Annotated in this window: 39 protein-coding genes and 2 pseudogenes; 20 read left to right on the top strand and 21 right to left on the bottom strand. The window is 73.4% G+C overall.

Annotated features, from left to right (window positions below; genetic code table 11):
• The first annotated feature begins 307 nt into the window (after window positions 1-307).
• The gene (locus tag ACFYML_RS29090) at window positions 308-1,222 is read left to right on the top strand and encodes a hypothetical protein (protein ID WP_387423651.1); all 915 of its coding nucleotides are present in this window, start codon (window positions 308-310) and stop codon (window positions 1,220-1,222) included.
• 481 nt (window positions 1,223-1,703) lie between these two features.
• Here the strand turns inward: ACFYML_RS29090 and ACFYML_RS29085 are convergent, their stop codons facing one another.
• The 14 genes and pseudogenes from ACFYML_RS29085 to pdhA form a co-directional block, all read right to left on the bottom strand.
• Complete coding sequence (locus ACFYML_RS29085) at window positions 1,704-2,729, bottom strand: hypothetical protein (protein ID WP_387423650.1); 1,026 nt, start codon at window positions 2,727-2,729, stop codon at window positions 1,704-1,706.
• Window positions 2,730-2,799: 70 nt separating this feature from the next.
• Window positions 2,800-3,294, bottom strand: coding sequence for a hypothetical protein (locus ACFYML_RS29080; protein WP_387423649.1), 495 nt, complete (start codon window positions 3,292-3,294; stop codon window positions 2,800-2,802).
• Window positions 3,295-3,540: 246 nt separating this feature from the next.
• Complete coding sequence (locus ACFYML_RS29075; RefSeq protein WP_387423648.1) at window positions 3,541-3,759, bottom strand: hypothetical protein; 219 nt, start codon at window positions 3,757-3,759, stop codon at window positions 3,541-3,543.
• Window positions 3,756-4,637: a hypothetical protein gene (locus ACFYML_RS29070; protein ID WP_387423647.1), complete on the bottom strand. Its 882-nt coding sequence runs from the start codon at window positions 4,635-4,637 to the stop codon at window positions 3,756-3,758. The genes ACFYML_RS29075 and ACFYML_RS29070 overlap by 4 nt, the downstream gene beginning before the upstream one ends.
• A 451-nt stretch (window positions 4,638-5,088) precedes the next feature.
• Window positions 5,089-5,172 (bottom strand): annotated as a pseudogene (locus tag ACFYML_RS29065) (pyridoxamine 5'-phosphate oxidase); the annotation flags it as partial.
• Between the two features lie 1,324 nt (window positions 5,173-6,496).
• Window positions 6,497-6,796, bottom strand: coding sequence for a hypothetical protein (locus ACFYML_RS29060; RefSeq protein WP_387423646.1), 300 nt, complete (start codon window positions 6,794-6,796; stop codon window positions 6,497-6,499).
• Window positions 6,793-7,071, bottom strand: coding sequence for a hypothetical protein (locus tag ACFYML_RS29055; RefSeq protein ID WP_387423645.1), 279 nt, complete (start codon window positions 7,069-7,071; stop codon window positions 6,793-6,795). The genes ACFYML_RS29060 and ACFYML_RS29055 overlap by 4 nt, the downstream gene beginning before the upstream one ends.
• Before the next feature lie 81 nt (window positions 7,072-7,152).
• Window positions 7,153-8,880, bottom strand: coding sequence for a recombinase family protein (locus ACFYML_RS29050; RefSeq protein ID WP_387423644.1), 1,728 nt, complete (start codon window positions 8,878-8,880; stop codon window positions 7,153-7,155).
• A 25-nt stretch (window positions 8,881-8,905) separates the two neighbouring features.
• Window positions 8,906-9,037 (bottom strand): hypothetical protein, encoded by a 132-nt coding sequence (locus ACFYML_RS29045; protein WP_387423660.1) that lies wholly within the window; start codon window positions 9,035-9,037, stop codon window positions 8,906-8,908.
• A 118-nt stretch (window positions 9,038-9,155) separates the two neighbouring features.
• Window positions 9,156-11,786: a hypothetical protein gene (locus tag ACFYML_RS29040; RefSeq protein WP_387423643.1), complete on the bottom strand. Its 2,631-nt coding sequence runs from the start codon at window positions 11,784-11,786 to the stop codon at window positions 9,156-9,158.
• Window positions 11,787-12,134: 348 nt separating this feature from the next.
• Window positions 12,135-12,272, bottom strand: coding sequence for a hypothetical protein (locus ACFYML_RS29035; protein WP_187413317.1), 138 nt, complete (start codon window positions 12,270-12,272; stop codon window positions 12,135-12,137).
• Between the two features lie 225 nt (window positions 12,273-12,497).
• Complete coding sequence (locus tag ACFYML_RS29030) at window positions 12,498-13,928, bottom strand: dihydrolipoamide acetyltransferase family protein (RefSeq protein WP_387423659.1); 1,431 nt, start codon at window positions 13,926-13,928, stop codon at window positions 12,498-12,500.
• Between the two features lie 5 nt (window positions 13,929-13,933).
• Window positions 13,934-14,923 (bottom strand): alpha-ketoacid dehydrogenase subunit beta, encoded by a 990-nt coding sequence (locus tag ACFYML_RS29025; protein WP_387423642.1) that lies wholly within the window; start codon window positions 14,921-14,923, stop codon window positions 13,934-13,936.
• Window positions 14,923-16,101 carry a pyruvate dehydrogenase (acetyl-transferring) E1 component subunit alpha gene (gene pdhA / locus ACFYML_RS29020; protein ID WP_387423641.1) on the bottom strand — a complete coding sequence of 393 codons (1,179 nt, stop codon included), beginning with the start codon at window positions 16,099-16,101 and terminating at the stop codon, window positions 14,923-14,925. The genes ACFYML_RS29025 and pdhA overlap by 1 nt, the downstream gene beginning before the upstream one ends.
• Before the next feature lie 486 nt (window positions 16,102-16,587).
• On the opposite strand from pdhA, the gene ACFYML_RS29015 reads away from it, so the two are divergent.
• The gene (locus ACFYML_RS29015; RefSeq protein WP_387423639.1) at window positions 16,588-17,325 is read left to right on the top strand and encodes a hypothetical protein; all 738 of its coding nucleotides are present in this window, start codon (window positions 16,588-16,590) and stop codon (window positions 17,323-17,325) included.
• 76 nt (window positions 17,326-17,401) lie between these two features.
• On the opposite strand, the gene ACFYML_RS29010 is transcribed toward ACFYML_RS29015, so the two are convergent.
• The 3 genes from ACFYML_RS29010 to ACFYML_RS29000 form a co-directional block, all read right to left on the bottom strand.
• A complete protein-coding gene (locus ACFYML_RS29010; RefSeq protein WP_387423638.1) occupies window positions 17,402-18,622 on the bottom strand; it encodes a hypothetical protein in 1,221 nt (406 codons plus the stop codon).
• Between the two features lie 53 nt (window positions 18,623-18,675).
• On the bottom strand, window positions 18,676-20,334 hold the full coding sequence (locus ACFYML_RS29005) for a GTPase (protein WP_387423658.1): 1,659 nt from the start codon (window positions 20,332-20,334) through the stop codon (window positions 18,676-18,678).
• Between the two features lie 100 nt (window positions 20,335-20,434).
• The gene (locus ACFYML_RS29000) at window positions 20,435-22,273 is read right to left on the bottom strand and encodes an ABC transporter (RefSeq protein WP_387423637.1); all 1,839 of its coding nucleotides are present in this window, start codon (window positions 22,271-22,273) and stop codon (window positions 20,435-20,437) included.
• A 219-nt stretch (window positions 22,274-22,492) separates the two neighbouring features.
• On the opposite strand from ACFYML_RS29000, the gene dnaK reads away from it, so the two are divergent.
• From dnaK to ACFYML_RS28975, 5 genes are all read left to right on the top strand, one after another.
• Complete coding sequence (dnaK, locus tag ACFYML_RS28995) at window positions 22,493-24,355, top strand: molecular chaperone DnaK (RefSeq protein ID WP_387423636.1); 1,863 nt, start codon at window positions 22,493-22,495, stop codon at window positions 24,353-24,355.
• Entirely contained in the window at window positions 24,352-25,113 is a 762-nt protein-coding gene (grpE, locus tag ACFYML_RS28990; RefSeq protein ID WP_387423635.1) for a nucleotide exchange factor GrpE, read from the top strand. The genes dnaK and grpE overlap by 4 nt, the downstream gene beginning before the upstream one ends.
• Window positions 25,114-25,192: 79 nt before the next feature.
• Window positions 25,193-26,374, top strand: coding sequence for a molecular chaperone DnaJ (gene dnaJ, locus ACFYML_RS28985; protein ID WP_387423634.1), 1,182 nt, complete (start codon window positions 25,193-25,195; stop codon window positions 26,372-26,374).
• A 28-nt stretch (window positions 26,375-26,402) separates the two neighbouring features.
• Window positions 26,403-26,843, top strand: coding sequence for a heat shock protein transcriptional repressor HspR (locus ACFYML_RS28980; protein WP_387271213.1), 441 nt, complete (start codon window positions 26,403-26,405; stop codon window positions 26,841-26,843).
• A 146-nt stretch (window positions 26,844-26,989) separates the two neighbouring features.
• A complete protein-coding gene (locus ACFYML_RS28975; protein WP_387423633.1) occupies window positions 26,990-27,199 on the top strand; it encodes a hypothetical protein in 210 nt (69 codons plus the stop codon).
• A 150-nt stretch (window positions 27,200-27,349) separates the two neighbouring features.
• On the opposite strand, the gene ACFYML_RS28970 is transcribed toward ACFYML_RS28975, so the two are convergent.
• From ACFYML_RS28970 to ACFYML_RS28960, 3 genes are all read right to left on the bottom strand, one after another.
• Complete coding sequence (locus ACFYML_RS28970) at window positions 27,350-27,778, bottom strand: hypothetical protein (RefSeq protein ID WP_357434540.1); 429 nt, start codon at window positions 27,776-27,778, stop codon at window positions 27,350-27,352.
• 170 nt (window positions 27,779-27,948) lie between these two features.
• Complete coding sequence (locus ACFYML_RS28965; RefSeq protein ID WP_387423632.1) at window positions 27,949-29,157, bottom strand: cation:proton antiporter; 1,209 nt, start codon at window positions 29,155-29,157, stop codon at window positions 27,949-27,951.
• Window positions 29,158-29,162: 5 nt separating this feature from the next.
• Window positions 29,163-29,663 carry a cation:proton antiporter regulatory subunit gene (locus ACFYML_RS28960; RefSeq protein WP_387423631.1) on the bottom strand — a complete coding sequence of 167 codons (501 nt, stop codon included), beginning with the start codon at window positions 29,661-29,663 and terminating at the stop codon, window positions 29,163-29,165.
• Window positions 29,664-29,692: 29 nt separating this feature from the next.
• On the opposite strand from ACFYML_RS28960, the gene ACFYML_RS28955 reads away from it, so the two are divergent.
• Window positions 29,693-30,784 carry a hypothetical protein gene (locus tag ACFYML_RS28955; RefSeq protein WP_387423630.1) on the top strand — a complete coding sequence of 364 codons (1,092 nt, stop codon included), beginning with the start codon at window positions 29,693-29,695 and terminating at the stop codon, window positions 30,782-30,784.
• A 369-nt stretch (window positions 30,785-31,153) separates the two neighbouring features.
• Here the strand turns inward: ACFYML_RS28955 and ACFYML_RS28950 are convergent, their stop codons facing one another.
• Complete coding sequence (locus ACFYML_RS28950) at window positions 31,154-32,290, bottom strand: epoxide hydrolase family protein (RefSeq protein ID WP_387423629.1); 1,137 nt, start codon at window positions 32,288-32,290, stop codon at window positions 31,154-31,156.
• An 83-nt stretch (window positions 32,291-32,373) separates the two neighbouring features.
• Here ACFYML_RS28950 and ACFYML_RS28945 point away from each other — a divergent pair, with 83 nt between their 5' ends.
• The 12 genes and pseudogenes from ACFYML_RS28945 to ACFYML_RS28890 all read left to right on the top strand — a co-directional run.
• Entirely contained in the window at window positions 32,374-33,015 is a 642-nt protein-coding gene (locus tag ACFYML_RS28945; RefSeq protein ID WP_387423628.1) for a TetR/AcrR family transcriptional regulator, read from the top strand.
• An 85-nt stretch (window positions 33,016-33,100) separates the two neighbouring features.
• Window positions 33,101-35,692, top strand: a complete 2,592-nt coding sequence (gene clpB / locus ACFYML_RS28940; protein ID WP_387423627.1) for an ATP-dependent chaperone ClpB — start codon at window positions 33,101-33,103, stop codon at window positions 35,690-35,692.
• A 143-nt stretch (window positions 35,693-35,835) separates the two neighbouring features.
• Window positions 35,836-36,210, top strand: a complete 375-nt coding sequence (locus tag ACFYML_RS28935; RefSeq protein ID WP_387423626.1) for a hypothetical protein — start codon at window positions 35,836-35,838, stop codon at window positions 36,208-36,210.
• Between the two features lie 58 nt (window positions 36,211-36,268).
• On the top strand, window positions 36,269-37,096 hold the full coding sequence (locus ACFYML_RS28930) for a hypothetical protein (protein WP_387423625.1): 828 nt from the start codon (window positions 36,269-36,271) through the stop codon (window positions 37,094-37,096).
• Window positions 37,097-37,194: 98 nt separating this feature from the next.
• Window positions 37,195-37,824 carry a DUF4178 domain-containing protein gene (locus ACFYML_RS28925; protein WP_387423624.1) on the top strand — a complete coding sequence of 210 codons (630 nt, stop codon included), beginning with the start codon at window positions 37,195-37,197 and terminating at the stop codon, window positions 37,822-37,824.
• 2 nt (window positions 37,825-37,826) lie between these two features.
• Window positions 37,827-38,378 (top strand): DUF2617 family protein, encoded by a 552-nt coding sequence (locus ACFYML_RS28920; RefSeq protein ID WP_387423623.1) that lies wholly within the window; start codon window positions 37,827-37,829, stop codon window positions 38,376-38,378.
• Complete coding sequence (locus ACFYML_RS28915) at window positions 38,375-38,800, top strand: DUF4247 domain-containing protein (protein WP_387423622.1); 426 nt, start codon at window positions 38,375-38,377, stop codon at window positions 38,798-38,800. Before ACFYML_RS28920 ends, ACFYML_RS28915 begins: the two co-directional genes overlap by 4 nt.
• 31 nt (window positions 38,801-38,831) lie before the next feature.
• Window positions 38,832-39,254, top strand: a complete 423-nt coding sequence (locus tag ACFYML_RS28910) for a DUF350 domain-containing protein (RefSeq protein WP_357434552.1) — start codon at window positions 38,832-38,834, stop codon at window positions 39,252-39,254.
• On the top strand, window positions 39,254-40,093 hold the full coding sequence (locus tag ACFYML_RS28905) for a hypothetical protein (RefSeq protein ID WP_387423621.1): 840 nt from the start codon (window positions 39,254-39,256) through the stop codon (window positions 40,091-40,093). The genes ACFYML_RS28910 and ACFYML_RS28905 overlap by 1 nt, the downstream gene beginning before the upstream one ends.
• Window positions 40,090-41,658 carry a polyamine aminopropyltransferase gene (locus tag ACFYML_RS28900; RefSeq protein WP_387423620.1) on the top strand — a complete coding sequence of 523 codons (1,569 nt, stop codon included), beginning with the start codon at window positions 40,090-40,092 and terminating at the stop codon, window positions 41,656-41,658. Before ACFYML_RS28905 ends, ACFYML_RS28900 begins: the two co-directional genes overlap by 4 nt.
• Before the next feature lie 91 nt (window positions 41,659-41,749).
• A complete protein-coding gene (locus ACFYML_RS28895) occupies window positions 41,750-42,520 on the top strand; it encodes a hypothetical protein (protein WP_387423619.1) in 771 nt (256 codons plus the stop codon).
• Between the two features lie 72 nt (window positions 42,521-42,592).
• Window positions 42,593-43,192, top strand: a pseudogene (locus tag ACFYML_RS28890) (hypothetical protein); the annotation flags it as partial.
• Between the last annotated feature and the right edge of the window lie 167 nt (window positions 43,193-43,359).

Here is a 43,359-nt window from a genome sequence, read left to right as displayed (position 1 = left end):
CCACCACCATGCCCTCAACTCAAACGCATCGAACAACAGCGATCATGGGCGCGGGGCCACAACCGGCGACCTCAGCCGTGAATGATCGAGGCTAGAGGGAGTTGTCACGCCTCAGGCGGGCCGTCCACCCCCTGAGAGACGGGCCAGGACGGGCGAACTAGGCGGCGGCTACCTCGGGCCAGGGTGCGGCCTCCTCGACGCTCTGAGGGTTGCTCTCTGGTGCTGGGGCGTCAATCGAGGGGTTGCGCTGGAGGGGCAGAATTGCCCCGTGCGTTTGAGGCGGCCTTGGAACCTTGACCTGTGGATAGTGCTCGCCGTCGTCGGCAGCGTCGTGGCTCTGCTCGCTGCGCTCTTCCTCACGTCGGACGGTCTCGGCCAGTGGAGTGCAGGCGTCCTGGTCAACATCGGCGCTTCCGTGCTGCTCGTAGTGCCGGTGTATCTGCTCAACCAGCGCCTTGACCGGCGTATCGAACGGGTGCGAGTAGAGACGACGAGCAGCGTTCAGGAGTTGACGGAGCGCGTTGAGACCTTCGAACAGGAGGTCGAGCGCCGCATCGATGACGTAGCTGCGTCCGTCTCCTCGCGACTTCAGGAGGAGAGCCGCCAAGACGTTGCAGCCTTTGACGCCTTGGTTGAGACGCCGACGAGGGAGAGCTTCCACGAGGCTATGCGGCGCGCCAACGAACTCGGGCTCATATCGCCAAGGCGCGGGCCCCGAGTTTGCGTTTCCGAGGAATGGCGAATTTTCGTTCAGGTCGACTACGACCCCGACCCCGACATCGGGCGCGATTTCGAGCACATCATGTTCACGGTTGAGGACTTCGACGGAGCGCCGATCGAATTGATATTGTGGTCGGCGGACTTGGATGCAGCAGAAGTCCTGTTCCGAGTCGGTCGCGCGGTGCAGGCAGCGACAGCAGCGGCAAAGCTAGACGTTAAAGGCTTCCTGGGCGGTCTTCGGGACCTGCTCACGGTGGCGAATTCGCACCCCAGCCGTAGACCGATCTTGCAGTTGTGCCCACCGCAGTGGGCCATTACTCCCGAAAGGCTTGTCTCCTATGGTGACCATAGGGCCTACGGCGTGCGAATCTACAACCTCGAAAATGACAACTACTTGGCGACCATGATCGGCGAGAAGCCTTGGGTTGATAGGGACTCCTTCGACGAGGCCCGAATGGCTGGTTCGGCACTTCGTCGGCGACTCCAGGTGCCTGAGTTCTGATCCCCGGCCGTGACCTCTATGCCCGTACAGACAGCGAGGCGCTATGCCGCTCCGGTGAGGGAGGGGGTCGAGGGGGAGTCACCCCCCCAGGGTCACGCTGGGTTGTCGTCGCTGGTCGCGGCGGACTCGCGGCGCAACATCTTCAGGAGGTCGCGGGCCCAGCGGCGCGGTCGCGCCAGTCCGCCGAGGCGGTTGAGTGGGCGGGCCGGGTAGGCAGGTGGGCGTAGCAGGCGGCGACCTCGTGGCCGTCGACCAGGACCACGCCCGAGGACGCGGACCGGCAGGGGCGGCGGGGACCGCCGACCTGGCATCGGAAGCCAGCCTCATGGCGGACACGGCGGGCGAGGGACAGTCGGCGGCGGGTGCGCCGGGTCGGCGTGGGGGCGGCGGGGCTGGACACGGGAGGGCCTATCGCGAGGAGGGGGGCGGGTACGGCGAAGGCCCCCGGGGTCGGTTCCCGAGGGCCCTCGCGTCGATTCGGTCAGCGGTCGCGTTCGTGGTGGAGCGGGTAACCGCCCGCGTGCCGGTCGCGGAAGGCTTGCTTGCGGGCCGGGCTGGCACCGTCGAACATCGCCCGCCACATGTCGCGGTAGACCCCCTCGTCGCCGGGCATGTACAGCGTGTCCGGGGCCGGGATCACCCCGGGGTCGCACATGCGCAGCGTCCCGAGCGCTTCGTGTACCCGGTTCAGGAGGTCCGCCGGGCTACGGTGGTCCGCCTCGGCCTGCCGGTAAAGGCGGGTCTTCGACGCATCCAACAGGTCGGACATGATCCGGTGCCGCTGGTGCTCGCTGACGTTCACACCGGCCCGCTTCAGGTCGGCGGCCAGGGCCAGGGAACGCCAGAATGCGGCCTGGTTGAGGACGGCCTCGGCGCGCTGGGCGGATTCGTAGGCCCGCTGGGCGTCGGCGGTCGCCTCGTCCAGGGCCGGGCCGTGGCGCTCGACCGCCTCGGCGGCCCAGCCGGGCGCGTAGTCCATGGTCAGCCGGTCGGCCTTCCGGGCGGCGGCGTCGGCTTCGCGGCGGCGGACGTCGACCACGGTCGACAGGACTCGGACCTCGGTCTCTTCGTCCGCCTCGCTGATCGCCGAGGGGATCGCCGGTCGCTTGGCACCTCGGGCGGCGGCCTGTCCGGCGGCCCGAATGGTGGCCTCACGCTGGGCCCGGGACTGGCGGGCCTTGTCGCGGTACTCCTCGACCGCGTCCACGGCGTCATCCCACGCCGTCCGCTTGGCGTCGTACTCGGCCAGGGCCTCGGCCAGGTCAGCGGGAACGTCGGCCCAAGACGGCGGGGCGAACGGCTCGGCAGGCTCGCGGAACGCGCCGGGCGTGTGCCAGGCCCCGGCCTGCGGGCGCGGCGGCATCGCGACCTGCGCGGCGACCTCGGCCGGGTCGAAGGCGGGGCCGTCGTGGAAGGCGGCACCCGCGCCGGGGGTCAACCCCGCCAAAGTGGGCTGCGGGCGGGCGGCGAGCGGGTCGGGGGCGGTCGTCGGTTCGGGGGCGGCCATCGGCTCTCTCCTGTGTGTTCTGACCCCCGAGAGACGGTCTCTCGGCGGCGTAGGGCGGTCGGGGGTAGGGCTAGGGCCGGGACGTGCGGGGGCTCTCGCGGCTTGCCTCGCCGGGGATCGCGACCAGACGGAAGACCCACTCGCGACGGCGAAGGTCGGGGGTCGGCTTGTAGCGGCGAACCGCGATCCCCAGCGCGCCGAGGTCGGCCCGGGCCCAGCGGACGTAGGTCGCGGCGGCGGCGGGACTCTCGGCGGCCGGGCTGTTGGGAATCTCCCGGCGGAACAGGCCGAAGAGGTGGCCCGTGTTGGCCCGGAACTCAGCGCGTCGGCGTAGGACCTCCTCGGCGATCAGGCGGGCAACGTCGGGGGCGGGCGGCGTGTAGGTCACGAGCGGGGCTTCCGGGTCGGATGGCGGCGGGGGGCAGGTAACGCGGGGAACGCCGTCGGCGTCGCGGGTCACGTTCCGCGTCGGCCGGCGGCACTCTCCGCAGCGATAGCGGCGGGCCCGGAGGGTGGTCCAGGCGGTCGCGTAGTCGATCGGGTCGGGGTCGGCGGTGGCGGTCATGGTCGGGGCTTTCTCGGCGGGGCGGTCGGCGGTGGGGCGGTCGACCCGGCGGCCGGGCCCGACGCGCGAGAGGGGACGCGAGGGGCCCGGGCCACCGGGGAGCGCACGCCCGTGTGACTCCGGGCGCGGCTGACCGCGTCAGCCGGACACCGCCCCAGGGCGGCCGACGCGGGGTAGACGACCGCCCCCGGGACCTCGCCGGAGCCAGGGGGCGGCGTGGTTCCCGAGGGCGGTCAGGTTCAGTGGTTAGGCGGCGGCCTTCCGAATCCGCCAGGCATTCAGGCTGACGACGGACCCGCCGGACGGACCGCCCGACGACGCCCGAGGGGCGACCGCGGCCGACTTGCGGGCGTGCTGGCGGGCGCCAGAAATCGCCTCGATCTGCGGGCGCAGCTCGGCTAGTAGCAGCTCGGCGGCGCGCTGAATGACGGCTTCGGCGAACCTGTCGGCCTGGTCCTGACTCAAGCGGCGTTCCGTCCCTCCCGGTCGTGCATGTCCTCGGCGCGGTCTAGTAGCTCGGCGGCGACCGCCGGGGCCAGGTAGTACCGGACGTTCCCGGTCCCGGCGCGGCGATCCCCGAGGACGGCGTCAGCGACCCCGTAGAACGTGCGCGGACCCGGCACGGCCGGGACAGCGGGGTAGCCCTCCTCGGCGTTGAACTCGGCCCAGTCGTCGCGGTCCTCTTCGTACTCGGCGACCCATGCGCCGATTCCCTCGGCGGCCTCGACATACAGGGCGAGGGCGGCGACGCGCGTGCCCGGAGTGACCTCCTCGCGCCAGAGTGACAACCACACGCGCGACGATTCGACCTCGGCGGCCTGGCGGCGCTCTCGGGACACGCGCTGACGTTCCGTCGGCGTCAGCGGCGAGGGGCGCTCCCGGTCCCGGCGCTCGGCCCTCGGTCGCCAGCGGGGCGCGGCGACGCGGACGGCGCGGACGGTCTCGCGAAGGTACGCGGTTACGTCGGCCTGGTCGCCGTCCAGGAGGTACACGCGGAGGTCTGTATACGGGCGGCCAGCGTCCGGGCGGTCCGGAAGGACGTCCAGTGCGGCCCGGACCTCCTCGGCCAGGACGTGGAAGTCCTCGGGGCCCGGGTCTCGGGCGTCGCCATCGCGGCGGCGCAGGATTCCACCCCCGGACGCGAATAGATCGCATCCGTCGGCGAGCACAGGCCCGGCGAACACACGGGCGAGGACGCGGGGCGACGGGATCTCGACCCAGTAACCGGCGGCCAACTTGATTCGGCGGGGCGCGTCGGCGCGGGACGGGGCTCGGCCCCCATCGCGGAGGGCCGCCAGGGCGTCGGCGGGGGTTTGTCTTCTCGGGCCATCGGCGTTTGCCACGGCTGTTCCTTTCGTCGTGCGCCAGTGCGGCGGGTGCCGACCCGGCGGGCATGGTTCGGGGTGTCGTAGTGCCTATGCGCCAGCAGGGGTCGAGGTGTTCACGGATGCGGTCACAGGCTTAGTGGGCCAGCGGGGCGCAGGTGTTCACGCTGGACAAGCGCGGCGAGGAAACCGGCGACGGGCTGGGCGCGGACGAGGGCGGCGGCCCCGGGGGAGTTACGGAAGGCGTCACGAGTGACGTTCGGACGTCACTCTCTATTACTTCTTCAAGGCGGCGGCGTCGTCGTCTTAAAGAACTATGGGAAGAGACCCCGGAACGTCACTCGTGACAGCTTCCGTAACTCGGCCACCTCCTCGGTGCTCCGGGCGACGCCCGCCCACCTCCTCGGCGTCGTCCAGGTTTTCGCCCGGTGGCCCCGTTCGTCTGGCGAGCGGGTCACCCGTGCTCGAAGGGGTGGGCCCGAGGGCCCCCGTCGGCGCGGACCGTGGCGACGTAGCCGAAACCCGGCCCCTACTGCTGCGGGGGAAGGCGGATCTCGTCGGCGAGTCGGGGCTCGTCGGCGGCGAATTCGGACTAGGAAGCCATGCGGACATTCTATCGAACACGTGTACGAAGATGTAGTCCGACACACAGGTCACCCGTACGAGTCGCTATCGTGAACCCCGACGCACGCACCACGTAGGACTCTCGTAAGTCGCCTACAGATTGGGTCCCGGTCGTCCCTCCCCGTCGACGGGGGGCGAAAGGGTCCATCTAGGCGAGAGAGGTGATCGTGGCAGCACGTCGAAGAAGGCCCTCGGGCCGACGCACCACCCCGCGAGCTGGCACCGCAAGGTGGCAGCAGGCCGGCGAGGTCTTGGCCCTGGCGCTGAAGATCCTCGCCTACGCCGCGACCATCGCGGGCGCGCTCGCATCCGGAAACGGGTGCGGGGCCACCTAACCAGCCAGGTTAGGTGACCCCTCAACACGCGGGATCGGCCTCCGCCTCGGGGCTCCTACACACTCGGGCGGGGGTCTTTCCGTGTTTCGAACTGCCCGCTCGGGTCGAGAATGTATCGACTTGTAGCGCACACTTCGGTACACAGTTTTACACGGCGTCTCAGGACGAGACAGGGGCTCCCCCCGTTGGGGGGCGATTTCCTGCCTCTAGCCCACGCCGCCAGGACCTCGCGGGCGAACATGTCGGCGGTCCCTCGCTTCCCGGCCGGTCGGGACGGCCCACACGGCGCTGAAGGCGTTCCTTCGCTGCGTGCCGTAGGTCCACGGGATGCCGCCCGCCCTCGGCGGCCGTGCACAGCGTCGGGAGGTGCCCGGCCCGGCCCGGCCCGCAGAGTCTGCGCGGGCTGCTGCGGTAACCGCCAAGGACCGTCGGAGCCCTCCCTACCTTCCGTTGCGCTGTCTCAAGTACTCATCCCACACGGCGTATCCCGGATCGGTGGGCGACAGATAAACGACGCCGTCCCCGAGTGTCCCGTCCGGGGCCTCAGCCCGCGCAGGGGCGCAGATCCGGCCATCCGGTAGGCGGTGCGGGATACAACAGCGGCCGTCGTCCAGGCGCTCGGGTTCCATGTCGGGACCTCCTCGGGTGGTTGCTGGACGGGGCGTGTGAATGGGTGCGGGGCCGGCGGCCGTGGCTACCGGCCCCGCTGGCGACGCTAAGCCGTCGCGGCGACAGTTGCCGCCGGGCGCGGCCAGTGGCGCTGGGCGGTCCTGACGCTGACGCCGAGCGCCGTCGCGACACTGGCGGGCGTTGCGCCAGCCTGCCGGACTGCGGACCGGATCGCGTCGGCGGACGACTGACGCGACGGCGGGCGGCGGGGCGTCGCCTTCGGCCGAGGCGTCGCGACAGGACGGGGTGTCACGTCGGCGGCCGCCCGTCGTCCGCCCGGCCGGTGTCGGCGACAGTCGACCCGACCAGCGACGGGGCGGGGGCGGGCGGCGGCGCGACCGCCTGGGCGTCCGCGCCCGTGTCGGCGACGGCGGCGGGTGACACGTCGGCGGCCGGGGCGACGGTCGCCGGGGCCCGCCCGGCGCGCGCCAGCACTTCGACCGTCAGGAGGAGTGCGACGGCGGGCCACGCCGACACGACACACGACGCCGCGTCATGCTCGGCCGCCATGACGTTAGCTGCCAGCGAGGCGACGCGGCGGGCGGTCACGCGGCACCCGAGAGCACGTCGGCCAGGGCCACGACCGGCACGCCGAACGCCTCGGCCATGACCGGCTCGAAGAGCTTCGAGCAGTCGCCGACGGTCACCACGGCGTCAGCAGCGGCGACGGCGTCCAGGTCGTCGGCGACAGCGTCCAGGTCTTCCGACGGCGTAGCGGTCGCCACAAGGAAGCCGGCGGCGAGCAGGGCGGCGGTCGCGGCGGCCAGCGCGGCGGCGCTGAGGGCAGGGGCGGCGAGGTACAGGCGGGTAGGGTTGTGGGTCATGGCGGAAGCTCCGTTTCCGTCTAGGGCCCTGGTCAGCGGCGGAATCGCTAGGCCGGGGCCTGTCCTATTGGGTTGCATGAGTCAGTGCGCGGCGGGGAGTAGCGATCGCGCCGATTCGAGGTAGCGCCGGGCCGTCCGGGACTTCCGGCCGATTGCCTCGGCTACCTCCTCGACAGTGATCGCGGGGTTGTCGGCGAGCAGGGCGTAGACCTTCTCGGTCGTCTTGTCTGGTAGGTCGGCCGGGTGCGACGTGGTCCCGTCGGCCCACACGATCAGAAGCCGCTCGGACGCCTTGAAGCGGACTCCCCGCGCACCGGCGCGGGTAGGGCGGACCTCGGCGACGGCGAGCCCGAGAAGCGCCCGGCGCTCGGCTGCTGGGAGATCGAAGAAGGTCGGGACGCTTTGGGCGAGGTCCAGCAGGGGCGAGATATCAGCCTCGGGAACGGGGATGCGGGCGAGGGCGTCTTCGGCGGCCTTGACCTTCGCCCGCAGCTCGGGCATGACCTCGGCGGCGTCCTCTTCGGTGAACGTACCGGCGGCGACCAGCCGACGCACTCGGGCAAGGTCGGCGCGGGCCTCGTCTAGGGCATCCTGAGCCGCGTCTCGGGCCTCGATGTCGTCGTGAGCGACCCGGGCGGTCCAAGCGTCCGCCACGGCCTCTAGAAGCGGGTCGCCCGGCTCCAGCGTGGCGAGCCTCCAGAGAAAGGCCAGCGAGACCGCCTCGTCGGTTTCCGCCATCGGAACGGTGAAGCCGTCGCAGGTTCGGCCGTTCCCGTAGCTGCCGCAGCGGTAGACCTTCCGGTCGGCGGCCCCGCTCTGCGCCGAGCGGCCATCGCAGTACGGGCAGCGAAGAACATCGGCGAGGATCGTCGCTGAGCGGCGGTCGCCTCGGCTGACGAAGCGCCCGTGCTGGATCATGGTCGCCGACCTGTCGCCGATGGCGCGCAGGATGCGCGCTCGCTCGCCCGGCGTGATCACGCCCTCGCCCACGCTGACCGTCTGGCCGCGCTCGTCGCGGTACAGCTCGGCCGTGTGCCGCCAGCGGCCGGAAGCCGTTCGCTCCCGGATGGACTGGAGACCCGCCCAGCCGGGCGAGCGGACGAGAGCCGCGACCGTGCCCACGCCCCAGGACTTGCCGCGCGGCGAGGGGATGCCGTCTTCGTTCAGGCCCTTCACGGTCGCCCAGATCGTCGACCCGGTCAGAAGCTCATCGGCGATCCGGCGAGCGGTCGGGTAGGTCTCGGGGTCGTGGGCGAGCTGGCCGTCTTCGATCCGTAGGCCAAACGGCGGGGGGCCGCCGAGCCAGCGGCCCTCGGCACGGCGGAACTTCTTCGTACGGCTGACCCGGCGCGACAGGTTCTCGACCTCTTCACGCGCGATCTCGGCGCGAATGATCAGCTCTAGGCGGCGGCGGGGGTCGCTGGTGTCGGTGCCGTCCGCCCCGACGATCCGCCGCGAGCCGTTGGCGTGCTCGTCCAGAAGCCGGCCGATCTCGACCGCGCCACGACGGTCAGCGCGGTCAAGTGACCAGGCGAGGAGTGTCCGGAAGCGGTCGCCGACCCGCAGCGATTCGAGCGCCTTTTTCCACTCGGGACGGGCCTTCATAGAGAAGCGGGACGCGCCGGTCCCTTCCCGCTCAACGAAGACGTAGAGAACGACGAGACCGAGGCGGGCGGCCAGCTCGCGAAGCTCGGCTTCCTGCTCGGCGAGTGAACGGCCGTTGCGGGCGTCGCCTTCGGCGTTGCGGTGAGAGCGGCGCAGGTAGAGGGCGCAGCATCGGGACGGGTCGGGGACCTCGGCGGGTTGCATGCCGAGGACGCTAGCAACGAGTTAGTTAGACCGTAAGAGGCGTCCAGAAATCGAGCAAAACGATCTTTCCACGCAGGTCGGCCAGGGTGACGGCCTTCCCGCCGGTGTTCAGCCAGCCCCGGCCGCGCAGCTCAGGTGCCCATACTCGTGCGCTCATGCCTTCAGTCTGCCGGATCGCGGGCCCCGATTCGGCCGGCACCCCCGGCGGGGTGGATCACATCCGGGAGGGACGACGGCGGGGCCACGGACCACCGTGCCCCGCCGTCGGAGAGCTGCTACTGGCTGGCACTCGGCGTGGACGACGGCGTCGGCGCGACGGCCGGCTTGAGGCAGAGCACCCGGTTTCCCTCGACGCCCTGGAGCTCCACGCTTGGCTGCGTCGGGTCGGCGCACTTGTCCTTGCTCTCGACCTTCGAGACGACCTTGAACGCGCCCGGCTCGGCGCAGTCGGCGTCCGCCGCGCCCGTGCCGGACTGCTTGATGCAGGCGCCCACGGCCGGGTTGAACGGAGCCGGTTTGTTGTCCCCGCCGATCTTGCCGAGCAGGGTGAGCAGGCCGAGCGGGACGGCGAGGATCAGCACCGCCGCGATCAGCACGGCCGCCAGCACCCGGCCGTTGCGGACCTTCGGCGTGGGCGCCTCGGTCTTCGGCTCGGCCTCCGGCTTGAACGCGTCGAAGCGGCCCTGCTCCGGCCCGTTGGCCGGGCCCTGCTGCCAGGACGGCGGCGCCTGCTGGGGCGGCGGCGGGAACGGGGGCGGGAACCCGCCCGGGCCCGGTTCGCCCATCGGTCCCGGCCCGGGTGCGGCAACCGCCGCGCGACCGCCCCCCGGCGCACCGTACGGGTCACCCGGTCCGCCGGGCCCGCCGTACGGGTCGTGCGGGCCGCCGGGAGCCCCGTACGGGTCGTGCGGACCGCCGGGCCCGCCGTACGGGTCACTCGGGCCGGTGCCGCCGAACGGGTCGTGCTGGCCGCCGGGAGCACCGTACGGGTCGTGCTGGCCGCCGGGAGCGCCGAACGGGTCGTGCTGGCCGCCGGCGTGCCCGTCGCTCTGCGGGTGCACCCCGTTCACCGGGCGGGTGCTGCCGGACGGGTTGGCGAAGGACGGCACGCCGGGCGGGAACGGCGGCGGGGCAGCGGGCGAGGACGGCGGGGCGGACGGCACCGGGGGCGCTGCGGGGAAGCCGTGCGGACGGTCCGGCTCGTCCGTCCGCGACAGCGGGCCGTGCTCGTCGAAGCGCGGGCCCGGCTCCGGGAAGCCGTCCGCTCCGGGGGCCTCCTCCGGCTCGGGGCGGGTGGGCCGGCCGTACACCCGGGGCTGCGGGGCCGGCACGCCGGCCGCGTGCAGGGCCTGGTCGGCCGGGGGCGTCACCCGGCTGGTCACCGGCACCGAGGCGCTGGCGGAGACGTGACCGCCTGCCTCCGGTGAGGTACGCGGACCCGGCACCACCGGTCCGGCCGGCGACTGGTGCTCGTCGTGCGCCGACTCCGGCGCACCCCAGCCGCCCGACTGCTCCGCCTCGTACGGGTCCCGGTCGGCCGGAGCGAACTGCGCGGGCGGCACGTAGTCGGCGGGCGGCGCCGCGGCCAGCGCGGCGCCCGGCACCCGCTGCTCCTGGGGCGGGAGGGGCACGGCGTTGGCCGGGGAGATGCCCGGACCCGGGGCCGGCTGGTAGATCGGCGGCTCCTCGGGCTGGGCCTCGGCAGATCGGCCCCACGCCTCGCCGGGCGCCCACGGTTCGGCGTCCGGAATGGCCGGCCGCTCGGGCGTCCACGATGCGGGGCCGTCCTGGTTGTCGCCCCAGGCCGGCGAGTCGGGGGACGGGACCGAGGCGCTGGCCCGGGCCGGCGCCTCCGCCGACGGCCAGGCCCCGGACTCGGGCCGGTCGCCGGGCGGCGGCGGGACGGCGGCGGAGGCCCAACCGGGCTGCTGGCCGGCCTCGGCGGCCCGGCCGGCGGCCCAGCCGCCGGACCGGTCCGGGTTGTCGTCGTGCGGGGCGGCCGCTCCGGTGTCCCAGCCGCCCGAGCGGGCCGGGTCGTCCTGGCCGGGCCAGGCGTTCTCGGCCGGCACACCCGGTACAGAGACCTTGGCGGCGGCGCGGGCGGGCGGCTCGGCGGGCGACCAGGCGGGGGTGCCGTGCTCGCCCGGCTGGCCCCAGGCCGGCTGGTCCTCCTGCGGGGCCGCGCCCCAGCCGCCCGAGCGGTTCGCGTCGTCCTGCTGCTGGGCGCCGCTCCCGACGGCCCAGCCCCCGGAGCGGTCGTCCTGCGGGCCGGCCGCGGTGGGCCAGCCGTCCGAGCGCGCCGGGTCGTCGCCCTGCTGGCCAGTGGCCCATGCCTCGTGCGGGGCCGTGGCCGGCGCGGGGACCGAGGCGGCGCCGCGAGCGCCCGCCTCACCGGACTGCGCCCAGGCCGGCTGCTCGCCGGGCGAACCGGCCGGCGGAGCGGCGGCGGCCCAGGCGGGCCCGCCCGGCGCGGCCCCCCAGGCGGGTGGGCCGGGCTCGGCGGAAGCACTCGACGGGCCGGCGGCCCAGGCGGGCGCGCCCTGCTCCTGGGAGGCAGCCTGCGGGGCGGCGGTCCAGCCAGGCGTGCCCTGCTCCTGGGCTCCCCAGCCCGGCTGCGCGGGGCCACCCCACCCCTCGGCGGGCGGCGGCACCTGCGCGGTGGCCCGGCCGGCGGCCTGGCCACCCGGTGGCGCCCAGGCGGCGGGCTGGTCGTCCGGTGCGCCCCAGGCGGGGGCCGACGGGGCGGGCCGCCCGGCCGGCGGCGGCGGTGCCCAGCCGAGGTCGGGAGCGCCGCCGTACCCGTTGCCCTGCTGCGCCGGGCGGTCGCCGTACGGTGCCGGTCCGCCGGCGCCCGACGACGCCTCGCCCGGCTCCTGGCCAGGGCGGTTCGGGGCCTCGGACGTCATGGGTACGCCTCCTCCATCACATGTCGGCCACCGATACCGATCGGGACCGTCGGCCGGTTGCCGGCGTTGCCGGCGGGTAACCGGCCGTGCGGGCTCCCCGCACCGTATCGGGTGGCCGCCGGGAGGCGCCTGGGGGAACCCCGGTCGCCACTTACCGTGACCGGATGTTGTCGATCGGCTTCTGTCAGTGCGATCGGTCCAGCGGCGGGCGGGTGGCGACCGAGCCCCACCGTACCGGGCGGTGCGGCGAGGTGGAATCCCGGTGTCAATCGACGTGAAACGCCGAAGACCCGCCCGGGGTGACCGGGCGGGTCTTCGAACTGGAGGAGGTGAGGAAAGTTGGGGGCGTCAGCTCATGTGACGCTGGGCGATGGCGAGAAGCTCCTCGCGGACCGCCGGGGAGTTGGCGGAGCGCAGCGCCTGCTCGATGGCGCGGGCGCGGCGGTTGGCGTCGCGGCGGGTGCGGATTCGCTCGATCATGCTCATCTGGGTCTCTCCTCCTGGCTATTCGGTTGTCAGCCCCTTGATGTCTTTTATTGAAGCACGTAACGCGGCCAACTTCCATCGATTATTAGGTGAGCTGAGCCACGTGCCGAAGGATCGTAGGCAGCCGCCCTTCCGCCGCCGACGATTTCGTCCGCCCAACGGCAACGGCCGGTGTGCCGGGCGTTCACCCGTGGCACACCGGCCGTTGCCTGGTGTCGTGGACCGTCAGGTCCAGGCGAGCAGCGCCGCCTCCGGATCGGCCAGGAAGTCCCCGATGTCGCGGAGGAACTTCGAGCCCAGCTCGCCGTCGATGATCCGGTGGTCGAAGGAGAGGCCCAGCGTGGTGACCAGGCGCGGCTTGACCTTGCCCTTGTGCACCCACGGCAGCTCCCGTACGGCGCCGAAGGCGAGGATGGCCGACTCGCCCGGGGGCAGGATCGGCGTACCGGTGTCGACGCCGAAGACGCCGACGTTGGTGATGGTCAGCGTGCCGCCGGACATGTCGGCCGGGGAGGTGCGGCCGGCCTTCGCCGTCTGCACCAGCGCGGTCAGGGCGTCCGCCAGCTCGCGCAGCGAGAGCCGGCCGGCGTCCTTGACGTTCGGCACGATCAGGCCGCGCTCGGTGGCCGCCGCGATGCCCAGGTTGACGTAGTCCTTCACCACGATCTCGTCGCCGGCCCAGGTCGAGTTGACCATCGGGTGGCGCTTGACCGCCAGCAGCACCGCCTTGGCGACCAGCAGCAGCGGCGAGACGCGGACGTCCCGCCACTCGCGCCGCTCGCGGAGCCGATCCAGGGCCTTCATCGCCCGGGTCACGTCGACCGTCAGGAACTCGGTGACGTGCGGCGCGGTGAACGCCGACCGGGACATGTTCTCCGCGGTGAGCTTGCGTACCCCCTTGACCGGGATGCGCTGCTCGCGGTCGACGCCGAAGCTCGCGGCCACCGGGGCCGCGACCGTCAGCGGCTCGGCCGCCGCCGGGGCCGACGCGGCCCGCTGGACGTCCTCCCGGGTGATCGAGCCCAGCGGGCCCGAGCCGGCCAGCGCGGCCAGGTCGACGCCGAGGTCCTTGGCGAGCTTGCGGACCGGCGGCTTGGCCAGCACCGGCTCACCGGCCCGGCCGGTGCCGTTCACCACCGGCGCGGGCGACACCGGAGCCGGAACCGGGGCGGCCTGGACCGGGGCCGCGGCGGCCTGGGCCGGGACGGCGCCCTTGCGCGGCCGGCGCTTGGCCGGGGCGTTCCGCGGGCCGTAGCCGACCAGCACGGCGGTCCGCCCGCCCGGTGCCGCGCCGCCGATCAGGCCCGGTTCGACCATGCCCTCCTCGGGCGCGATCTCGACGGCGGCCAGCGAAGCCGCCGACGGGGTGGGCAGGCCGGCGGTCGTGGACTCCTCGATCGGCCCGGCACCCGGGTCGGTGTCGATCGCGATGATCGGGGTGCCGACCTCGACGGTGGCCCCCTCCGGGTGGAAGATCGCCTGCACCTGGCCGGCCCACTTCGCCGGGATCTCGACCGCCGCCTTGGCCGTCTCCACCTCGACGATCGGCTGGTTCAGCTCGATCACGTCGCCCACCTTGACCAGCCAGGCGAGGATCTCGCCCTCGGTCAGGCCCTCGCCCAGGTCGGGGAGGTTGAACTCCTTGATCCGGGACATCGCGCTCACCAGCCGAAGGTGCGGTCGACGGCGTCGAGCACCCGGTCGAGGTCGGGCAGGTACTCCTCCTCCACCCGGGCGGCCGGGTAGGGGGTGTCGAAGCCGGTGACCCGCAGCACCGGGGACTCCAGGGAGTAGAAGCACTCCTCGGTGACCCGGGCCGCGATCTCCGCACCGAGGCCCAGGTTGCCCGGGGCCTCGTGAACGACCACGCACCGCCCGGTGCGCTTCACCGACTCGTACGCGGAGGTCAGGTCCAGCGGGGAGAGCGAGCGCAGGTCGATGACCTCCAACTCCCGGCCGTCCTCGGCGGCGGCGGTGGCCGCGTCGAGGGCGGTGCGGACCATCGGGCCGTACGCCAGCACGGTGGCGTCGGTGCCCGGCCGGGCGACCCGGGCGGCGTGCAGCGGGTACGCCTCGGCCAGCGGGGCGTCCACGTCGACCTGGCCCTTCTCCCAGTAGCGCCGCTTCGGCTCCAGGAACACGATCGGGTCGTCCGAGGCGATCGCCTGCTGGATCATCGAGTAGCCGTCCTGGGGGTTCGCGCAGGTCACCACCTTCAGGCCGGCGGTGTGCGCGAAGTACGCCTCGGGCGACTCCGAGTGGTGCTCGACCGCGCCGATGCCGCCGCCGTACGGGATCCGGATGACCATGGGGATCCGGACCTTGCCCTGCGAGCGGTAGTGCATCTTGGCCACCTGCGACACGATCTGGTCGTACGCCGGGTAGACGAAGCCGTCGAACTGGATCTCGCAGACCGGCCGGAAGCCGCGGATGGCCAGGCCGACCGCGGTGCCGATGATGCCGGACTCGGCGAGCGGGGTGTCGATCACCCGCTGGTCGCCGAAGTCCTTCTGCAGGCCGTCGGTGATCCGGAACACGCCGCCGAGCTTGCCGACATCCTCGCCCATGATCACGACCTTCGGGTCGTGCTCCAGGGCCTTGCGCAGGCCGGCGTTGAGGGCCTTGCCGAGGGTGAGCGTCTCCGTGGCCATCAGTGCGCGCTCCCCTCGAACGACTCCAGGTACTTGGTGAACTGGGCCCGCTGCTCGTCGAGCTCCGGGGACCCGGTGGGGTAGACGTGGTCGAACATGGTCACCGGCTCCGGGTTCGGCATGGCGAGCACCCGCTCGCGCAGGTGCACCGACTCGGCGCGCGCCTGCTCGTCCACCTCGACGAAGAACGACTCGTCGGCGATCCGCTGCTTGGTCAGGAACGCCTTCATCCGGGCGATCGGGTCCTTGGCCCGCCAGGCCTCGACCTCGCTGGCGATCCGGTAGCGGGTCGGGTCGTCGGAGGTGGTGTGCGCCCCCATCCGGTAGGTGTACGCCTCGATCAGGCTCGGGCCCTGGCCGTGCCGGGCGTTGTCCAGCGCGTGCCGGGTCACCGCGTACGACGCGAGCACGTCGTTGCCGTCCACCCGGACGCCGGGGAAGCCGAAGCCGCCCGCCCGCTGGTAGAGCGGGACGCGGGTCTGCCGCTCCAGCGGCTCGGAGATGGCGTACTGGTTGTTCTGGCAGAAGAAGACCAGCGGGGCGTTGAAGACGCTGGCCCAGACGAACGCCTCGTTGACGTCGCCCTGGCTGGTGGCGCCGTCACCGAAGTACGCGATCACCGCCTCGCCGTCGTCGCTGCCGGTCTTGCCGTCCATGGCGACACCCATGGCGTACCCGGTCGCGTGCAGGGTCTGCGCCCCGATGACGATCGTGTACATGTTGAACTTGAACTCGTTCGGGTCCCAGCCGCCCTGGTCGACGCCGCGGAACAGGCCGAGCGGCATGATCGGGTCGATGCCCCGGCAGTAGAGGACGCCGTGCTCCCGGTAGGTGGGGAAGGCCATGTCCTGGGTGCGCAGCGCGCGGCCGGAGCCGACCTGTGCCGCCTCCTGGCCCAGCAGGCTGGCCCACAGGCCCAGCTCGCCCTGGCGCTGCAGCGCCGTGGCCTCCGCGTCGAGCTTGCGGACCAGCACGAGGTCGCGGTAGAGCCCGCGGTACTCCTCGTCGGTGAAGTCGACGCGGTACTCGGTCCCGTCCGGGCCGAGTGCGCTCTCGATCCGCTCGCCCTCGGGCGTGAGCAGCTGTACGAGTTCCGGCTCGCCTGCTACGGCGGCACGCTTGGAACGGGGTGCGGCCCGCCGGCCGCGGCTGGTGACCCCGGGGTCGCCCTTTGCCATCCGTCTCTCCCTGTCTGGTCTGCGCCGGCGCCGGGGGTGTCCCGTGCCGCGCACATCGTGCGCCGCCCGGCTCGAGCCGGGCTGGTTCCTGGCGGCCGCGCCTAGCCCCGGTGAGGGTTGCCGCGCGGCGTGAGCCGGGTCCGTGGGGGAACCCGGCCCGGGAGCGCCGGCGCCGTTCCGCACCGCCGCGAGGTACGCGGAGGTGGCGGCTGCGTTGCCGTCGTGCCTGAATGATTGCAGAGGTCGTGAGCGGGCCCACAGTATGGCCTCCCCCGCCGGTGACGTTCGGTCTGGTTCGCGACGCATGGGTTTTTTGTCGCGCAAGTTCCCATGAGTCGACGGACACCGGGTGTGTCGACACGCGGTGACGGCTGGTGAACTGAGCGTCGCTGGTTCAAGCTGACTGGTGTTCCATGACGAGGCGTTTGACGGCCTTTGTCCGGCTTGGCCGAGCGTGCCGCCGTGTCGACGTACGAGGAGTGTGCGGTGTCCCAGCCAGCAGAGGGTCCCGGTGCCCCGCTCCTCGGCCACCACCGCGCGTCGCCCCGGGCCGCGTACCGCCGCGTGGTCGGGGCGCACCGCGCGCCCGGCCTGAGCTCCCCGAGCCGGGGCTATCTCTTCACCGTCGCGTTGCTCGCCGGCACCGCGTCCATGCCGATCCTGGCCGCGATCAGCGCCGGGTCGGCGACCGTGGGCAACAGCGCCCTGCCGGACAGCAGCACTCCGTTCATCCCGACCCCCTCGGTCGGCCCGGTGGTCATCCAGGGCACCCAGCCCCCGGTCGTCCCCACCCGGACGCCCGTGGCCGACGCCGCCAGTCTGCCGGCCCTCGCCGCCGCCCCGGCCCTGCCCGACGACGCCGACCTGGGCCCGCGCCGGCGGCCCCGGCCGACCGCACCCGCGAAGGTGCCCAGCCGCCCCAGGCCGACCACCCCGCCGCGCCCGTCGCCGGTCCCGTCACCCTCGCCGTCGGCCTCCGATCCGGCCACGCCGGACCCGACGCCGAGCCCCACGGCCGAGCCGACCAGCACCCTCTCCGGGCCGGCGACCGATCCCTCCACCACCCCGAGCGCGCAGCCCAGCGCGACCACGTCACCGGACAACTCGCCGCCGCCGACCAGCGCGCCGCCCGAGGAGACGCCCGGGCCGACCCTCCGCCCCACCGCCGAACCGGGCCCGAGCGCCACCGTGCCGGCTGTGTACCGGAGCAGCCTGATTCACTGAAGGTGTGGCCTCCCGTGCGGAAGGCCACACCTTCTGTGAATCGGCGCGATCGTGGGCGGGGTGCCCGCCGGCCGCCTCAGGCCGGGTCGTCGGTGAGGCGGTGCCGGTTGGCCTCGATCCAGGCGTCCAGGGCGGCCGGATCGTCGGGGTCGACGCCGTCCGCCATGAGCTGGGCGACCGCGGCGGTGGCGGGGCTGCGCCGCTCCCCGGTGGTGTAGAGCCGGGCGAACTCCGGGACCATCTCCTCGATCGCCTCGTCCGTCCGCCGGACCGCCGCCGCCGGCAGGCCCCGCTGGCGGGCCGCGTACGCCGCCCAGCCGCGCAGCACCCGAGGCAGCATCGCCGCGTCGTCCATGTCCAGCACGGCCCGGCGGTGCACCCAGTCCAGCAGGAACAGCTCGGCCACCGTCGGGCTCCAACGCATCGGGTCGGCGTCCGGGAAGCTGGCCGCATGGTCGAGCAGCAGGCCCAGGCAGAAGTGCAGCGAGGCCAGCTCCGCGTCGGCCACCGTGTCCAGGCCGAACCGGGCGGCCTCCGGCGCGGCGAGGAAGGCCCGCACCAGCCGGGTCCGTTCCGCGTCGGTGGGCGGCGGGACGTCCCCGAGGCCGGCCCGGGCCGGGCCCGGCAGGACGGCCAACCGCGCGCCGACCAGCGCCCGGTCGGTGGCCAGGGAACCCTGGGCGGGCAGCTCCCCGAGGTCGTCGGTGACCGCGAGGTGCCGGCGCACCTCCGCGTGCATCCGGGCCGGGTCCTCGGTACGGAACCAGGTCAGCTCGTCCTCGGTGCAGATCTGGCGGGCCTGCTCGACGATCCGCCCGGCGGGACCGCCGACGAAGACGTCCTTGGTGATGCCGATGTTGTGGTCGACCAGAGCCACCAGGGCGTGCTCCGGGCCGCCCTCGGCGTCGTCGTAGGCGAACGTGGCCAGGTAGGAGGTCTGGTCGCCGTACACGTCCCCGTACGCCCAGGCGCCGGTGAGGTGCACCCGCCCGAGCTGTCCGGCCCAGTCCGGGGCGTACGCGCCGGGGCGTACCCGGGTGGCGCCCTCGGCATCCGGTACCAGTGCGGCGAAGACTGCGCGGATCGTGGTGGCGGCGGCGCTGCGGCGGCGGGACGTGGCGGCCAGGAAGCCGGCCACGAACTCGCGGACGGCGGTCTCCCGGTCGGACTCCGCCACGGCGTAGACGCTGCCCAGCAGCGCGGCGCCGAGCATCTCGGCGTCGAGGGCGGAGTCGAGCCTCGTCACGTCGCGAGCGGCGTGCAGCACCGCCTCGTAGGGGGTCTGTGGCGTGGCCATGCACCGACCCTACGCCGGTCGGCCGGTCCGGACACGGTCCAGCGCGCCCGGGCTCAGCGCCGGGTGGCGTCCTGCAGCGCCTCCCGGGCCTCCGCATAGCGGGCCAGCACCGCCCAGACCGGGTCCAGCACGTACTTCTCGCCGACCCGGCCCACCGAGGTCAGCAGCCGCCCCTCGGCCCGCTGCCGGGCGCGCCCGGCAGCCCACCGGATCACCGGCCGGGTCAGCGCCGCCAGCAGCAGCCCGGCGAGCAGGCCGCCGAGAAGCAGCACGGTCGGCCAGGGCACCTCGCCGAGCCGCGGCTGCTCCAGCGCCGGCAGACCCAGCGCGCGCAGTGCGTAACCCAGCACCAGCCAGCCCAGCCCGGCCAGCGCGGCGAGGGTGACCAGCCACTGGAGGCCGCCCACCACCCGCCACCAGGTGGGTCGTCGGGTCATCCCCAGGTCGGTGGCGGCGACCGCGTGGTCCAGCGCGTCCGGCAGGTCGGCCAGCCGGGACCGGGCTGCGGCGGCCGCCGCGGCCGGCCAGGGCGCCGGCAGGTCCGCGGCGGAACGGTCGGCCACCGCGCGGACGGCCAGGTTGAGCGCCGAACGCTGCGCGGCGGTGGCATCGGGTACGGAGGTCGCCGCGACCAGGCTCTCCGCCGGCGCGGCAGCGTCCCCGCCGGGCAGGTGCAGCCGGCGCAGCGGGTCCGGCCGGAGCCTCCGCCAGCCGCGGACCAGCGGCCAGCCGGTCGTCCCGCCGGCCCGGTGCCGGTACGCCGCCTCGACCGCCTCGGCCACCGTCGGCACCCCGGCGGCCCCGGCCAGCGCCGCGGTGAGCTCCTTCGTCGAGCGGTCGTCCGGGCCACTGCGTGGCGGCTCCGGCCCCACCAGTTCCGCCAGCCCGGCCACCACCGCGTCCACGTCGCCGGTCAGCCGGCGTAGGGCGGCCTGCCGTTCGGCGACCGTCTTCTCCAGCTCGGCGCGGAGCCCGTCCAGGCTGGCCGGGTCCACCGCCACGGTGGGCAGCAGCGGCACCCCGGTCAGCCTGTCGGCGTCGAGCAGCCGGCGCAGGTCACCGAGGACCCGGGGCAGCTCGGCCGGGGGCAGCCGGTCGGCCTGGTTGAGCACCACCACCGTCACGTCCTTGTGCCGGTGGAACTCGCGCAGGTAGCTGGTGTGGATCACGCGGTCCGCGTACTTCTGCGGGTCGACCACCCAGACGACCAGGTCGACCAGGCCGAGCAGCCGGTCCACCTCCAGCCGGTGGGCGCGCTGCACCGAGTCGAAGTCGGGCAGGTCCAGCAGGACCAGGCCGTGCAGGGCCGACTCGTCGTCGCCGTCGAGGGCGCTCTCCCGGACGAACCGGTGCCGGGGCAGCACCCCGATCCAGTCGAGCAGCCGGGCCGCGCCGTCCAGCGGCCCCCAGACGCAGGCGTGCGCGACCCCGGTGGTCGGCCGGCGTACGCCGACCGGCGAGAGGTCCAGCCGGGCGAGGGCGTTGAACAGGCTCGACTTGCCGCTGCCGGTCGACCCGGCCAGGGCGACCACGGTGTGGTGCCCGGACAGCGCGAGCCGGGTGCCGGCCCGTTCGACCACGGTGTGCGCGGTGACCAGTTGGGAGTCGGGCACCTGGCCGCCCACCGCCTCGAGGAAGCGCTGGACCGCCTGCAGGCGCGTGACCAGGACGTCCGGGTCGACCCGCTGGTCGCCGCGGAACGCCTCGCGCATCCGACCGACGATGTTGCTCACCTCGGCCCACCTTCGTCTCCGGCCCACCCGGCCGAGCGGCGTCCCGCCCGGGCCCCGGCCCGGCCTGTGGTCGGCGTGCTCACCGGTGGCCACCCTGGTCGACGGCGGGCAGCACCGGCCCGTCCGCACGGGTCAGGCCGCTGCGGTGCCGGGCCTTCTCCACCTCGTTGGCCGCCCGGCGCAGGTCGGCGCCGGCCTCGACGCCCGGGCGGGCCGCCTCGGTGCGGGCGCGGAACCGGGCCGCCTCCTCCGCCAGCAGCGTGCCGATCCGGTCGAGCAGGTCCGCCCGGGCCTTGGTCGCCAGGTTCCGGACCGCCTGGTCCCCGAAGATCGCCTGCAGGACCGCCTGCCCGGCGACCGCGGTGCCGGCGCCGGTGGCGACCTCCAGCCCGGTCGGGATGAAGGCGGTGGAGGCGAACACCCCGATCATGACCGCCAGCCCGGTGGCGTTGACCGCGTACGCGGCCGTGCGGGCCACGAAGCGGCGGTCCCCGCCCTCGGCCCGGACCAGCTCCAGCACCCCGCGCTGCCAGTCGCGGACGAGTCGCTCGGCGCGCGCGGGCAGGTCGGCCGAGGCGTGGGCCAGCTCCGGTTCGAGCAGTGCCGCACCGGCCGGGTGCGCCTTCCACCCGGTGTACGCGTGCTCCGCCGCCTCGGCGGCCACCCCGCGCAGCAGCGTCACGAGCTGGGACTCGATGGCCGTCCGCAACTCGGCGGCCGGGGCCGGACGCCCGGTGAACCTGCCCACCACCCGGTCGCGCAGCCGGCTGATCCGGGCTTCCAGGGTGCGGAAGAACTCGCCCGTGCCGACGAACTCCTGCCAGCGGGCCAGCACCTCGCCGCGGAGCAGCCGGCCGTCCTTGAGCCCCTCCGCGACGGTCCGCTCCGCCCCCCGGTAGGCCGCCCGTACCCGCTCGTCCAGCGCGTCGGCGGCGGCCACCTGCTCGTCGGCGGCGTCGGCCAGCCCCTCCACGGCGGGGTGCAGGGCGGCGAGCGCGCCGTCCAGGGTCTGCCGGACGACGGCGGAGCGGGCCTCGGCGTCCGCCGCGAGCCGGGCGAACCAGGCGCTCAGCGGGGCGGTGACCTTGTCGGGGAGCAGCCCCTGCCCGTCGACCCAGGTCTCGGGCAGTACGAAGAGCGGCGCGGCGCCGAGGTCCTGGGCGGCGAGCATCTCCGACAGGTGGGCCGCGATCTCGTCGGCCGCCTCCGGCGGCACCCGGTCCAGGACCATGGCGATCACCGTGCCGCGGGCCCGGGCGCCACGCAGCAGCTCCCAGGGGACGGCGTCGGCGTAACGGGCGGCGGTGGTGACGAAGAGCCAGAGGTCGGCGGCGGCCAGGAGTTGCCCGGCGAGCGCCCGGTTGGCGTCGACGACCGAGTCGATGTCGGGCGCGTCGAGGAAGGCCAGCCCGGCCGGCAGCGCGGGCGCGGTGACCAGGTGCAGCGTGCCCGGGTGCTCGCTCGGCTCGTTGGTCCGGGTCAGGCCCGGCAGCAGGTCGCCCCGGCGGAACCACGCGGCGTCGGCCGGGTTGCAGACCAGCACCGGCGAGCGGGTGGTGGGGCGGAGCACCCCGGCGGCGCTCACCCGCGCCTGGACGAGGCTGTTGACCAGGGTCGACTTGCCCGCGCCGGTCGAGCCGCCGACCACCACCAGCAGCGGGGCGTCGAGCCGGGCGAGCCGGGGCAGCAGATAGTCGTCGAGCTGGTCGGTGAGGCCGGCGGCGGCGCGCCGGGCCGGCTCCGCCGAGGGCAGGATGAGCGGGAACCGCGCCGCCCCGATCGCGGCCCGCAGGCCGGCGAGCGCGGCGGGCAGGCCCTCGGCGCCGGTGGCGGGTGGGTCCTCCCCGGCGTCGGGTCCGGAGCGGGCTGCGACGGCGGGCGTGCCGGAATGGGTGGCGGAATCGCCATGCGTCGTCACCGCTAAAGCGTGCCCGACCGATGCAAGGGAAGACAACCGGACAGTAATAACGGTCAGGTTGCGTCGGGTCGACTCAACCTCGACTTGCGGTTTGCCGGCCGCGTGGCACTATTGAGTCCGGTCCACTCAACTTGTGGTGCGGTCGCTGCGGGCGACCCGCCGGGCAGCTCGGGGGCGAGGCCCCTGACCTGCTCACCGTTACGAAGCGAGGAAGCGAACATGGCACGTGCGGTCGGCATCGACCTCGGCACGACGAACTCCTGCGTCAGCGTTCTCGAGGGCGGTGAGCCCACCGTCATCGCCAACGCTGAAGGCTCGCGGACGACCCCCTCGATCGTCGCGTTCGCCCGCAACGGGGAGGTGCTCGTCGGTGAGGTCGCCAAGCGCCAGGCGGTGACCAACCCCGACCGGACCATCCGCTCGGTCAAGCGGGAGATCGGCACCAACTGGACCGTCGACATCGACGGCAAGAAGTACACCCCGCAGGAGATCTCGGCCCGCACGCTGATGAAGCTCAAGCGGGACGCCGAGGCGTACCTGGGCGAGCAGATCACCGACGCGGTGATCACCGTCCCCGCCTACTTCAACGACGGGCAGCGCCAGGCCACCAAGGAGGCCGGTGAGATCGCCGGCTTCAACGTGCTGCGGATCGTCAACGAGCCGACCGCGGCCGCCCTGGCGTACGGCCTGGACAAGGGCTCCAAGGAGCAGACCGTTCTGGTCTTCGACCTCGGAGGCGGCACCTTCGACGTCTCGCTGCTCGAGCTGGCCGAGGGCGTCATCGAGGTCAAGTCCACCAGCGGTGACAACCACCTCGGTGGTGACGACTGGGACCAGCGGATCATCGACCACCTGGTGAAGACCTTCCGTGGCGAGCACGGCATCGACCTGTCCCAGGACAAGATGGCGATGCAGCGGCTCAGGGAGGCGGCCGAGAAGGCCAAGATCGAGCTGTCCGCCGCCACCACCACCAATATCAACCTGCCGTACATCACCGCCGGTTCCGCCGGCCCGCTGCACCTCGACGTGACCCTGAGCCGCGCCGAGTTCCAGCGGATGACGCAGGACCTGCTGGACCGCTGCAAGGGCCCGTTCGAGCAGGCCGTGAAGGACGCCGGGATCAAGGTCTCCGACGTCGAGCACGTCATCCTGGTCGGCGGCTCGACCCGGATGCCGGCCGTGACCGACCTGGTCAAGCAGCTCACCGGCAAGGAGCCCAACAAGGGCGTGAACCCGGACGAGGTCGTCGCCGTCGGCGCCGCCCTGCAGGCCGGTGTGCTCAAGGGTGAGGTGAAGGACGTCCTGCTGCTCGACGTGACCCCGCTGAGCCTCGGCATCGAGACCAAGGGCGGCATCTTCACCAAGCTGATCGAGCGCAACACCACCATCCCGACCAAGCGCTCCGAGGTCTTCACCACGGCGGACGACAACCAGCCGTCGGTGCTGATCCAGGTGTTCCAGGGCGAGCGGGACATCGCGGCCTACAACAAGAAGCTCGGCACCTTCGAGCTGACCGGCCTCCCGCCGGCGCCGCGCGGCGTGCCGCAGATCGAGGTCACCTTCGACATCGACGCCAACGGCATCGTCAACGTGCACGCCAAGGACCTGGGCACCGGCAAGGAGCAGAAGATGACGATCACCGGCGGCTCCTCGCTGCCGAAGGACGACATCGAGCGGATGCGCCGGGACGCCGAGGAGCACGCCGAGGAGGACAAGCGGCGCCGCGACGAGGCGGAGACCCGCAACGTGGCCGAGGCGCTCCAGTGGCAGACCGAGAAGTTCCTCGCCGAGAGCGGCGACAAGCTGCCCAGCGAGAACCGGGACCAGCTCAACGAGGCGCTCGGCGAGCTGCGCAGCGCGCTCGGCGGCCAGGACATCGACAAGATCAAGGCGGCCCACGAGCGGCTGGCCCAGGTCTCCCAGCAGGCCGGCTCGCTGCTCTACTCGCAGCAGCAGGGCGAGCAGGGTGCTCCGGGCGAGGCCGGGCCGGGCGCCGGTGCGACCGGTGCGACGGGTGGCGCGAAGGCCGGCGGCGCCGACGACGTGGTCGACGCGGAGATCGTGGACGAGGACAAGAAGTGACGGAGAAGCCACGAGCGGCCGACCCGGGCTCCACCGGGTCGGCGCCGGGTGGCTCGGGCTCCACCGGGTCGGGCGCCGGCGACGAGCCGCGGATCGTCATCCGAGACAAGCGCAGAATCGGCAAGACCACCGAGCAGCCCGCGGCGGACGCCGCAGCCGCGGACGCCGCGGCCGACGCGCCCGCCGAGGGGCTGGTCGAGGAGACCGAGGTCGTGGTCGACGAGATCGAGACCGAGGCGCCGGTCTCCGGTCCGCCGGTGGTCGACGCGCCGGCCGAGCCGACCGAGGAGGTCGAGGAGGTCGTCAAGCCGGGCGGACCGCTCGGTGCCGAGCTGGAGGCGCTCCGGGCCGAGTTGGACGAGCGGACCCGGGATGTGCAGCGGGTGTCGGCCGAGTACGCCAACTACCGCAAGCGGGTCGACCGGGACCGCGCCCTGGTTCAGGAGCAGGCGACCGGCTCGGTGCTGACCGCGCTGCTGCCGATCCTCGACGACCTGGACCGGGCCCGCGAGCACGGCGACCTGGTGGGCGGGTTCGGCTCGGTGGCCGAGCAGCTCACCACGGCGCTGGGCAAGTTCGGCCTGACCGCGTTCGGCGAGCAGGGCGACCCGTTCGATCCGACCCGGCACGAGGCGGTGGCCCACCAGACCTCCGCCGACGTGACCGAACCGACCTGCGTGCAGGTCATGCGCCGGGGTTACCAGCTCGGCGAACGGCTGCTGCGGCCGGCCCTGGTCGCGGTCGCCGACCCCGAGTAGTGCCGACCCGTGACGTCCCGCCCGCCCGCACCGGGCGGGCGGGACGACCGGGGTACGTCCCGTGGAAGGGGGTGGACGGGTGAGTTCCAAGGACTGGATCGAGAAGGACTACTACGCCGTGCTGGGCGTGGAGAAGTCCGCCTCCTCCGACGAGATCAAGAAGTTGTACCGGAAGCTGGCTCGGGAGTCGCACCCGGACCACAACCCCGGCGACCCGAAGGCCGAGGAGCGGTTCAAGGCCGTCTCCGAGGCGTACGCCGTGCTCGGCGAAGAGAAGAAGCGCCGCGAGTACGACGAGATGCGGTCGCTGTTCGGCTCGGGTGCGTTCCGGCGCAACGCCCGTACCGGAGGCCAGCCGGGCGGCATGCCGTTCGACGTCTCCGACCTGTTCGGCGGCGCTGCCGGCGGCACCGGCACCCGGTTCGGTGGCGGCGGGTTCACCGACCTGTTCAGCTCGATCTTCTCGGGCGGTGGCGCCGGTCCGGCCCGCGCTCGCGGCCCGGCCCGCGGCCGGGACGTCGAGGCCGAGGTGGCGCTCGACTTCGAGGACGCGGTACGCGGCGTCACGCTGCCGCTGACGCTGCGCGCCCCCGGGATCTGCGACACCTGCCACGGCAACGGCGCCAAGCCGGGCACCCAGCCGGTGGCCTGCCCGGTCTGCCAGGGCGCCGGCGTGACCACCCGCAACCAGGGGTCGTTCAGCTTCTCCGAGCCGTGCCGCAACTGCCAGGGCGTCGGCACGATCGTCGAGGAGAAGTGCCCGGAGTGCCACGGCACGGGCGGGGTCACCAAGACCCGCACGCTGAACGTGCGCTTTCCGGCCGGGGTGGCCGACGGCCAGCGCATCCGGCTGGCTGGCCGGGGCGAACCGGGCGAGCGGGGCGGCCCGGCGGGCGACCTGTTCGTCCACGTGAAGGTCCGCCCGGACGAGCTGTTCGGGCGCTCCGGGGACGATCTGACCCTGACCGTGCCGATCACGTTCGCGGAGGCGGTGCTCGGCACCGACCTGCGCGTACCGACCCTGGACGGGACGGTGACCCTGCGGGTGCCGGCGGGTACTCCGAGCGGCCGGGTGCTGCGGGCCCGGGGCAAGGGCGTGGTACGCAAGGACGGCCGCGCCGGTGACCTGCTGGTCACCCTCGACGTGGTGGTCCCGGCGAAGGTGTCGGACGAGGCGCGGGCGGCGCTCGAGGCGTTCGCGGAACAGACCCCGCCCGCCGCGCGGGAACATCTCGACGCCCGGGTGCGTCGGTTCAGTTGACCGGTGAAGGCAGCGGAGGTGAGCGGGGATGTCGCAGGAGTTCGTCGGCTCGGGTGACCCTGCCTACGAGGCCAAGGTCCTGATGATCTCGGTGGCGGCCCGGATGGCGGGGATGCACCCGCAGACCCTGCGCCAGTACGACCGGCTCGGCCTCGTGCAGGCCGGCCGGGCGTCCGGCGGGGGTCGCCGGTACAGCGTCCGGGACGTGGTGCTGCTCCGCGAGGTGCAGCGACTCAGCCAGGACGACGGCATCAACTTGGCCGGGGTCAAGCGGATCATCGGCCTGGAACGGCTGTTGGAGGAGGCCCAGCAGCGGGTGGCCCGGCTGGAGGCGGAGCTGGACGCCGCGTACCGGCGGATCGCCGAGCTGGAGTCGCTGGGCCGGTTGTCCCGTGGCGACCTCGTGCCCACCAACCGCACCTCGACGGCGCTGGTCGTCTGGCGGCCACGCCGCACCGGCGATCGCTGATCCCGCGCTCCGCCGCCGGTAGCCACTCATTCCGTGCGGATCCACGGGATGAGTGGCTGTTCCGCGTCCGACAGCCGCTCTCTCCGCTAACCTGTGAATCAGGCCCAACCAACTCAATCCGGACTCCGAACTTGGCAGGGGGAGCCATGACGGAATCGGCGAAGAAGGTGGCGCAGGAGGCGGAGGACCGGCTGGAGAAGATGGCCGTGAACATCCGCGAGCGGTTCGATCGGATCACCGAGAGCCGCTTCACCGACAAGATCAAAGAAGGTCGCTTCGCCGACCAGCTGGACCACGGCATCGACCGGGCCAGGCTCGACGAGCGGCGCAAGACGCAGGGCGGATCGACGAGCTGACGATCCGGCGACGTGCGGGCCGGGACCCACGGGGGGTCCCGGCCCGTTCGCGTCTTGACGTGCGGGCCGGGACGCGGTGATGCCGCGAGGGGGTCCCGGCCCGTTCGCCATCACGGCGGGGCCACACCCCCACCACAGGAGGAAAGAGGGCTAGAGCCGCCGGTTCTCCCGCACCAGGCCGCCCTCGCACCAGTCGGGGTAGGCGAAGAGGTCCGGCCGGGCGAGCAGCACCCGGCTGTTGTGCGCCCAGTTGCGCATCAGCTCGTCCCCGGTCCGCTCGGCCTGCTCGACGAGTTTGCGGAAGCGGCGCTTCGGGTGGGCCCGGAAGTTCGTGCGGATGCCGTCGGCGGCGTAGATGTAGAGGCAGTGCAGGGCGAACCGGCGGGCCGGGCAGGCCGTGTCCATGGCTAGCTGGAAGAGCGTGTGCACCAGGTGGTCACCGGCGACCAGCAGGTCCCAGTCCGGGGGCATGGAGGCCAGCGGCACGGAGTCCGGCTGGTACGCCCAGGCCCGCAGCTCCGCCGGCGAGGGGTCGACGGGGTTGGCGAAGCCGCGGAACGTTGACTCCTGCACGCTCACCGGCCAACCTTCCGTTTCCGCTGGCGGGGGCACCGGCCACCCGCGGACGCTGGCTGCTGGGGCGACACGGTAACGCGGTTGCGCGTACCTGCGGTAGACCTTCCCGGAACCAATTCGGCGACCGTTGGCCGGGCCGGGTCCACCGTACGGTCGACCCGGCCCGACCAGGGTCAGTCGGCCGCCCCCACCGGGACGGGCCGCCGGGCGGCGGTGCGCTGGCGCAGCCAGCGCTTGAACCAGGGCAGATCGGGCAGGCGGGCCAGCATCGGCCCGGTCACCACGGTGATCAGCACGTACGCGGTGGCGAGCGCCGCCAGCTTCGGTTCGATCGGTTGCGCGGCGGCGACGGCGAGCCCGGCGATGACGATGGAGAACTCGCCGCGCGGGGTGAGCGCGAAGCCGGCCCGCCAGCGACCGGGCTCGGCGATCCCGGCCCGCCGGGCCGCCAGATAACCGGTGAGCAGCTTCGTCCCCATGGTGACCACGGCCAGCCCCAGGGCCGGCAGCAACACCGGCGGCATGTCCAGCGGGTTGGTGACCAGCCCGAAGAACACGAAGAAGACCGCGGCGAAGAGGTCCCGCAGCGGGGAGAGCAGCTCCGTCGCGTGGTGCGCCACCGGGCCGGAGAGGGCGATGCCGACCAGGAACGCCCCGACCGCCGCGGACACCTGCAGCTTGGCCGCGACGCCGGCGACCAGCAGGGTCAGGCCGAGCACCCCGAGCAGCAGTGCCTCGGGGTCCTTCGCGGAGAGCGCCGCGGAGATCAGGTGGCCGTACCGGATGGCGACGGCCAGCACGACGACCACGGTGAGCACCGCGACGGCGAGCGCCACACCGCCCTTGACCAGGCCGACCCCGGCGAGCAGCGCGGTGAGCAGCGGCAGGTAGAGGGCCATTGCCAGGTCCTCGATCACCAGCACGGAGAGGATCACCGGGGTTTCCCGGTTACCGACCCGGCCGAGGTCGCCGAGGACCTTGGCGATCACCCCGGACGAGGAGACCCAGGTGACGCCGGCGAGCACCACGGCGGCGATCCAGCCCCAGCCGAGCAGCAGCGCGAAGGTGAAGCCGGGCAGCGCGTTGAGCAGCGCGTCGATCAGGCCGGCCGGGGCCGCCGAACGGAGGTTGCCCACCAGTTCGTTGGCGCTGTATTCCAGGCCGAGCATGACCAGCAGCAGGATGACGCCGATCTCCGCGCCGACGGCGAAGAACTCCTCGCTGGCGTTGAGCGGCAGCAGGCCGCCGTGGCCGAAGGCGAGCCCGGCGAGCAGGTAGAGGGGGATGGGCGAGAGGCCGACCCGGCGACTGAGTCGGCCGAGCAGCCCGAGCAGCAGCAGCAGCGCGCCGACCTCGATGAGCAGAATGGTGGTTTCGTGCATCCGCGTCAGCCGTCCGGGTCGGTGTCGGCAAGGATTGCGCTCACCCCGTCGAGGCCCTGGCGGTTGCCCACCACGACCACGACGTCACCGGCCGCGAAGCGGAAGGTCGGGTCCGGCGAGACGATGACCTCGCCGTCCCGTAGCACCGCCACGATGGAGGCGCTGGTGCGGGTACGCGCCTTGGTGTCGCCCAGCCGCTTGTTGACGTACTTCGAGCCGGCCGGGATGGCGATCTGCTCGGTGAGCAGACCTGCGGCCTGCTCACGCAGCCCGGAGAGCTGGCCGAGCATCAGCGACGCGCCGAGGATGTCGGCGAGCGCCTCGGCCTCGTCGTCCGTCAGCGGGATGTCGGCCTGACAGGAGTCGGGATCGTCCGGGTCGTAGAGGACGAGATCCCGTCGGCCGTTGCGGTGGGACACCACGCCGACCCGGCGGCCCGATTCCGTCACCAGGTCGTGACGTACGCCGATCCCCGGTAAGGCAGTCTGTTCGACACGTACTCGCACGCAGGCGAGGTTACCCGGTTGGAGCTCGAATGGATTCTCCAAGATCCCGCCGCCTGGTCGTCCTCCTGCTGCTGCCCGTGCTGACCGCCTGCTCGATCGGCGACGTCCGCCGGCCACCGCCGAACCGGGCCTCCGCGTCACCCCGACCGTCGGCGACCGCGCCGCCGGTCGCCGACGTCGACGAGGTACGCCGCGCGCAGGTCGCCGTCCCCGACCGGTACGACCCGCCGTTCGTCGAGTTCGTCGACGCCGACCAGGCGTACGCCCTCTTCGCCACCTGCGACGGTCGGCCGCCCGGCCGGGACTGCCCGGCGCTGCTCTTCGCCACCGGGGACGGTGGGCGGTCCTGGCGGGCGCTGCCGCATCCCCGGCCGGTCGCCGACAATCAGCAGCTCTACGCCCCGAAGGGCCTGCTGGTGCTCGCTGCCGAGCCGTTCGGCTGGTACGCCTCGACCGACGGCGGCGTCACCTTCACCCACCACCCGGGAAACGCGCCGCCGCCGGTGCTGTCGGGTGCCAACGGGCAGTTCCAGGTGGCCGAGCAGGACGGCCAGGTGGCCCGCTGGGACGGCCGCCGGCTGCGACCGTTGGCCGCCCAGCCGGGACTGCCGGCCGTGAACACCGTGCGCGAGGTCGAGGATCTGCTGGTGGCGGCCGGCGCGAGCGACGGGAGGCCGTACGCCGCGGTCTCCGCGGACCAGGGACGGCGCTGGCAGCGGACGGAGGTGCCGGCGCCCGACGGCGAGGTCGGCGTGGTGCGGGTGATGCGCTCGCCCGACGGCGAGGCCTGGCTGGTCGGGGAGCGACCGGACCGGACGGGCTTCCCGGCGCTCTGGCGCTACCGGGGCAACTGGCAGTTGGTGCGTGCCGACGGCCGCCCGGACCGGATCCACTCGGTGGCTCCCGCCGGCGCCGGGCGGGTGGCGGTGACCGGGCCGGAGGGCGTGGGGGTGGTGGTCGACGGCCGGTACGAGCCGGTCAGCTGGCCGGTCGGCCCCGAGCACTACCTGTCGCTGCTCGCTGACGGCGCGCTCGCGGCCCGCGCCCCGGACGAGACGGTCCTGTCCGTCGGCCCGGTGGGCGCCCGCCGCTGGATCAGGGTGGTCCTGGTCGGCGACTGACCGCTCGGCCTTTTGGCGGCCGCGCTCGTCCCGGGCGGCGCTCCGGCGACCGGCGTCCGTCCGGCCCCGGGATCGGCCTCCGGCTGCGGCGCGGTCTTGGTGGTGGCGTCCTTTGGAGCTGAATCGTTTGCGCCATCACGCTCGCGGGCCCACTCATGATCGTCGGCAGCTGAGCGACTCGACACGCCGAGAAGGGTGCAGCCTGGCCGTCAACGATTGCGATCCCGGCTGCTACCTGACCTGCCTACGGACCTCAAGGACCAGATCAGGGGGGCAGCGTCTCGGGAGGTTACGTAGATGCCCTTGCCCTGGTGACCCTCGTGCCCGATCGGGAGCGGATTCCCGACCGGGCACGTGAGCGGCCGATGCTCAGCGAAGCGAGGCGAAGAACTCCCGGATGTCGCCGACCAGCACGTCGGTCGTTTCGTGGGCCGCGTAGTGCCCGCCGACGTCGCCGCGCCCCTCGACCTCGGTCTGGTGCGCCGTCCACCGCACGATGTTGCCGTGGTCCCGCTCGGCGAAGCGGCGGATCGACTGGAAGTCGCCGGGGAACATGGCCAGCGCCGTGGGCGTGGTCGTCGGCCCGGTCGGGTGCTCGACGGTGTGCGCGTCCTCCCAGTAGAACCGCATGGACGAGGCGGCCGTGCCGGTGAACCAGTAGATCGCCACGTTGGCCACGATGAAGTCGGCGTCCAGGCTCTCGTCGAAGAGTTGCGCGTTCCAGGCGAGCAGCCCGACCGGTGAGTCGGCCAGCGCGAACGCCAGGGTCTGCGGCTGCTGGCTGTGGACCTGGTTGAAGGAGAACTTGTTCTCGTAGAACCACTGCAGGTGCTTGAGGGCGGCCTGGTCGGCCTCGGAGAGTCCGGCGAATTCGCCCGGGTCGCCGGACGGGAACGAGAAGAGCTGGGTGACGTGTACGCCGAGCACGTGCTCGGGGTCGATCCGGCCGACCTCGGGCGACACCAACGAGCCACCGTCGTTGCCGACCGCGCCGTAGCGGTCGTAGCCGAGGCGGGCCATCAGCTCGGCCCAGGCGCGGGCGGTGCGGTAGCGGTTCCAGCCGGCGCTGCGGGTCGGCCCGGAGAAGCCGAAGCCGGGCAGCGACGGGATGACGAGGTGGAACGCCGGCGAGTCCGGGTCGGCCGGCTCGGTCAGCGGGGCGATCACGTCCAGGTATTCGACCACCGAGCCGGGCCAGCCGTGGGTGAGCACCAGCGGGGTGGCGTCCGGCCGGGTGGACCGGACGTGCAGGAAGTGGATGTCCTCGCCGTCGATCTCGGTGACGAACTGCGGGTACGCGTTGAGCCGCGCCTCGACCGCCCGCCAGTCGAACTTCTCCAGCCAGTACGTCGCCAGCTCGCGGACCCGACCGGTCGGCATGCCGTACGCGGAGCCGGCGCCGGGCAGCTCTCCGGGCCAGATGGTGCGGCGCAGCCGGGCGGCCAGGTCGTCGAGCGCGGCCTGCGGGATCTCGACGCGGAACGGGCGGATGGCGGTGCTGGACATGTGCTGCTCCTTCAGAACGGAATGCTTCGTTCCGCTTGACAGTAGCAGAGCGGAACAATCCGTTCCACTGCTAGTCTGGAGCCATGCCGAACCCGACCGACGCTCCCCAGCTCCCCGGCCGTCGTGCCCAGGCCGCCCGGAACGACGCGGTGATCCTGGAAGCCGCCCGCGCCGTCTTTCTGGCTGACCCGAAGGCGCCCATCGCCACGGTGGCCGAGCGGGCCGGCGTCGGTATCAGCGCTCTCTACCGGCGCTACGCCGGCAAGGAGGACCTGCTCCGCAAGCTCTGCCACGACGGCCTGCGGCTGTACATCGCCGTGGCGGAGGAGTCCGCCGCCGACCCGGACGGCTGGCGGGCCTTCGCCGGGTTTCTGGAGCGTGTCGTCGATGCCGACGTGCACTCGCTGACCGTGCATCTCGCCGGCACCTTCACGCCGACCGAGGAGACGGGGCGGGACGCGGTGCGCTCCGGTGAGCTCACCGCGGAGTTGGTCGAGCGGGCCAGGGGCGCCGGCCGGCTCCGCCCGGATGTGGTGGTGCAGGACGTCGGGTTGCTGCTGGAGGGGTGCGCCGCGATCCGCGTACCCGATCCGGAGCGGACCCGGGAGCTGCGTCGCCGGCACCTGGCGCTGCTGCTGGCCGGTCTCGCCGTGGCCGAGCCGCCACTGCCCGGGCCGCCGCCGGCGGCCGGGGAGTTCGACTGGCGGTGGCGACGCTCCGAGTGAGCCAGTTCACACCGTCGGAGTTGAGCGGAATAGACTCAACTCTGGTTGTGTCGATTCCAGTGGACACGCCGATCCGGGGGAGCCCATGAACACGGAACGCCTCACCACCAAGAGCCGCGAGACCATCACCGGCGCCGTCGCGCTGGCGAACCAGCGCGGCCACGCCACCGTGGAGCCCTGGCACCTGCTGCTGTCGCTGCTCGACACCGAGGGTTCGACCGCCGCCGGCCTGCTGCGCGCCGTCGGGGCCGACCCCGCCGAGCTGCGCCGGGTCGCCCAGCGCTCGGTCGACGCCCTGCCCGCCGCGCACGGCTCCAGCATCGCCGAGCCCACCCTGGCCCGCGAGTTCGTCAACGCCATCGGCGCCGCCGAGCAGATCGCCCGGCCACTGGGCGACGAATACACCTCGACCGAGCACCTGCTGGCCGGCCTGGCCCGGGTGGGTGGCGCGGTCTCCGTCGCCCTCAAGAACGCCGGGGCCACCGAGGAGAACCTGGTCGCCGCCTTCCCGACCGTCCGCGGCGGGGACCGCCGGGTCACCACCGCCGACCCGGAGCAGACCTACCAGGCCCTCGCCAAGTACGGCGTCGACCTCACCGCCAGCGCCCGGGAGGGGAAGATCGACCCGGTCATCGGCCGGGACTCCGAGATCCGCCGGGTGATCCAGGTGCTGTCCCGGCGTACCAAGAACAACCCGGTGCTGATCGGTGAGCCGGGCGTCGGCAAGACGGCCATCGTCGAGGGTCTGGCCCAGCGCATCGTCGCCGGTGACGTACCCGAGTCGTTGCGGGACAAGAAGCTCGTCTCGCTCGACCTCGGCGCGATGGTGGCCGGCGCGCAGTACCGCGGGCAGTTCGAGGAGCGGCTGAAGTCGGTGCTGGAGGAGATCAAGAACTCCAACGGTCAGGTCATCACCTTCCTCGACGAGCTGCACACCGTGGTGGGCGCCGGCAAGGGCGAGGGCTCGATGGACGCCGGCAACATGCTCAAGCCGATGCTGGCCCGGGGCGAGCTGCGGATGGTCGGTGCGACCACGCTGGACGAATATCGCGAGCACATCGAGAAGGACCCGGCGCTGGAGCGCCGCTTCCAGCCGGTGCTGGTCGGCGAGCCGACCATCGAGGACACCATCGGCATTCTGCGCGGCCTCAAGGAGCGCTACGAGGTGCACCACGGCGTACGGATCACCGACGCCGCGCTGGTCGCCGCCGCCTCCCTGTCCGACCGCTACATCACCGACCGGTTCCTGCCAGACAAGGCGATCGACCTGGTCGACGAGTCCGCGTCCCGGCTCCGGATGGAGATCGACTCCCGCCCGGTCGAGGTGGACGAGATCGAGCGGGCGGTGCGCCGGCTCGAGATCGAGGAGATGGCGCTGGCCAAGGAGCCGGACGCCGCCTCCGCCGAGCGGCTGGAGCGGCTCCGCAAGGAGCTGGCCGACAAGCGGGAGCAGCTCACCGCGCTCTCCGAGCGCTGGCAGCTGGAGAAGAGCCACATCACCAAGCTCTCCACCGCCAAGGAGGAGCTGGAGCGGCTCGGCGGCGAGGCCGAGCGGGCCGAGCGCGACGGCGAGCTGGAACGCGCCGCCGAGCTGCGGTACGGCCGCATCCCCGCCCTCAAGGCCGAGCTGACGCAGGCCGAGGAGGAGCTGGCCCGGCTCCAGGCCGACGGCGCGATGCTCAAGGAGGAGGTCGGCGCGGACGACATTGCCGCGGTGGTCGCCTCCTGGACCGGCATCCCCGCCGGCCGGCTGCTCGAGGGGGAGACCGCCAAGCTGCTCCGGATGGAGGAGTCGCTGGGTTCCCGGGTGGTCGGCCAGCGCGAGGCGGTCGGCGCGGTCGCCGACGCGGTCCGCCGTGCCCGGGCCGGCGTCGCCGACCCGGACCGTCCGACCGGCAGCTTCCTCTTCCTCGGCCCGACCGGTGTCGGCAAGACCGAGCTGGCCAAGGCGCTCGCCGAGTTCCTCTTCGACGACGAGCGGGCCATGGTCCGCATCGACATGAGCGAGTACGGCGAGAAGCACTCCGTCGCCCGCCTGGTCGGCGCCCCGCCCGGGTACGTCGGCTACGAGGAGGGCGGCCAGCTCACCGAGGCGGTGCGCCGCCGGCCGTACTCGGTGGTGCTGCTGGACGAGGTGGAGAAGGCCCACCCCGACGTCTTCGACGTGCTGCTCCAGGTGCTCGACGACGGCCGGCTCACCGACGGTCAGGGCCGTACCGTGGACTTCCGCAACGCGATCCTGATCCTCACCTCGAACCTGGGGTCGTCAGTGATCAGCGACCTGACGCTGGCCGAGGAGCAGCGCCGGGAGGGCGTCCTCGCGGTGGTCCGGTCGCACTTCAAGCCGGAGTTCCTCAACCGCCTCGACGACATCGTGGTGTTCGCCGCCCTGCAGGGCGAGGATCTGCGGGCCATTGTCGACATCCAGCTGGACCGGATGCGCCGCCGGCTGGCCGACCGCCGGCTCGGCCTGGCGATCACCGACCCGGCCCGGAGCTGGCTCGCCGAGCACGGGTACGACCCGATCTACGGCGCCCGTCCGCTGCGCCGGCTGGTGCAGTCGGCGATCGGCGACCAGCTCGCGAAGGCGCTGCTGGCCGGCCAGATCCGCGACGGCGACACGGTCAAGGTCGACCTGGCCGACAGCAAGGAGGGCCTGACCGTCACCGCCGCCTGACCCACCCGTCCGGACCGGCCCCGCCCTCGGGCGGGGCCGGTCCTGTCCCCGGGCCCCGATCCACCTGCGTCCGGTGTTGCGGCCTGCGACAACTTTCCGATCAACGAGTGGTGGGAGGGGCGTTCGGGGAAAGGATGAAGGGCATGGTGGGGATCGGAAAGGACCGGGAGTTGGACTCGGCCGTCGAGCAGTTGGCCCGGGCGGACACGCTCGCGTTCGGCGGAGTCGGGTTCGCCGGGACGCTGCTGCCGGAGACCGAGGCGTACCGGCGGGTCGAGCAGGCGCTGGACGAGCATCCCGAAGCGGCCCGGAAGCAGGTCGACTGGCTGCTCCGGCACGGGTCGCCGGCCGGGAAGGCGTACGCCGCCACGCTGCTGGACAAGGCCGACGCGGCGGCGGGGCGCGCGGCGTGGACGAGGCTGCGGACCGACGAGGCCGAGTTCACCACGTTCACCGGCTGCCTCATGGGTCGGGCCAGCCTGCGCGAGTACGCCACGGAACGCCTCGCCGGGAATTGACCTGCGGTCCACCCGAAACGGGACTGCGGAAACCGGTGGCGCCCCGTAGCTTTCCGGGATGACCTCGACCGCCACTCCGCCGACCCGCCCGCCCCGCCCGAAGGCCGTCACGACGGCCTCCTGGTTGCAGCTCGCTGCGTCGGCCCTGCTGCTGGTGGCGGTCGGCCTGGTGGTGTGGCACGCGATCTGGTGGAACGGCGAGATCGACCACGCGGCTCGGCTGGTGCCCGCCGCCGATCCGGCCGAGGTGGACGGTGAGCGCTTCGGCAACATCATGACGTCCTGCGTGGTGGGGGTGCCGGCGCTGCTGCTCGCGGCCGTCCTCGGTGGCGCCGCCTGGGGTGTCCGCCGGGGCAGCGTCGGCGCCCGGATCGCCGTCTTCGTGGCCGGCGGTCTGCAACTGCTGGTCGGCCTCGGCCAGTGCCTCTGCGCGGGCGCGGCGCTCCCGTTCCTCTTCGCGTTCGGCGGCCCGCCCACGGAGGGGGACATGCCCCCCGAGTTCTTCCCGGAGGAGTCGAGGTTCATCCAGACCCTCTACGACACCGATTCCTATCCGGCCGAGGACCTCCTCTTCGCCGGGGGCGGCCTGATCGCGCTGCTGGTCTTCGGGCTCACCGCCACCGCCATCGTGCTGTTGGCGCTGCCCGCGTCCCGCCACTGGTTCGTGCCCCAGGCCGCGCACCCGCCGCACCCGCCGGTCGCCTATCCGGCGCCCTACCTGCTGCCGCCCGGCTACATGATCTGCCCCGACCCGCGGGCCCACGGCGTCCCGTGGCAGTACCCGGCCGCACCGGAAGCCAGCGCGTCCGCCCCCGCCGCGCCGGTCGATCCCACGGGAGCGCCCGACGGGCCGCCCCCGCAGGCCGCCGATCCCACCCGGGATTGAGCGACGCCGGGTAGCTGACCGGCCACTCAGCGAACGTCGTTTCGGCGGGCGTGCGTCCGGTTGTTACCGTCTCCGCCGACGCGTGTGGGGAGGCGGTCGTGAACGGAACGGTGGCGTATCTGCTGGTGACCCTGGGGTGCCTGGTCGGGGCGGCCGGTGTGGTGATCGCCGTGGTGGCACTGCGCAAGGCCCGCACCGGGCCCCGCCCGCCCGCCCCCGGCGACCCGTTCCACGATCGGGACGCGGACGCGCTCCGCGGCGACCCCCGCCGGCTCAAGCCCGGCGACATCGTGGAGATCCGCCAGGTCCCGTACACCGTCCGTGGCTCGGTGCACCTGGTCGAGGGCGGCTGGAGCTGGGCGGAACACCTGCTCGACGATGCCGGCGGGGTGAAGCGCTGGCTCTCCGTCGAGACGGACCCGGATCTGGAGCTGGTCCTCTGGACCGGCGAACCGTCCGCCACGGTCACCCCCGGCGCGCCCACCCTCGACTTCGCCGGCCGCCGCTACAGCTGGGACGAGTCCGGCCAGGCGCGCTACACCGCCACCGAGGGCACCGGCCTCGACCCGCGCGGCACCATGCGCTACCACGACTACCAGGCGCCCGGCGGGGCCCGGCTCTCCTTCGAGGCGTACGGGGAGGCCGGCTGGGAGGTGGCCCTCGGCGAGAAGCTGCACCGCGCCGAGGTGATGATCTACCCGCAGGGCGACCCGGAGCAGGCGGGCTGAGCGTGCTGGTCGCCCTGGACGCCCCGTACGTCGACACCAGTGCCGCCGACCTGAGCCTGGCCCTCGGCGGCCCCGAACGCCCCGCCCTGCACGTACGCGAGCTGGCCCTGCCCGACGGTGTCCGGCTGCGGCTACGCCTGCTCGGCGCCTCGCACCAGGTGGTCTGCGGCGCACTGGTCGAGACCGTCGCCTGCCTGCCCGGCCGCGCGCCGCACCTGCCCGACACCCTGCACGACCCGGTGGCCGGCTACCGGTTCACCGCCACGGTGCTGCGGCCGGCCGGCGACGGGCTGCGTACCCAGGTCGCCGCGCTCCGCGCCGACCTGGCCGACGACCCGTACGCGCTGGTCGGGGTCTTCCCCGGCGACGTGGACGCGGTCACCGCGCTCTCCGTCCGCCCCGACCCGCCGGACGGCTCGGTGGCCTGGCGCACCTGGCACGCGTATCCGCAGACCAACGAGCTGGTCCTGACCGAGACGGTGGTGGCAATTGTGAGCGCGGGGAGTGAGCCGGGGTTGCGAGCCCCGCAGTCGCGAACCGAGGTGGAACTGTGACGTACCGACGGTGGTTCGTGGTGGGGGTGGCCGTCGCGGTGGTCGGCGTGCTGGTCGCCGTCTTCGCCGTCTTCTACGGCAGCTTCTCGCCGCGCGGCTACGTCGAGGACCACTACGCCCGGGCGGCCGGCCGGGACATCGGCTCCGACGCGCTCGCGTACACCTCGACCCGGTCACCGAGCCAGGTGGCGGAGGAGGTCACCGACGCCTGGCAGCCGGCTGACGAGTACGTCGACGGCAGCGGCGTCTACCTGCGCTACGACGACGACTCGGTGGTGATCCTGCCGGTTGCCGCCGGCTCCCTGATCCTGCTCGAGCGGATGACCACCGCCTACCCCCGCTACCACCACGTCGTCGGCCGCGGCTGGGGCTGGGGCCGTGGCAGCACCGTCCGGGGCGGCGGCCCCGGCGCCGGCAAGTAGCCCGTCCGACCCCCTCACCCTGGAGTCCCCTGTGCAGCATCTCGTCACCGATCTGCTGGTCACCCTCGCCTACGGGGTGGTCGGCGTCGTCCTGATGGGCATCGGCTACCTGCTGGTCGACCTGGCCACCCCGGGCCGGCTCAACCAGCTCATCTGGACCGAGCGCAACCGCAACGCGGCGCTGCTGCTCGCCTCCAACCTGGCCGGCGTCGGCATCATCGTGGTCGCCGCGATCGCCGCCAGCCCGGACGACTTCGTGCTCGGCCTGGTCGGCGCGGCCGCGTACGGCATCCTCGGTCTGGTCATCATGGCGGCGGCCTTCGTGCTGCTGGACGTGGCCACCCCGGGCAAGCTGGGTGAACTGCTGGTCGACCCGGAGCCGCACCCGGCGGTCTGGGTCTCCGCCGTCGTGCACCTCGCCACCGGCGCGATCATCGCCGCCGCGATCAGCTGATGGCCGGCGGGACCCGCCCGGCTGCGGCCAGGTCAACAGGCCGGAAGTCGACGTCGCTGAAGGCGGCCCTGGTCCGCGTGATCGTCCCGGGGGTCGCCGGCCTCTGCCTCGCCGGCTGTGCGAGCGGATCCGACCTCGACGTCCCCGCGCCGGCGACCGACGAGCGCACCGACACCGTGCCGATCCTGCGGGAGGCCTTCGCCAGCCAGGGCATCTGCTACGGCTGGCGACTGACGGACGGGTACGACGTGGTCAGCGTCGGCTCGAACCTCGGCGACGGGACGGCGGTCGGGGACGCGCCGGACTGCCCGCGCTGGATCGAGGTCAGCGCGGACATCACCTACACCTCGGAGAGCAGCGAGGCCAACGACTCCGCCTGGATCCGGGTGCAGGGTTCCGACGACCTCGGCCTCGCCGACCTGCAAGCCGTCGAGACCGGGCTGGGCCGGTTCGGGCTCGACGAGGACGCCTTCGTCGACGACCCGGGCTGGGCGATCACCCGTGCCGCCACCACGCTGCCGCTGCTCACCGCCGAGGCCGGCCTGGCCGGGCCGGCCGCCACCCCGAGCGCCGACCCGGCGGCCCCGGCGAGCGCGCTGCCGTCCGCCGGCGACGACTTCTGGCGGGACCGTTGGGGCTGGCTGCTCGCCGCCGTGGCGCTCCTCCTGCTCGCCGCGCTCTTCGTCGCCGTGGGCGTGGTGCAGCGCCGCCGGACGACTGCTCCGGGTCGCGGCGCGGCGGCAGACGCGCAGAGCCGGAGTGGTCGCAAGCTCGGGGTGCGCGGGCCCGCGCAGCGCGCCGGGGCGGAAGCCGCCGGGCGTACCCGGGAGAAGGCGTGACCACCGACGCGCCGGCGCCGCCGCGACGGCGCGCGGCCCGCGCGGCGGTGCTGCTCGCGGTCTTCGTCTGCGCGGCCTGCGGCCTGGTGTACGAGCTGGCGCTGGTCGCCCTCGGCAGCTACCTGATCGGCGACGCGGTCGGCCAGGCGTCGATCGTGCTCGGCGTGATGGTCTTCGCGATGGGCGTCGGCGCGCTCGCCGCGAAGCCGTGGCAGTCCCGGGCGGCGGCCGCGTTCGCCGCGGTCGAGCTGACCCTCGCCCTGCTCGGCGGCCTCTCCGTGCTCGGCCTGTACGCCGCCTTCGCCTGGCTCGACCTCTACGGGCCGGCTCTGGTCGGCACCGCGTTCGTGCTCGGCCTGCTGATCGGCGCGGAGATCCCGCTGCTGATGGTGCTGCTGCAACGCATCCGCGAGCAGTCCGCCGGCGACGCGGTGGCCGACCTCTTCGCCGCCGACTACGTCGGTGCGCTGCTCGGCGGGCTGGCCTTCCCGTTCCTGCTGATACCGGTCTTCGGCCAGCTCAAGGGCGCCCTGGTGGTTGGCGCGGTGAACGCGGTCGCCGGCCTCGCGCTGGTCTGCACGGTCTTCCGGGCCGACCTCGGGCGCCGGGCGCGGCTCGCGCTGGGGACCGGCTCCGTCGTGGTCGCCCTCCTGCTCGGGTACGCCTGGATCACCGCGCACGACTTCGAGGTGACCGCCCGCCAGCAGCTCTACCGCGACCCGGTGGTGCACGCCGAACGCAGCCGCTACCAGGAGATCGTGCTGACCCGGTCGGTGCGCGAGGTCGGCCACGCCGACAGCGACCTGCGGCTCTTCCTCAACGGTGACCTCCAGTTCAGCTCGGTCGACGAATACCGCTACCACGAGTCGCTGGTGCACCCGGTGCTGCGCGGCCCGCGCGGCGAGGTGCTGGTGCTCGGCGCCGGGGACGGGCTGGCGCTGCGGGAGATCCTGAAGTACCCGGACGTGCGCCGGGTGACCGTGGTCGACCTCGACCCGGCCGTGGTGCGGCTGGCGAAGAGCGAGCCGCAGCTGCGCGAGCTCAACGGGAATTCGTTCGCCGACCCCCGGGTGCGGGTGCTCAACCTGGACGCGTTCGGATGGCTGCGCACCGCCACGGAACGCTTCGACGTGGTGGTGGCCGACCTGCCCGACCCGGACGAGACGGCCACCGCCAAGCTCTACACGATCGAGTTCTACGCGCTGGTCCGCTCGGTGCTCGCCGCCGGCGGGCGGCTGGTGGTGCAGGCCGGGTCGCCGTACTTCGCGCCGCGGTCGTACTGGTCGATCGAGCGGTCGGTCCGCGAGGCGGGCTTCGCCACCATGCCGTACCACGTGGACGTGCCGAGCTTCGGCGACTGGGGGTTCGTGCTGGCCGCGCCGGGCACCGCCGCGCCGGCGCTGGAACTGCCCGCCGACGCCCCGCCGCTGCGTTTCCTCACCCCGTCGGTGCTGGCCGCGGCGGCCACCTTCCCGGCCGACCGGTCCCGGGTGGACGTGCCCGCCTCCACGTTGCTGCAACCCCGCGTGCTGGAGTACGCCCGCGCGGAGTGGCGCGGCTATTAGTTCCCGGGGCACGGCGGGTCCCCGCTCTCGTGCCGTGCCGTCCTGGCCTCGTCTCGTTACCGTGGTCGTGTGATCTAGGGAAGGAGAAACAATGGTCGATGCCCAGGGCCCCCCGGCCCGCACCCGCCCCGGCGTGGTGACGCTCTCCAGTTGGCTGCTCATCCTCGTCGCCGCCATTCAGGTGGTGAACCTGATCCTGACGCTCGCCACCATCGGCACCGTCCGGGACGTCCTGCAGGACGCCTATCGGGGCAGCGCCGCCGAGCAGGCGGGCGATTTCGCGTACGCAGCCGCCATCGGCGGCGCCGCGCTCACGCTGCTGCTCGCGATCGCGCTCGTCGTGCTCGCGCTGCTGAACAACCGGGGAAAGAACGGCGCCCGGATCACCACCTGGGTGCTGGGCGGCATCCTGTTCTGCTGCAGCGGCGCGGGCCTGGTGAGCAACGCGACCGGCGGCCTGACCGGCGGTGGCTCGACCGGCGGCAACATGCCGAACCCGGAGGAGTTGCAGCGCCGGCTCTCGGACGCCCTGCCGTCCTGGTACGGGCCGGTCAGCAACCTCCTCGGCCTGGTCGCCCTGCTGGCCCTGCTGGCCGCGCTGATCCTGCTGGCGCTGCCCAGGTCCAACGAGTTCTTCCGCAAGCCGAAGCCGGCCTGGGAGCCGCCCCTGCCGGGTGGCACCTACCCGGCCTACCCGCCGGCCCCCGGGTACCCGCCCGCGCCGGGCTACCCCGGTCAGCCGCCGGTGCCCGGCTACCCGTCGGCTCCGGGTCAGCCACCGGCCCCCGGCCAGCCTGGCCAGCCCGGTCCGTCGTCGCCTCCCGAGGACCGGCCCGGTCCCCAGCCGCCATCCGGAAGTTGACGCTCCGATAAGAGCGACTCGGACGATCCCTCCGAGTAGGTTGCAAGCCGACGCCTACCGGAGGGATCTGTCGTGTCGCACCCCGTTCAGGCTCCGCCCCGCCGTCCGGGGGTGGTCGTCGCGGCGGCGGCGGTGCTGCTGCTGATGGCGGTCGGCGCCGTGGCGTACGCGGTCGCCAACCTGGCGGTCACGCCCGGCACGGTGGACCGGTTCCGGGTGGCGGCGCGCGCCACCGGGGCCCGCGATAGCGAGATCGACCCGCTGGTGTCGCTGCTGCGGGGCTCCACCGCACTGTCGGCCGTGGTCGGCGTGCTCGTCGGGCTGGTGCTCGTCGGGCTCGCCCTCGGCCTGCTCGCCGGCCGCCCCGGAGCCCGGGTCGGCACCTGGGTGGTCGCCGGCCTGGGCCTGTTCTGCGGCTGCTGCGGACTGGCGGTGCTGGTCGGTCAGCGGGCCGCCCCGCTGCGTCTCGGCACCGACGAGCGGGTCACCGCCGACCTGCTCGCCCGGCTCGGCGACGCGTACCCAGGCTGGTGGATTCCGCTGAACGCGGCCCTGTCGGTGGCCCAGGTGCTCGGGTACCTGGTGGTCGCCGCCCTGCTGACGCTGCCGGGCGCGAGCGCCTTCTTCCGCCGACCCGCGCCCACCGGTCCCACCGCCGGCCCGGCGGCCCCCACCGGCCCCGTCCCGCCGGCCGGTCCGCTGACCCCGATGCCGTCGGCCGGGCCGCTGCCGCCGGCCGGGCCGGCCACCCCGGCATCCGGTCCGGCCTACGGCCCGCCGTCATCCGCGCCGCCCGCGTCCGCCGGCTCAGCTCCGCCGTATCCCGGGCCGCCCGCGTC

Origin of the sequence: Micromonospora sp. NPDC007230 (assembly GCF_042869115.1) — a bacterium.
Taxonomy (GTDB): Bacteria; Actinomycetota; Actinomycetes; order Mycobacteriales; family Micromonosporaceae; genus Micromonospora.
The sequence above is the reverse complement of the archived record's forward strand: the minus strand, read 5'-3'. Positions and strand labels throughout refer to the sequence as shown.

Coding starts and splice junctions, on each gene's coding strand:
- ACFYML_RS29085 (WP_387423650.1), bottom strand. CDS start 2,729: ATGGCCGCCCCCGAACCGACGACCGCCCCCGACCCGCTCGCCGCCCGC.
- ACFYML_RS29080 (WP_387423649.1), bottom strand. CDS start 3,294: ATGACCGCCACCGCCGACCCCGACCCGATCGACTACGCGACCGCCTGG.
- ACFYML_RS29055 (WP_387423645.1), bottom strand. CDS start 7,071: ATGACCCACAACCCTACCCGCCTGTACCTCGCCGCCCCTGCCCTCAGC.
- ACFYML_RS29050 (WP_387423644.1), bottom strand. CDS start 8,880: ATGCAACCCGCCGAGGTCCCCGACCCGTCCCGATGCTGCGCCCTCTAC.
- ACFYML_RS29045 (WP_387423660.1), bottom strand. CDS start 9,037: ATGAGCGCACGAGTATGGGCACCTGAGCTGCGCGGCCGGGGCTGGCTG.
- ACFYML_RS29040 (WP_387423643.1), bottom strand. CDS start 11,786: ATGACGTCCGAGGCCCCGAACCGCCCTGGCCAGGAGCCGGGCGAGGCG.
- ACFYML_RS29035 (WP_187413317.1), bottom strand. CDS start 12,272: ATGAGCATGATCGAGCGAATCCGCACCCGCCGCGACGCCAACCGCCGC.
- ACFYML_RS29030 (WP_387423659.1), bottom strand. CDS start 13,928: ATGTCCCGGATCAAGGAGTTCAACCTCCCCGACCTGGGCGAGGGCCTG.
- ACFYML_RS29025 (WP_387423642.1), bottom strand. CDS start 14,923: ATGGCCACGGAGACGCTCACCCTCGGCAAGGCCCTCAACGCCGGCCTG.
- pdhA (WP_387423641.1), bottom strand. CDS start 16,101: ATGGCAAAGGGCGACCCCGGGGTCACCAGCCGCGGCCGGCGGGCCGCA.
- ACFYML_RS29010 (WP_387423638.1), bottom strand. CDS start 18,622: ATGGCCACGCCACAGACCCCCTACGAGGCGGTGCTGCACGCCGCTCGC.
- ACFYML_RS29005 (WP_387423658.1), bottom strand. CDS start 20,334: ATGCGCGAGGCGTTCCGCGGCGACCAGCGGGTCGACCCGGACGTCCTG.
- dnaK (WP_387423636.1), top strand. CDS start 22,493: ATGGCACGTGCGGTCGGCATCGACCTCGGCACGACGAACTCCTGCGTC.
- ACFYML_RS28980 (WP_387271213.1), top strand. CDS start 26,403: ATGTCGCAGGAGTTCGTCGGCTCGGGTGACCCTGCCTACGAGGCCAAG.
- ACFYML_RS28975 (WP_387423633.1), top strand. CDS start 26,990: ATGACGGAATCGGCGAAGAAGGTGGCGCAGGAGGCGGAGGACCGGCTG.
- ACFYML_RS28965 (WP_387423632.1), bottom strand. CDS start 29,157: ATGCACGAAACCACCATTCTGCTCATCGAGGTCGGCGCGCTGCTGCTG.
- ACFYML_RS28955 (WP_387423630.1), top strand. CDS start 29,693: ATGGATTCTCCAAGATCCCGCCGCCTGGTCGTCCTCCTGCTGCTGCCC.
- ACFYML_RS28950 (WP_387423629.1), bottom strand. CDS start 32,290: ATGTCCAGCACCGCCATCCGCCCGTTCCGCGTCGAGATCCCGCAGGCC.
- ACFYML_RS28945 (WP_387423628.1), top strand. CDS start 32,374: ATGCCGAACCCGACCGACGCTCCCCAGCTCCCCGGCCGTCGTGCCCAG.
- clpB (WP_387423627.1), top strand. CDS start 33,101: ATGAACACGGAACGCCTCACCACCAAGAGCCGCGAGACCATCACCGGC.
- ACFYML_RS28935 (WP_387423626.1), top strand. CDS start 35,836: ATGGTGGGGATCGGAAAGGACCGGGAGTTGGACTCGGCCGTCGAGCAG.
- ACFYML_RS28930 (WP_387423625.1), top strand. CDS start 36,269: ATGACCTCGACCGCCACTCCGCCGACCCGCCCGCCCCGCCCGAAGGCC.
- ACFYML_RS28905 (WP_387423621.1), top strand. CDS start 39,254: ATGGCCGGCGGGACCCGCCCGGCTGCGGCCAGGTCAACAGGCCGGAAG.
- ACFYML_RS28895 (WP_387423619.1), top strand. CDS start 41,750: ATGGTCGATGCCCAGGGCCCCCCGGCCCGCACCCGCCCCGGCGTGGTG.